At 67.6% G+C, this 57,671-nt stretch carries 49 protein-coding genes and 2 pseudogenes; 30 read left to right on the plus strand and 21 right to left on the minus strand.

Annotated features, from left to right (window positions below; genetic code table 11):
- Positions 1 to 300: 300 nt before the first annotated feature.
- On the minus strand, positions 301 to 1,821 hold the full coding sequence (locus CA237_RS12005; protein ID WP_066689368.1) for a fumarate hydratase: 1,521 nt from the start codon (positions 1,819 to 1,821) through the stop codon (positions 301 to 303).
- Between the two features lie 156 nt (positions 1,822 to 1,977).
- Between CA237_RS12005 and CA237_RS12010 the strand changes: the two genes are divergently transcribed.
- The 6 genes from CA237_RS12010 to CA237_RS12035 all read left to right on the plus strand — a co-directional run bounded on the left by CA237_RS12010 (position 1,978) and on the right by CA237_RS12035 (position 11,949).
- On the plus strand, positions 1,978 to 4,008 hold the full coding sequence (locus CA237_RS12010; protein WP_164523872.1) for an EAL domain-containing protein: 2,031 nt from the start codon (positions 1,978 to 1,980) through the stop codon (positions 4,006 to 4,008).
- A 184-nt stretch (positions 4,009 to 4,192) separates the two neighbouring features.
- Positions 4,193 to 6,328: an NAD-dependent DNA ligase LigA gene (ligA, locus tag CA237_RS12015; RefSeq protein ID WP_066689258.1), complete on the plus strand. Its 2,136-nt coding sequence runs from the start codon at positions 4,193 to 4,195 to the stop codon at positions 6,326 to 6,328.
- Positions 6,329 to 6,481: 153 nt separating this feature from the next.
- Complete coding sequence (locus CA237_RS12020) at positions 6,482 to 8,959, plus strand: TonB-dependent receptor (protein ID WP_126014215.1); 2,478 nt, start codon at positions 6,482 to 6,484, stop codon at positions 8,957 to 8,959.
- Positions 8,960 to 9,107: 148 nt separating this feature from the next.
- Complete coding sequence (locus tag CA237_RS12025; protein ID WP_066689250.1) at positions 9,108 to 10,208, plus strand: histidine kinase; 1,101 nt, start codon at positions 9,108 to 9,110, stop codon at positions 10,206 to 10,208.
- Positions 10,205 to 11,017, plus strand: a complete 813-nt coding sequence (locus CA237_RS12030; RefSeq protein WP_066689248.1) for a LytTR family DNA-binding domain-containing protein — start codon at positions 10,205 to 10,207, stop codon at positions 11,015 to 11,017. Before CA237_RS12025 ends, CA237_RS12030 begins: the two co-directional genes overlap by 4 nt.
- Positions 11,017 to 11,949: a rhodanese-related sulfurtransferase gene (locus CA237_RS12035; protein WP_066689245.1), complete on the plus strand. Its 933-nt coding sequence runs from the start codon at positions 11,017 to 11,019 to the stop codon at positions 11,947 to 11,949. Before CA237_RS12030 ends, CA237_RS12035 begins: the two co-directional genes overlap by 1 nt.
- 112 nt (positions 11,950 to 12,061) lie before the next feature.
- On the opposite strand, the gene CA237_RS12040 is transcribed toward CA237_RS12035, so the two are convergent.
- Positions 12,062 to 12,352 carry a DUF3297 family protein gene (locus tag CA237_RS12040; RefSeq protein WP_066689243.1) on the minus strand — a complete coding sequence of 97 codons (291 nt, stop codon included), beginning with the start codon at positions 12,350 to 12,352 and terminating at the stop codon, positions 12,062 to 12,064.
- A 93-nt stretch (positions 12,353 to 12,445) separates the two neighbouring features.
- Positions 12,446 to 12,859 (minus strand): hypothetical protein, encoded by a 414-nt coding sequence (locus CA237_RS12045; protein WP_066689242.1) that lies wholly within the window; start codon positions 12,857 to 12,859, stop codon positions 12,446 to 12,448.
- Positions 12,860 to 13,000: 141 nt separating this feature from the next.
- Here CA237_RS12045 and CA237_RS12050 point away from each other — a divergent pair, with 141 nt between their 5' ends.
- Entirely contained in the window at positions 13,001 to 13,399 is a 399-nt protein-coding gene (locus tag CA237_RS12050; protein ID WP_066689241.1) for an EVE domain-containing protein, read from the plus strand.
- A gap of 278 nt (positions 13,400 to 13,677) precedes the next feature.
- Here CA237_RS12050 and CA237_RS12055 read toward each other — a convergent pair whose 3' ends face one another.
- Entirely contained in the window at positions 13,678 to 14,961 is a 1,284-nt protein-coding gene (locus tag CA237_RS12055; protein WP_066689239.1) for an MFS transporter, read from the minus strand.
- A gap of 142 nt (positions 14,962 to 15,103) precedes the next feature.
- Positions 15,104 to 15,934 (minus strand): 2-keto-4-pentenoate hydratase, encoded by an 831-nt coding sequence (locus tag CA237_RS12060; protein ID WP_066689237.1) that lies wholly within the window; start codon positions 15,932 to 15,934, stop codon positions 15,104 to 15,106.
- 118 nt (positions 15,935 to 16,052) lie between these two features.
- Between CA237_RS12060 and CA237_RS12065 the strand changes: the two genes are divergently transcribed.
- On the plus strand, positions 16,053 to 17,090 hold the full coding sequence (locus tag CA237_RS12065; protein ID WP_066689235.1) for a LacI family DNA-binding transcriptional regulator: 1,038 nt from the start codon (positions 16,053 to 16,055) through the stop codon (positions 17,088 to 17,090).
- A gap of 130 nt (positions 17,091 to 17,220) precedes the next feature.
- On the plus strand, positions 17,221 to 18,762 hold the full coding sequence (locus tag CA237_RS12070) for a carboxylesterase family protein (RefSeq protein WP_066689233.1): 1,542 nt from the start codon (positions 17,221 to 17,223) through the stop codon (positions 18,760 to 18,762).
- Positions 18,763 to 18,896: 134 nt separating this feature from the next.
- On the opposite strand, the gene CA237_RS20045 is transcribed toward CA237_RS12070, so the two are convergent.
- The 3 genes and pseudogenes from CA237_RS20045 to CA237_RS12080 all read right to left on the minus strand — a co-directional run bounded on the left by CA237_RS20045 (position 18,897) and on the right by CA237_RS12080 (position 21,361).
- On the minus strand, positions 18,897 to 19,247 hold the full coding sequence (locus CA237_RS20045) for a cupin domain-containing protein (RefSeq protein ID WP_232307894.1): 351 nt from the start codon (positions 19,245 to 19,247) through the stop codon (positions 18,897 to 18,899).
- Positions 19,248 to 19,283: 36 nt separating this feature from the next.
- Positions 19,284 to 20,084 (minus strand): annotated as a pseudogene (locus CA237_RS20050) (ThuA domain-containing protein); the annotation flags it as partial.
- On the minus strand, positions 19,982 to 21,361 hold the full coding sequence (locus CA237_RS12080) for a pectate lyase (RefSeq protein WP_126014217.1): 1,380 nt from the start codon (positions 21,359 to 21,361) through the stop codon (positions 19,982 to 19,984). The pseudogene CA237_RS20050 and the gene CA237_RS12080, both read right to left, overlap by 103 nt.
- Positions 21,362 to 21,594: 233 nt before the next feature.
- Between CA237_RS12080 and CA237_RS12085 the strand changes: the two genes are divergently transcribed.
- The 4 genes from CA237_RS12085 to CA237_RS12100 all read left to right on the plus strand — a co-directional run bounded on the left by CA237_RS12085 (position 21,595) and on the right by CA237_RS12100 (position 27,922).
- Entirely contained in the window at positions 21,595 to 24,432 is a 2,838-nt protein-coding gene (locus CA237_RS12085) for a TonB-dependent receptor (RefSeq protein WP_066689229.1), read from the plus strand.
- Positions 24,433 to 24,455: 23 nt separating this feature from the next.
- Complete coding sequence (locus CA237_RS12090) at positions 24,456 to 26,015, plus strand: family 43 glycosylhydrolase (RefSeq protein WP_066689227.1); 1,560 nt, start codon at positions 24,456 to 24,458, stop codon at positions 26,013 to 26,015.
- Between the two features lie 131 nt (positions 26,016 to 26,146).
- Positions 26,147 to 27,430, plus strand: coding sequence for an MFS transporter (locus CA237_RS12095; protein WP_232307889.1), 1,284 nt, complete (start codon positions 26,147 to 26,149; stop codon positions 27,428 to 27,430).
- A 3-nt stretch (positions 27,431 to 27,433) separates the two neighbouring features.
- Positions 27,434 to 27,922 (plus strand): MarR family transcriptional regulator, encoded by a 489-nt coding sequence (locus CA237_RS12100; RefSeq protein ID WP_232307888.1) that lies wholly within the window; start codon positions 27,434 to 27,436, stop codon positions 27,920 to 27,922.
- Between the two features lie 64 nt (positions 27,923 to 27,986).
- Here CA237_RS12100 and CA237_RS12105 read toward each other — a convergent pair whose 3' ends face one another.
- Genes CA237_RS12105 through CA237_RS12115 form a run of 3 tightly spaced genes read right to left on the minus strand, consistent with a single transcriptional unit; the run spans position 27,987 to position 30,633 of the window.
- On the minus strand, positions 27,987 to 28,295 hold the full coding sequence (locus CA237_RS12105) for a 2Fe-2S iron-sulfur cluster-binding protein (protein ID WP_066689225.1): 309 nt from the start codon (positions 28,293 to 28,295) through the stop codon (positions 27,987 to 27,989).
- Positions 28,295 to 29,533: an FAD-dependent oxidoreductase gene (locus CA237_RS12110; protein ID WP_066689223.1), complete on the minus strand. Its 1,239-nt coding sequence runs from the start codon at positions 29,531 to 29,533 to the stop codon at positions 28,295 to 28,297. The genes CA237_RS12105 and CA237_RS12110 overlap by 1 nt, the downstream gene beginning before the upstream one ends.
- Positions 29,530 to 30,633, minus strand: coding sequence for an aromatic ring-hydroxylating dioxygenase subunit alpha (locus tag CA237_RS12115; protein WP_084401387.1), 1,104 nt, complete (start codon positions 30,631 to 30,633; stop codon positions 29,530 to 29,532). The genes CA237_RS12110 and CA237_RS12115 overlap by 4 nt, the downstream gene beginning before the upstream one ends.
- Positions 30,634 to 30,746: 113 nt before the next feature.
- On the opposite strand from CA237_RS12115, the gene CA237_RS12120 reads away from it, so the two are divergent.
- Positions 30,747 to 31,697 carry a LysR family transcriptional regulator gene (locus CA237_RS12120; RefSeq protein ID WP_066689219.1) on the plus strand — a complete coding sequence of 317 codons (951 nt, stop codon included), beginning with the start codon at positions 30,747 to 30,749 and terminating at the stop codon, positions 31,695 to 31,697.
- Between the two features lie 156 nt (positions 31,698 to 31,853).
- On the opposite strand, the gene CA237_RS12125 is transcribed toward CA237_RS12120, so the two are convergent.
- Entirely contained in the window at positions 31,854 to 34,226 is a 2,373-nt protein-coding gene (locus tag CA237_RS12125; protein WP_126014219.1) for a TonB-dependent receptor, read from the minus strand.
- 239 nt (positions 34,227 to 34,465) lie between these two features.
- Between CA237_RS12125 and CA237_RS12130 the strand changes: the two genes are divergently transcribed.
- From CA237_RS12130 to CA237_RS12145, 4 genes are read left to right on the plus strand one after another with little or no spacing between them, the layout of a single operon-like run.
- Positions 34,466 to 35,524, plus strand: a complete 1,059-nt coding sequence (locus CA237_RS12130; RefSeq protein WP_066689217.1) for an alpha/beta hydrolase — start codon at positions 34,466 to 34,468, stop codon at positions 35,522 to 35,524.
- 21 nt (positions 35,525 to 35,545) lie between these two features.
- The gene (locus tag CA237_RS12135) at positions 35,546 to 36,529 is read left to right on the plus strand and encodes an alpha/beta hydrolase (RefSeq protein WP_066689216.1); all 984 of its coding nucleotides are present in this window, start codon (positions 35,546 to 35,548) and stop codon (positions 36,527 to 36,529) included.
- A gap of 54 nt (positions 36,530 to 36,583) precedes the next feature.
- Positions 36,584 to 37,114 (plus strand): DUF3237 domain-containing protein, encoded by a 531-nt coding sequence (locus CA237_RS12140; RefSeq protein WP_066689214.1) that lies wholly within the window; start codon positions 36,584 to 36,586, stop codon positions 37,112 to 37,114.
- 14 nt (positions 37,115 to 37,128) lie between these two features.
- The gene (locus tag CA237_RS12145; protein WP_084401396.1) at positions 37,129 to 38,862 is read left to right on the plus strand and encodes a tannase/feruloyl esterase family alpha/beta hydrolase; all 1,734 of its coding nucleotides are present in this window, start codon (positions 37,129 to 37,131) and stop codon (positions 38,860 to 38,862) included.
- 59 nt (positions 38,863 to 38,921) lie between these two features.
- Here the strand turns inward: CA237_RS12145 and CA237_RS12150 are convergent.
- From CA237_RS12150 to ligK, 4 genes and pseudogenes are all read right to left on the minus strand, one after another.
- Positions 38,922 to 39,035: pseudogene (locus tag CA237_RS12150) on the minus strand (2-pyrone-4,6-dicarboxylate hydrolase); the annotation flags it as partial.
- A gap of 81 nt (positions 39,036 to 39,116) precedes the next feature.
- A complete protein-coding gene (locus tag CA237_RS12155) occupies positions 39,117 to 40,004 on the minus strand; it encodes an amidohydrolase family protein (RefSeq protein WP_066689212.1) in 888 nt (295 codons plus the stop codon).
- A complete protein-coding gene (locus tag CA237_RS12160; RefSeq protein WP_066689210.1) occupies positions 40,001 to 41,056 on the minus strand; it encodes a 4-oxalomesaconate tautomerase in 1,056 nt (351 codons plus the stop codon). Before CA237_RS12160 ends, CA237_RS12155 begins: the two co-directional genes overlap by 4 nt.
- Complete coding sequence (ligK, locus tag CA237_RS12165) at positions 41,049 to 41,720, minus strand: 4-carboxy-4-hydroxy-2-oxoadipate aldolase/oxaloacetate decarboxylase (RefSeq protein WP_066689208.1); 672 nt, start codon at positions 41,718 to 41,720, stop codon at positions 41,049 to 41,051. The genes CA237_RS12160 and ligK overlap by 8 nt, the downstream gene beginning before the upstream one ends.
- Positions 41,721 to 41,825: 105 nt before the next feature.
- Between ligK and CA237_RS12170 the strand changes: the two genes are divergently transcribed.
- The 12 genes from CA237_RS12170 to CA237_RS12225 all read left to right on the plus strand — a co-directional run bounded on the left by CA237_RS12170 (position 41,826) and on the right by CA237_RS12225 (position 52,547).
- Complete coding sequence (locus tag CA237_RS12170; RefSeq protein WP_066689358.1) at positions 41,826 to 43,022, plus strand: LysR family transcriptional regulator; 1,197 nt, start codon at positions 41,826 to 41,828, stop codon at positions 43,020 to 43,022.
- A gap of 53 nt (positions 43,023 to 43,075) precedes the next feature.
- The gene (locus CA237_RS12175; RefSeq protein ID WP_066689206.1) at positions 43,076 to 43,906 is read left to right on the plus strand and encodes an NAD(P)-dependent oxidoreductase; all 831 of its coding nucleotides are present in this window, start codon (positions 43,076 to 43,078) and stop codon (positions 43,904 to 43,906) included.
- Complete coding sequence (locus tag CA237_RS12180) at positions 43,903 to 44,922, plus strand: amidohydrolase family protein (RefSeq protein ID WP_066689204.1); 1,020 nt, start codon at positions 43,903 to 43,905, stop codon at positions 44,920 to 44,922. The genes CA237_RS12175 and CA237_RS12180 overlap by 4 nt, the downstream gene beginning before the upstream one ends.
- Positions 44,919 to 45,329: a protocatechuate 4,5-dioxygenase subunit alpha gene (gene ligA / locus CA237_RS12185; RefSeq protein WP_066689203.1), complete on the plus strand. Its 411-nt coding sequence runs from the start codon at positions 44,919 to 44,921 to the stop codon at positions 45,327 to 45,329. The genes CA237_RS12180 and ligA (CA237_RS12185) overlap by 4 nt, the downstream gene beginning before the upstream one ends.
- On the plus strand, positions 45,329 to 46,171 hold the full coding sequence (locus tag CA237_RS12190; RefSeq protein WP_066689202.1) for a class III extradiol dioxygenase subunit beta: 843 nt from the start codon (positions 45,329 to 45,331) through the stop codon (positions 46,169 to 46,171). The genes ligA (CA237_RS12185) and CA237_RS12190 overlap by 1 nt, the downstream gene beginning before the upstream one ends.
- Positions 46,172 to 46,297: 126 nt before the next feature.
- The gene (locus tag CA237_RS12195) at positions 46,298 to 47,245 is read left to right on the plus strand and encodes a Gfo/Idh/MocA family oxidoreductase (RefSeq protein WP_066689201.1); all 948 of its coding nucleotides are present in this window, start codon (positions 46,298 to 46,300) and stop codon (positions 47,243 to 47,245) included.
- Positions 47,242 to 48,411, plus strand: coding sequence for a 4-hydroxybenzoate 3-monooxygenase (gene pobA, locus CA237_RS12200; RefSeq protein WP_066689194.1), 1,170 nt, complete (start codon positions 47,242 to 47,244; stop codon positions 48,409 to 48,411). The genes CA237_RS12195 and pobA overlap by 4 nt, the downstream gene beginning before the upstream one ends.
- 233 nt (positions 48,412 to 48,644) lie before the next feature.
- Positions 48,645 to 49,040 (plus strand): hypothetical protein, encoded by a 396-nt coding sequence (locus CA237_RS12205; RefSeq protein ID WP_066689193.1) that lies wholly within the window; start codon positions 48,645 to 48,647, stop codon positions 49,038 to 49,040.
- A 65-nt stretch (positions 49,041 to 49,105) separates the two neighbouring features.
- Positions 49,106 to 49,567 carry a DUF5991 domain-containing protein gene (locus CA237_RS12210; RefSeq protein WP_126014221.1) on the plus strand — a complete coding sequence of 154 codons (462 nt, stop codon included), beginning with the start codon at positions 49,106 to 49,108 and terminating at the stop codon, positions 49,565 to 49,567.
- Between the two features lie 41 nt (positions 49,568 to 49,608).
- On the plus strand, positions 49,609 to 50,226 hold the full coding sequence (locus CA237_RS12215; protein ID WP_126014223.1) for a hypothetical protein: 618 nt from the start codon (positions 49,609 to 49,611) through the stop codon (positions 50,224 to 50,226).
- A gap of 12 nt (positions 50,227 to 50,238) precedes the next feature.
- A complete protein-coding gene (locus CA237_RS12220; RefSeq protein WP_126014234.1) occupies positions 50,239 to 50,898 on the plus strand; it encodes a zinc-ribbon domain-containing protein in 660 nt (219 codons plus the stop codon).
- On the plus strand, positions 50,895 to 52,547 hold the full coding sequence (locus CA237_RS12225) for a hypothetical protein (RefSeq protein WP_126014225.1): 1,653 nt from the start codon (positions 50,895 to 50,897) through the stop codon (positions 52,545 to 52,547). The genes CA237_RS12220 and CA237_RS12225 overlap by 4 nt, the downstream gene beginning before the upstream one ends.
- A 29-nt stretch (positions 52,548 to 52,576) precedes the next feature.
- Here CA237_RS12225 and CA237_RS12230 read toward each other — a convergent pair whose 3' ends face one another.
- The 5 genes from CA237_RS12230 to CA237_RS12250 are packed head-to-tail and all read right to left on the minus strand — an operon-like array spanning position 52,577 to position 57,585.
- The gene (locus CA237_RS12230) at positions 52,577 to 53,554 is read right to left on the minus strand and encodes a hypothetical protein (RefSeq protein WP_126014227.1); all 978 of its coding nucleotides are present in this window, start codon (positions 53,552 to 53,554) and stop codon (positions 52,577 to 52,579) included.
- Positions 53,551 to 54,648, minus strand: a complete 1,098-nt coding sequence (locus CA237_RS12235) for a GNAT family N-acetyltransferase (RefSeq protein WP_126014229.1) — start codon at positions 54,646 to 54,648, stop codon at positions 53,551 to 53,553. The genes CA237_RS12230 and CA237_RS12235 overlap by 4 nt, the downstream gene beginning before the upstream one ends.
- On the minus strand, positions 54,645 to 55,775 hold the full coding sequence (locus CA237_RS12240) for a hypothetical protein (RefSeq protein WP_126014231.1): 1,131 nt from the start codon (positions 55,773 to 55,775) through the stop codon (positions 54,645 to 54,647). Before CA237_RS12240 ends, CA237_RS12235 begins: the two co-directional genes overlap by 4 nt.
- Entirely contained in the window at positions 55,772 to 56,620 is an 849-nt protein-coding gene (locus CA237_RS12245; protein WP_206432977.1) for a ThiF family adenylyltransferase, read from the minus strand. Before CA237_RS12245 ends, CA237_RS12240 begins: the two co-directional genes overlap by 4 nt.
- Positions 56,621 to 56,640: 20 nt before the next feature.
- A complete protein-coding gene (locus tag CA237_RS12250) occupies positions 56,641 to 57,585 on the minus strand; it encodes a hypothetical protein (protein ID WP_066693491.1) in 945 nt (314 codons plus the stop codon).
- Positions 57,586 to 57,671: the final 86 nt, after the last annotated feature.

The raw sequence follows: 57,671 nt of genomic DNA on the forward strand, positions 1-57,671 counted from the left end.
CCCCAAGACTTCGGCGCATGCGGAACCTTGGATCCCGGCCCCCGTCATCCCGGCGCAGGCCGGGATCCAAGGTTCCGCATGCGCCGAAGTCTTGGGGGTATGCGGTACGGTGGATCCCGGCCTTCGCCGGGATGACGAAGGGGAGAGGTAACGGCTCCGTGCCACTCCCTCGTCGTTCCCGCGCAGGCGGGAACCCATAGACGCTGACGGTTCGGATAGAGGCGCGAGCGTTGCGGCTATGGATTCCCGCCTTCGCGGGAATGACGACGGGGGCGTTACCGGCACACCTCGAACGAGTGGTCACGCCCCCTCGAGCAACCGCTCCTTCGCAATCTTCTCCCGCCACACCAGCGGGGCGAGGTGGTGGACATTCTGCCCTTCGCTATCCACCGCGACGGTGACCGGGAAGTCCTGCACCTCGAACTCGTAGATCGCTTCCATGCCGAGGTCCTCGAAGCCCACGACCTTCGACCCCTTGATCGCCCGCGCGACGAGGTACGCCGCCCCGCCGACCGCCATCAAATAGGCCGACTTGGCCTCCGCAATCGCCTTGGTCGCGTCGGCACCGCGCTCCGCCTTGCCGACCATCGCCAGCAGCCCCTGGTCGAGCATCATGCGGGTGAACTTGTCCATGCGGGTGGCGGTGGTGGGGCCGGCCGGGCCGACCACTTCCTCGCCCACCGGATCGACCGGACCGACATAATAGATCACCCGGCCCCGGAAATCGACCGGCAGCTCCTCGCCCTTGGCGAGCATGTCGGCGATCCGCTTGTGCGCGGCGTCGCGGCCGGTCAGCATCTTGCCGTTGAGCAGCAGCCGGTCGCCATGCTTCCACGTCGCGACGACTTCGGGCGTCAGCGTGTCGAGATCGACGCGGATCGCCGCCTTATCCGGCGTCCAGTTGACGTCGGGCCAGTCGGCCAGATTTGGCTGTTCGAGATAGGCGGGGCCGCTGCCATCCAGCGTGAAATGCGCGTGGCGGGTCGCGGCGCAGTTGGGGATCATCGCGACCGGCTTGGACGCGGCGTGCGTCGGCCAGTCGAGAATCTTGACGTCCAATACGGTCGACAGGCCACCCAGCCCCTGCGCACCGATGCCGAGCGCATTGACCTTGTCCATCAGCTCGATGCGCAGCGCCTCGACATCGCTCTGGGGCCCGCGTGCCTTCAGCTGGCCCATGTCGATCGGTGCCATCAGCGATTCCTTGGCGAGCAGCATCGCCTTTTCGGCGGTGCCGCCGATGCCGATGCCGATCATGCCCGGCGGGCACCAGCCGGCGCCCATCTGCGGGATCATCTCCAGCACCCAGTCGACGATCGAATCGCTGGGGTTCATCATCTTGAACTTGGACTTGTTCTCCGACCCGCCGCCCTTGGCCGCGACATCCACATAGACCTTGTCGCCCGGCACCATTTCGACGTGCAGCACCGACGGCGTATTGTCCTTGGTATTGCGCCGGGTGAACGCCGGATCGGCGAGGATCGAGGCGCGCAGCTTGTTCTCCGGGTGCAGGTACGCGCGGCGCACGCCTTCGTCGACGACCTCCTGCAACGACCGGTCGCTGTCGAGCCGGCAATTCTGCCCCCACTTCACGAACACGGTGACGATGCCGGTATCCTGGCAGATCGGGCGATGCCCCTCCGCACACATCCGGCTGTTGGTCAGGATCTGCGCGATCGCGTCCTTGGCGGCCGGCGACGTCTCGGCGGCATAGGCCTCGCCCAGCGCGCGGATGTAATCCATCGGGTGATAATAGCTGATGAACTGGAGCGCGTCGGCGACGCTGTCGATCAGGTCGGTTTCGGTGATGGTGACGGTCATCGCGTGGTCCATGTCTGTCGAAAAATCTTTCCCGCCCTACAGGGGGACGACACTGGCTTGCAAAGAATTCGTTCACTTGTCGCACGCTATCCTCCCTTCGTATCACCCGGGGGAAGCGCATTGGCGAGCGGCGGTTTGAAGGCGGCACTGCGATCGTTGGTCCAGGGGACCGACGACAACGCACGCTCGCCCGGCGACCCCAGCCGGCGCCTGATCAGCGAAGCCGAGCATCACAGCCCCAACTGGTTCTGGCAGACCGACCGCAATGGGCGGATCTCCTATCTGAGCGACAAGATCGTCTCGGTACTGGCCGCCGCCGGGATCGATGCGATCGGCGCATCGTTGGTCGACGTGCTGCGCATCGCCGGCAGCGATTCGACCGCCGGCGACAACGAACGCACCATCGCCTTTCACCTGTCGGCCCGCACCGCCTTTACCGACTATGCCGTCACCCCCGCCTCAGCCACGCATACCGACCGCAGCTGGACCGTATCGGGCAGCCCGTTCACCGACCCCTATGGTCGGTTCGAAGGGTTCGTCGGCACCGGCACCGACATGGCCGCCGTGCGCCAATCGGATGCGGCGATCACCCGCCTCGCGCTGTTCGACAGCCTGACCGGCCTTGCCAACCGGCAACGGATGCGGATGTCGCTGGAACAGACCCTGGCCCAGCCGGGCTATGACGGCACCGCGCTGTTCCTCCTCGATCTCGACCGATTCAAGGCGGTCAACGACACGATGGGCCATCCGGTCGGCGACGCGCTGCTGAAGCAGGTGGCGCAGCGGCTGGAGCGGACGGTCGGCGATGCCGGGCTGGTCGGGCGGCTGGGCGGAGACGAGTTCCAGGTGATCCTGCCGCGCATCGCCAGCCGGTCGGACATGGTGACGCTGGCGCAGGCGATCATCACCGCGCTGTCGCAGCCCTATTTCCTGAACGGCGCCGCGGTATCGATCGGTTGTTCGATCGGCATCGCCGTATCGCCCGATCACGGCGCGACCCCCGACGCGCTGGTCGCCAATGCCGACCTCGCCCTCTATGCCGCCAAGGATGCCGGGCGCGGCGTCGCCCGCTTCTTCCACGACACCCTGCTGGATGGCGCGCGGTCGCGGCGACAGATGGAATCCGACCTGCGCGTCGCGCTGTCGCTCGACCAGATGCGCATCGTCTACCAGCCGGTCGTGGCGCTCGACGACAGCCGCATCACCGCGTTCGAAGCACTGCTGCGCTGGGAGCATCCGACGCGCGGGTCGCTCGAACCCGCCGAGTTCGTCGGCGTGGCGGAGGAGTGCCAGCTGATCGAATCGATCGGCGAATGGGTGTTGCGCACCGCCTGTCACGATGCCGCCGCCTGGCCCGGCGAGTCGCGGCTGGCGGTGCCGTTGTCGGGGGCGCAGTTCGCCAACCCCGCCCTGCCCGCGATCATCGCCAATGCCGTCGCGCGGTCGGGCCTGTCGCCCGAACGGCTGGAACTCGACCTCGACGAAGCCAGCGTGCTGCGCGACATGCGTGCCGCGGTCGGCAGCTTCGCCGCGCTGCACGGGATCGGCGTCCGCCTCGCGCTCGACGATTTCGGTGCGGGACCGGCATCGATGTCCTGCCTGCGCCGGTTGCCATTCGACCGGATCAAGCTCGACCGTTCGTTCGTGCGCGGGGTGAGCGATCCCGAAGGCCGCAACGCCGCCGTCGTCCGCGCGATCACGACTCTGGGCGAGTCGCTGGGCATCGATGTCACCGCCAAGGGCGTGGAATATCAGGACGAACTGAACGCGCTGCGCGATCTGGGCTGCTCCGACGTGCAGGGCCTGCTCTATGGCCCGCCGGTCGACAATGCGGCGGCGGCATCGCGGCTGCTGGCGGAGGGCGGCGCGATGACCCCGCGCGGTCCCAAGGCGCCGCGCGCACCGCGCACGCGCATGCTGCGCTCGACCACGATCGAGCTGAACGGCACGCGCCGCTCCGCCCGCATCCGCGACCTGTCGAGCGACGGCGCGCTGATCGATCTCATCGATTTCGACGAAGCCGCGATCGGCACGACGCTCCGGATCGATACCGGCGGCGGGCAATGGGTGGCGGCGACGCTGCGCTGGGCAGAGGACGGCCGCGCCGGGCTGCACTTCGATCACCCGATCACCGTCGAACGCCGCGTGACCATCCGCCGCAGCAGCGTGCGCGAACCCGGGGCGTAACGCTCCCCCCTCCGTCTCCCCCCCGTTTGCTTCGAGCGCAGGTTCGAGCCTGTCGAGAACCGCAGTCGAGAAGGGGCTTGCCCCAATCACCAAGTTCTCGACTGCCGCTTCCCGACAAGCCCGAAGCTGCTCGAACCGAACGGGAGCCTTGATCGCCCCGCATCCCCCCGATAGCGCTGGCGCCATGACCACCCAGCCGCTCCCCGCCACCCAGGACGATGCCCGCGCCGAACTGGCCGATCTGGCCGAGCGCATCGCGCGCGCCGACACCGCCTATCATGGCGAGGACGCGCCGGAGATCAGCGACGCGGAGTACGACTCGCTGGTCCGCCGCAATCGGGAAATCGAAGCGGCGTTCCCCGCGCTGGTGCGCACCGACTCGCCCTCGCTGCGCGTCGGCGCTGCCCCCTCGGGCCATCTGGCCAAGGTCGCCCATGCCCGGCCGATGCTGAGTCTCAACAACGCCTTCGCCGACGAGGACGTGGCGGAGTTCGTCGCCAGCGTCCGCCGCTTCCTGCGCCTGTCCGACGACGAACCCGTCGCGCTCACCGCCGAGCCGAAGATCGACGGCCTGTCCTGTTCGCTGCGCTACGAAGGGCGCAAGCTGGTCCGCGCGCTGACCCGCGGCGACGGCGCGGTCGGCGAGGACGTGACCGCCAATGTCGCGACCATCGCCGACATTCCCCAGACCCTGCCCGCCGCGCCGGACGTGTTCGAGGTGCGCGGCGAGGTCTATATGGCCAAGGACGATTTTGCCGCCCTCAATGCCCGCCTGCTCGCCGACGCCGCCGACCCGGCCAAGGCGCGGCAATTCGCCAATCCGCGCAACGCCGCCGCCGGATCGCTGCGACAGAAGAACGCCACCGTCACCGCGTCGCGCCCGCTCAAATTCCTGGCGCATGGCTGGGGCGAGGTCACGGCGCTCCCTGCCGATACCCAGGCCGGCGTGGTGCAGGCATTGAAGGACTGGGGCTTCCCGATCGCCGACGCGTTCCAGCGCTGCGACGGCGCCGCGCAAGCCCTCGCCGTCTATCGCGCGATCGAGGCCACGCGCGCCGACCTGCCCTACGATATCGACGGCGTGGTCTATAAGCTCGACCGGCTCGACTGGCAGGAGCGGCTGGGCTTTGTCGGCCGCGCCCCGCGCTGGGCCATCGCGCACAAATTCCCCGCCGAACGCGCGCAGACCACGCTGAAGGCGATCGACATCCAGGTCGGCCGCACCGGCGCGCTGACCCCCGTCGCCCGGCTGGAGCCGGTGACGGTCGGTGGCGTCGTCGTCACCAACGCGACGCTGCACAATGCCGACGAGATCGAGCGGCTGGGCGTCCGTCCGGGCGACCGTGTCGTCGTGCAGCGCGCCGGCGACGTCATCCCGCAGATCGTCGAGAACCTGACCCGCGACGAAGCGCGCGCGCCCTGGACCTTCCCGACCACCTGCCCCGAATGCGGCTCGCTCGCCGAACGCGGCGAGGGTGAAGTCGTCGTGCGCTGCACCGGCGGTCTCGTCTGCCCGGCGCAGCGGGTCGAGCGGCTGATCCATTTCGTCTCGCGCCACGCCTATGACATTGCCGGGCTGGGGCTGGTGCGGGTCGAGGAATTCTTCCGCGACGGGCTGATCGCCTCCCCCGCCGACATCTTCCGCCTGCACACCCATCGTGAGGCGCTGGTCCAGCGCGAGCGCATGTCCGAGCTGGTCGTCGACAAGCTGCTCGCCGCGATCGACGCACGCCGCAGCATCGGGCTCGACCGCTTCCTGTTCGCGCTCGGCATCCGCCATGTCGGCGAAGTCACCGCCCGCGACCTCGCGCGGCGCTACGGCACGATCGAGGCGTTCCTCGACATGATCGAGCGCGCGCTGGCGGTCCGAGCCGAGACCGTGCCGGCGATCGGCGAGAACGATCGCAAGTTCGTCCTGCGCCGCGGACGTGCCCTCGTCGCGGCAGTCGAGACGGCGGGCATCGGCCCCGAAGTCGCCGACGCCCTCCTCGCCTTCTTCGCCGAAGAGCATAACCGCGCCGTGGTCGACGACCTGCTGCGCGAAGTCACCCCCCTACCGGTCGAGCACAAGGCGGTCGCGTCCGAACTGACCGGCAAGACCGTGGTCTTCACCGGCAAGCTGGAAACGCTCAGCCGCGACGAGGCCAAGGCACAAGCCGATGCGCTGGGCGCCCGCGTATCGGGATCGGTGTCCAAGAAGACCGACTTGGTCGTCGTCGGCGCGGACGCGGGGTCGAAACGCGCGAAGGCGGAGGAACTGGGCATCCGCGTGATCGACGAGGCGACATGGGCGGAGATCGTATCCGCTGCAACAACGTGACGTTTTTGCAACGCACACAAAGAGACTGAGTTCCCCGCTTTCGGTTGTCGCAAAATAGAAATATGGCGCGTCCATTGGCGCCGGGACGGTGAATGCCGCCGCCTGAACCAGCGTACCGAGTCGCGCCACGACCTTGCGATTCAAAGGGGACTTATGAACACCAAGCTCTATGCCGGCGTGGCCTTTGCCGCGCTCCTGCTCCCGGCCTCCGCCTTCGCGCAGTCGACCGGCTCGACCGATTTCGAATCGGAAGAAATCGTCGTCACCGGTTCGAGCGTCCAGAACGGCGTCGACGGCATCAAGATTCCCGACAGCCCCAAGGCGCGCGTCGTGCTGGATCAGGAATTCATCGCGAAGCAGGCTCCGGGCAACACCGTCCTCGACGCGCTCAACATCGTTCCCGGCGTGAACTTCACCCAGAGCGATCCGTTCGGTTCGTCGGGTGGCAATATCCGCATCCGCGGCTTCGACAGCAACCGCGTCTCGCTGACCTTCGACGGTTTCCCGCTGAACGATTCGGGCAACTACGCGATCTATTCGAACCAGCAGCTCGACCCTGAGCTGATCGACGAAATCAACGTCAACCTCGGCGCGACCGACGTCGACAGCCCGACCGCATCGGCCGCCGGCGGCACGGTCAACTATCGCACGCTGATCCCGTCGGAAACACTGTCGGCCACGCTGGTCGCCTCGTATGGCGATTTCGATTTTCACCGCGTGTTCGGCCTGATCGAGACCGGAAACCTGACCTCGTTCGGCACCCGCGCCTTCCTGTCGGCGTCGAAGGCATCGAACGACAAGTTCCGTGGTCCGGGCGAAATCCGCAAGCAGCAGTTCAACGCCGGCATCTACCAGCCGCTCGGTGACAATGGCGACTTCATCCGCATCTCGGGCCACTACAACGAGAACCGCAACAACTTCTATCGTTCGGTCTCGGTGGGCGATATACGCACCCTTTTCGGCACCGGCGTCATCCCGGCGAACGCCAATGCATCGCCGTCGAACCCGATCCGCATCGACCTGAACGACAGCCAGTTCGAAACCGTCAGCAATTTCGAGAATGACGAATTCTGCTCGACGCCGACCCCGGTCAACGGCACGGCGCAGGCGGCGAACAACTGTTCGAACTATTACGGCATTCGCGTCAACCCGTCGAACACCGGCAACGTCCGCGCCAATTCGCGCTTCTCTCTGACCGACCAGCTGACGCTGACGCTCGACGGTTCGTACCAGTACACGCTGGCCCATGGCGGCGGCACCTCGACGCTGGCCGAGAACTCGGCACGCGCCAAGGGCAGCCTGACCACGTCGCCGGGTGTCGATTTCAACGGCGACGGCGACTTCCGCGACACGGTGCGCTTCTTCTCGCCCAACATCACCAACACCAACCGCTACACCGGCATCGCGTCGTTGCGTTACGACTTCAACGACGACCAGCGCGTCCGCGTCGCCTACACCTACGACAATGCGAACCACCGCCAGACCGGCGAATGGGGCTATCTCTATTCGAACGGTATGCCCGAGAACATCTTCTCGGGTCGTAACGGCCGTCCGGTGCTGGCCGCCGACGGCTTCGTGATCTCGCAGCGCGATCGCAAGTCGGTCGCCTTGCTGAACCAGATCTCGGGCGAATATATCGGCCGCTTCTTTGACCGGGCGTTCACGCTGCAGGTCGGCCTGCGTGCGCCGTTCTTCAAGCGTGACCTCGAAACCTACTGCCCGATCGAGGCACGCGGTTCGGGCTTCGCCTACTGCACCAGCGAACCGATCGCCTCGCTGCGCATCATCGCCCCGAACGCCGTCGTCCCGACCACCGGTGCGACCCCCTATTATGCGCCGTTCGCGACGACCTATAAGTACGACGCGATCCTGCCCAACGCCGGCTTCACCTACAACTTCGCTGATACCAACATCAGCATGTTCGGTAGCTATGCGAAGGGCTTCTCGGCGCCGCGCACGGATAACCTGTACCGCGCGCCGTTCATCGGTGTGCAGCCGGAAAAGACCGACTCGTTCGATCTCGGCCTGCGCTACAACAGCCGCGTGGTGCAGTCGCAGCTGACCGGCTGGTACATCAAGTACAAGAACCGCATCGTGACCTCGTTCGACTTCGATCAGGGCATCTCGTTCGACCGCAACATCGGTGCGGTGGACAGCTATGGCTTCGACGGCACCGTCACGGTCCGTCCGACCAACTGGCTGGGACTGACCGCGATCGCGTCGTACACCCACACCGAACTGCTCTCGAACGTCCAGACCGCCGGCACGGCGATCGCGCAGACCAAGGGCAAGAAGGTTCCGGAAACGCCGGAATGGCAGTTCGGTGGCCGCGCCGAATTTAACTACGGCCCACTGAACGTCGGCGTTCAGGGCAAGTATGTTGACGAACGCTTCGCGACCGACGTCAACGACGTCGTCGTCGGATCGTACACCCTGGTCGATCTCGACGCGCGCTTCAGCCTGGAACAGTACGGCCTGAAGCGCACCAGCTTCGCCGTGAACGTGCGCAACCTGTTCGACGAAAAGTATTTCGGCAACATCAGCACGCAGGTCGATGCGCTCTCGGGCAACCCGAACTTCTCGGTCGGCTACCCGCGCACGGTCATCGGTTCGATCAAGTTCGGCTTCTAAGCCCTACCCGATCCAACCAACCGCGAACCGCCGTCCCGGCAACGGGGCGGCGGTTTTCGTTTGGGGGCCGCTTGCGCTAAGGCCATTTTGCCAACCCGCCCCCGCCCCGCTATGACCATGCGGGGGCACAAGACGACTGACGGAGCGCATGACGCCGAAGCCCGCCATTTTCTCGCGCCCCTTCTTCGAACAGAAGAACCGCGCCTTCTGGCTGCTGCAGGCGGCCGGCTGGACCGGCTATCTGCTGCTGCGCTCGGTCTCGACCGTGGCCAGCGCCGCGTCGCTCAAGAATGTGCTGGGCAATATCGTCGAGGTGATCGTCGGCTATTGCCTGACGCTGCTGATGAGCGTGCTCTACGGCTATTATCGCTCGCTGCCGCGCGTGCCGGCGATCTTCCTGACGATGTGCACCTTGTCGGCGGCGACCTTCGCCTATTCGCTGATCGACGCCTTCGTCTTCACCTTCATCCGCAACGTGTCGCCCGATGTCAGCCTGTCGCTGGTGCTCGGCACGCTGTTCCTGAACTTCACCGTGCTGACCGGCTGGTCGGCGCTCTATTTCGGGATCAATTTCTACCTGGTGGTCGAACAGCAGGTCGACGAGATGCGGATGCTGGAGATGCAGGCGTCGTCGGCACAGCTCGCCATGCTGCGCTATCAGCTGAACCCGCATTTCCTGTTCAACACGCTCAATTCGATCTCGACCCTCGTCCTGCTGAAACAGACCGAGAAGGCGAACGTGATGCTCAGCCGCCTGTCGTCGTTCCTGCGCTACACGCTCGCCAACGAACCGACCGCGCACGTCACGCTGGAGCAGGAGGTTGAAACCCTCAAACTCTATCTCGATATCGAAAAGATGCGGTTCGAAGATCGCCTGCGTACCTGTTTCGACATCGATGCCCGCGTGGCGCACGCGCGGTTGCCGTCGCTGCTGCTGCAACCGTTGGTCGAAAACGCGATCAAATATGCCGTCACGCCGCAGGAGGACGGGGCCGATATCGCGATCACCGCTCGACTGGCCGGGGATCGGGTGCAGATCGCCGTGTCCGATACCGGGCCCGGCTTGATCGACAGACCGAAGCGGCCGACGCTTTCCACCGGTGTCGGCATTCAGAATATCCGGGACCGGCTGGCACAGGCGTACGGCCCCGACCATTGTTTCGAAACCCGCGCCGGCAACGACGGCGGGTTCGTGGTCGAGATCGAACTGCCCTACCAGACGCAAGACGTTACCAAAGAGGCTGCATGACCATCCGTACCATCCTTGTCGACGACGAATCGTTGGCGATTCAGGGCCTCGAACTGCGGTTGCAGGCGCATGAGGATGTCGAGATCATCGACAAATGCCAGAACGGCCGCGAAGCGATCCGGTCGATCAAGACCCACAAGCCCGACCTCGTCTTCCTCGACATCCAGATGCCGGGGTTCGACGGCTTTTCGGTGGTGCAGGGGCTGATGGAGGTCGAACCGCCGCTGGTGGTGTTCGTCACCGCGTACAGCGACCACGCGATCCGCGCGTTCGAGGCGCAGGCGGTCGATTACCTGATGAAGCCGGTGGAGGAATCGCGCCTCGCCGACACGCTCGACCGCGTGCGCCAGCGCCTGTCCGAAAAGCGGGGCCAGGCCGAGGTCGAGAAATTGAAGGAAGTGCTCGCCGAAGTCGCCCCCGACACCGCGGCGGAGATGGAAGCGGCCGACGGCGCGAACGACGACGCGGTCGGCGCGAACCGCTTCGAAAAGCTCATCAACATCAAGGATCGCGGCCAGATCTTCCGCGTCGATGTCGACACGATCGAGATGATCGAGGCGGCGGGCGATTACATGGTCATCAACACCGGCGACAATTCGCTGGTGCTGCGCGAGACGATGAAGGACCTCGAAAAGCGCCTCGACCCTCGCCGGTTCCAGCGCGTCCACCGCTCGACCATCGTCAATCTCGACCTCGTCAAGCAGGTCAAGCCGCACACCAATGGCGAATGTTTCCTGATCCTCGAATCGGGTTCGCAGGTGAAGGTCAGCCGCTCGTACCGCGACGTGGTGGCGCGCTTCGTCCACTGATGACCGGGCTGACCGTTGCGGCACTCTACCGCTTTACGAAGATTGCTGACCCGCAGGCGGTCCGCGACACGCTGGAAACCGTGCTCGCCGACGCGGGGGTTCGCGGCACGCTGCTGATCGCCCCGGAAGGGGTCAACGGCACCATCGCCGGCAGCGCGGAGGGCATCGCCACCGCGCTCGCCGCGATCCGCGCCCTGCCCGGCTGCGAAGACCTGACACCGAAGTTCAGCCACGCGGCGACGATGCCGTTCCACCGGCTGAAGGTTCGGGTGAAGCAGGAAATCGTCACGATGGGCGTGCCCGGCACCGATCCGAACCGGATCGTCGGCACCTATGTCGCCCCCGCCGACTGGAACGCGCTGATCGCCGACCCGGAAACGGTCGTGATCGACACCCGCAACGCCTATGAGGTGAAGGTCGGCACTTTTGCCGGCGCGGTCGATCCGCAGACCGACAGCTTCCGCGACTTTCCCGACTGGTTCCGCGCCAATCGCGACACGCTGCTGGCCGGCAAGTCTAAGGTCGCGATGTTCTGCACCGGCGGCATCCGTTGCGAGAAATCCACCGCCTTCCTGAAGGGCGAAGGCGTCGAGGACGTCTATCACCTCGACGGCGGCATCCTGAAATATCTGGAGGAAGTGCCCGCGCAGGCGAGTGCGTGGGAGGGCGAATGCTTCGTCTTCGACGAACGCGTCGCGGTCGGCCATGGGCTGACGCAAGGCACCCACGCGCTATGCCGCGGCTGCCGCATGCCGGTCAGCCCGGAAGAGCGCACGTCACCGTTGTTCGAGGAAGGCGTACAATGCCCCGCCTGCGCCGGCACCCGCGACGCCGCGACGCTGGCGGCGAAGGCCGAACGGCACCGACAGGTGATGCTGGCCGCCAGACGCGGCGAACAGCATGTGGGTAAGCGGATGGCGCGGGAAGCCTAGCCTCCACAATCCGCGCCACGAACGTCACCCCAGCGCAGGCTGGGGTCTCTCCGTAATCAGGCGCGCTCCTCGCCGCAGGAGGCCCCAGCCTTCACTGGGGCGACGCCCTCTATTACTCCGCCTCGCCGCCCTTCGTTTCGTCCGCAGGCGCATCCGCACCCTCGGCCGGCGTCTGGAAATAGGCCTCGACCGGGCCCGACAGCTTGATGGTCAGCGGCTGGCCCTTGCGGTCGACCTTCTTGCCGAGGCCGACGCGGATCCAGCCTTCGGAGATCGAATATTCCTCGACATCGTTGCGCTCGGCGCCCTTGAAGCGGATGCCGATGCCGCGCTCCAGCACGGGCTGGTCGAAATGCGGGCTGCGCGGATTGATCGAGAGGCGATCGGGGGGCGTATCAGTCATGGGCGCGGCCCATGCCGCAAAACGCCGCGCCCGCCAAGCGGAAAGGGCGGAGGACATGCTCCCCCGCCCCGCCGCATGTCGTGCGGTCAACAATCAGTTACAGACGCGCACGCGCACCGTCTGGTCGTAATAGGGGTCGTAGCGCCGCTCGACCCAGCACCGCTGATAGTTGTTGTAGCGATAGGCGTAATAGCCGTCGTTCGGATAATAGCCCCGCTGACGATAGAAGCGGTCGTCGTAATTATAGGCATAGCCCCGGTCGCGATAATAGCGATCGCGGAACCGCCGGTCGTTCGCGCTCGACGCCAGCGCCGCGCCGATCGCGAGGCCCGCAATGCCGGCGACGACCGCCGCACCGCCATTGTCGCGGCCCCGGTGCCAGCCGCGGTCGTAGCCACGGTCCCAGCCATAGCCGCGGCGCCACTGTGCATCGGCCGGCGCGGCAGCGGTCAGCGCCGTCGCGGCCAGCGACAACCCCAGGCCCGCCTTGGTCAGCAAGCTATTCATGCCAATCTCCTCAACCTGCGTGGGGGCCAGCAAGGCCCTTGTCACGACGACGCATCTGCGCCGATGATCGAATCGATAGCACCGGGCGACTGAACGGACGCGGAACCGGCCATTCACCGGCGGTTTAGGGAAGGGGTAACCATGGCGCACTGGCTGTTGAAGTCCGAACCCGACAGCTATGGCTGGGACGATCTGGTCCGCGACGGCGGCACCGAATGGGACGGGGTGCGCAACCACGCCGCCGCAAAGCATCTGCGCGCGATGGCGGTCGGCGACGACGCGATCTTCTACCATTCGGGCAAGGACAAGGCGGCGGTCGGCATCGCGCGCATCGCCCGCGCGGCGCAGGCGGATGGCGACGAAGGCTGGGTGTCGGTCCGCGTGGAGCCCGACCGCTCCCTGCCCCGCCCCGTGACGCTGGCGGCGATGAAGGCGGCGGTCGGGTTGCAGGACATGGCGATGCTGCGCCAGTCGCGGCTGTCGGTGTCGCCGGTGACGGACGGGGAATGGACGGCGCTGATGCGTTTGGCGGGGGAGTAGCGACTTCTCTCCAACAACCCCGTTTGGTTCGAGCAGCTTCGAGCCTGTCGAGAAGCGGCCGTCGAGAACTCCCCGTTTGGGGCAAGGCGTTCTCGACAGACGCTTCTCGACTACGCTCGAAGCTGCTCGAACCAAACGGAGAAAACCAACCCCCACCGTTCGTCCTGAGTAGCCGCTGAGCCTGTCGAAGCGGCGTATCGAAGGACCGCCCCAAATGCTTCGATACGAGCCTTCGACTTCACTCAGTCTCTACTCAGCACGAACGGAGTGGCGGAGCCTCAAGCCCCCTCCACCCGCGCCAACCGCGGCGACAACACATGCACCAGCAGCAACGCCACGAAATACGCCGACCCGGCAACGAAGAACAACGGCGCATAGCTGCCGATGCTGTCCAGCACATAACCGGCGTACTTCGCCATCAACATGCCGCCGACCGCGCCGACCGTCCCGCCGATGCCGACGACCGACCCCACCGCCGCGCGCGGGAACAGGTCGGACGGCAGCGTGTAGAGGTTCGCCGAAAAAGCCTGATGCGCCGCGGTCGCGATCCCGATCACCAGCACCGCAACCCACAGATTGTCGATCGACTGCGCGAACAGCACCGGCAGCACCGCCACCGCGCAGACGAACATCGTCGCCTTGCGCGCGAAATTGACGGTCCGCCCGCTGGCGATCAGCCGCGACGACAGCCATCCGCCCGCAACGCTGCCCAGGTCCGACAACAGATAGATCGCGACCAGCGGCGGCCCGAAGCTGAGCAGATCGAGGTCGTAGCGGTCGCCCAGATAGCCCGGCAGCCAGAACAGGAAGAACCACCAGATCGGATCGATGCAGAATTTGCCCAGCGCATAGGCCCAGGTCTCGCGCTTCGTTACCAACCGGCGCCACGCGATCGGCTGCACCGGATCGGCCGGGTCCTGCTCGATCCATGCCAGTTCGGCCGTCGACAGCTTCCTGTGCTCACGGGGGGAACGGTAGAAGGCCAGCCACGCGACCAGCCACACCAGGCTGACGACGCCGGTCACGACGAACGCCATGCGCCACCCATAGGCGAGCGTCAGCACCGGCACCGCCAGCGGGGTGATGATCGCGCCGACATTGGCCCCGGCGTTGAACACGCCGATGGCAAAGGCGCGTTCCTTGGCCGGGAACCATTCGGTCACCGCCTTGATACCGGCGGGGAAATTGCCCGCCTCGCCGACGCCCAGACCGAAGCGCGCCATCGCGAATTGCGTCACGCTATACGCGCCGCCATGGGCGATATGCGCGACCTGCCAGATGACGAAGGCGACGGCATAGCCCATGCGCGCGCCGATCACGTCGACGATCCGCCCGAACCCGATATAGCCGATCGCATAGGCCATCTGGAAAAAGAAGATGACGTTGGCGAAATCGGTTTCGGTCCAGCCAAGGTCCTTGGACAGGGTGGGTTTCAGCACCCCGATCATCTGCCGGTCGACATAGTTGATGACCGTCGCCATGAACAACAGCGCGACGATCCCCCAGCGATAGCGGCCCGCGCGCGTCGCCGCACGTTCGATGCCGTCAGCCTGCTCCGTCATTCCACGCCTCCGCTTGCATCCTCTGCGGATCGGCCCGTCTGTCGGGGCCGATTCCGCGGTGTTGGTTAGGGGTGACGGCTCGCTGCTTCACCGTACCCCCGCGCAGGCGGGGGTCCAGAGCCACGAGATCAAGCCGTCGCGATCAGGAACCCTGGACCCCCGCCTGCGCGGGGGTACGGTCTGAATCCGCCGCACCGCCCGCCGCCACGATCCCGCACGCGACGCGCATCGCCCCGAACTCCGCCTCGAACCGCTGCCCCGGCCGGATCTGGTGCACGCCCGTCACCGCGCCCGACGACACCCAGGTCCCCGGCGTCAGCGGCACCCCGCGCGCGGCGAGGCAGTCGACCAGGAACGCCACCGCGCCGATCGGCCCGTCGAGCATCGTCCGCGCGGTCGCCGTGCCGACCACCGCGCCGTCGATCCGCGATTCCACCGGCCAGTCGAGAAAGCCCAGTTCGCGCCAGCCGGGCACTTCCGCCCCGATCAACAGCCCGTAATTATTGCCATAATCGCTGATCGTGACCAGCGGCCCGTCGGCATTGATCCCGGCATAGGGCGAACTGGCGATCTCGATCCCGACATGGACCGCATCTACCAGGTCCAGCGCCTCGTCCAGCGACAGCCCGGTCCGCCCCGGCTCCGGCGCCCGGCCGATCCGCACGCAATATTCCGCTTCGGCCGCGGCAAAGCCGTCGGCGATCACCGCCATTGCGCCCGCCTCCGTGCCGACGACCTGATCGGCGAAGATCGGCCCGGCCAGCCGGTTGGCACCCAGCGCGGTGTCCAGCGGCGCGTTGATCCGCCCGACCTTCCATCCCGCGACCGTGCGGCCGTCGATGGCGATCGCGCGGTCCTGAATGGCATAGGCCTCGGCCAGCGTCGTCGGCGCCTCCCCCGGATAGGGCGACAGGCCCACCGCCTGCCGCCGTGCCGTCACGAACGCCTGCGCGATCCGATCGCGATTACCCATGCCCCACAGCCTCTCTCAAATCCGCGATCGGCGTATAGGAAACCGGTGTCACACGCAAGGCGGCGAAATCGTCCTTCGGGACATTGGCGGATCGTTCCGGTCAAGCTATCGAAGCTGCATGAAGAAAACCGGCCAGCCGACCATCAACGACGTCGCCCGACTGGCCGGAGTCTCGAAAAAGACGGTCAGCCGGGTCATCAACCAGTCGCCGCTCCTGAATGGAGAGACGCGGGACAAGGTTCAGGCGGTCATCGCCGACCTCGGCTACATTCCCAATCCTCAGGCGCGCGCGCTGGCACTGCGCCGCAACTTCCTGATCGCGCTCATCCACGACAATCCCAATGCGCAGATGGTGTTGCGCGTGCAGCAGGGCTTGCTGGAGGTGTTGCGCGACACCGAATTCGAACTGCTCGTCCATCCGGTCGATCGGGGCGCGCCCGACATGCGCGACGAAATCCGCCGCTTCCTCGAACGGCAGCGTCCCTATGGCGTGATGCTGCTCCCGCCCATTTCCGAAAACGACGCGCTCGCGGCGCTGTGCGCGCAGATCGGCTGCCGCTATGTCCGCATGGGGTCCGCCGCGTTCGACGATCCCGCCCACATGGTCTCGTCGAACGACCGGGAGGCGGTGCGCGGCGCGATCGATCATCTGCTCGCCGCCGGCCATCGCCGCATCTGCATGATCGCCGGCCCGCACGGCTTCCGCTCCGCCTTCGAACGGCAGCAGGGGTATGAAGCGGCGATGGAGGCGGCGGGGCTCGGCGTGCAGCGCACCTGGATCGCGCAGGGCGACTATACCTTCGAATCCGGCATGCGCGCGGCCGAACGGCTGCTCGACCTGTCGCCGCGTCCGACCGCGATCTTTTCCTCGAACGACGAAATGGCCGCAGGCGCGCTGCACATCGCGCGGCAGCGCGGGCTGGACGTGCCGGAAAACCTGTCGATCGTCGGGTTCGACGATACCTCGATCGCCTCGCACCTCTGGCCGCCGCTCACCACGGTCCGCTGGCCGATCGCCACCATGGCCCGCGCCGCCGCGCTGAAGCTGATCGGCGACGATGACGACGAACCCGACGCCGACGCCCCCCCGGCGGAAGAGACGATGTTCGTCTCGACCCTGATCCGCCGCGCCTCGGTCGCCAAACCGCAGGAGTAACTTGCGGGGAAGAATGACACCGATTACCTTGCCTCGATAGCGTCGCTCCGGCGCAGGCTGGAACATCCCTCCGCAAGCGCGCCGTCAGCCGCACGCACGGAGTCAGCGCGACGTCGAAGGGAGAGGACCCATGCACCATCTACCGATCGCCCGCCGCGACCTGATCGCCGGCGCCGCCGCACTGGCGCTGGTCCGCCCCGCCCGCGCCGCACCGCGCACCGCCGACCCCGTCGTCACCGCGCCGGCCGGACGCTGGCGCGGAACCACCGAAGCTGGCGTCCACGTCTTTCGCGGCATCCGCTACGGCGTCGACCCGACCCGCTTTCGATTTCAACCCGTTACGGCGCCCGCTCCGTCCCGCGACACGCTGGCCGCGACCGATTTCGGGCCGTCCTGCCCGCAACGTGCCAACATCGACGACCAGAATGAGGATTGCCTGTTCCTCAACGTCTGGACCCCCGATGCCCGGCGCGGCGCCAATCGCCCGGTCATGGTCTATTTCCATGGCGGCGCCTACACGACCGGCACGGTGGTCGATCCGCTGGTCTACGGCCACAAACTGGCGGCGGACGGCGACGTCGTGGTGGTGACGGTCAACCACCGGCTGAACGCGCTGGGCTATCTCTATCTCGCCCGGCTCGACCCGCGCTTTCCCGACAGCGGCAATGTTGGACAACGCGATCAACTGCTCGCACTACGGTGGATACGCGACAACATCGCCACCTTCGGCGGCGATCCGTCCCGCGTCATGCTGTTCGGCCAGTCGGGCGGCGGGGCGAAGATCGCGACCCTCCTGGCGATGCCCGACGCCACCGGCCTGTTCCACGCCGCCGCGACCATGAGCGGCCAGCAGGTCACCGCCTCCGGCCCCCTCAACGCCACCCGCCGCGCCCAGGCATTCCTCGCCCGGCTCAAGGCCACCCCCGCCGAAGCCGCGACCCTGCCGATCGCCCGCCTGGTCGACGCATTGGCGGCCGAGGACCCGATCCTCGGCGGCGGGGTCTATATGGGGCCGGTGCTCGACATGCGGTCGCTTCAGCGCCATCCCTTCTGGCCCGACGCCCATCCGCTCGGCCGCCATATTCCGTTGATTCTAGGGAATACCCGCGAGGAGACCCGCGCCTTCATCGCGCCGCAGCCGGACCTCCACTGGACCAATCTGGCCGAACGCATCGCCCCGCAGCTGCGCGTCGACGCCCCGCCCGAATGGGTCGTCGCCCAGTATCGCGCGCAATTCCCGGCGATGACGCCGGAGGATATCCTCTACCGCGCGACCACCGCCGGGCGCAGCTGGCCGGGACAGGTGATCGAGGCGGAGGCCCGCGCCGCCGCCGGTTCGCCCGCCTGGGTCTACCAGCTCGATTATGCCTCGCCCGTCCGCCCCGGCGGCCGCGCTGCGCATACCGACGACATTCCGCTGGTGTTCGGCACGCTCGACGCCCCCGGTTCGATGAGCGGCACCGGCCCCGCCGCCCGCGCCCTGTCGCAGCGGATGATGGCCGCCTTCGTTTCGCTCGCCACCCATGGCAATCCCGGCCGCGACTGGCGGCACCACACCCTGCCGACCCGCGCGACGATGGTGTTCGACACCACCAGCCAGGCGGTCAACGACCCCCGCCGCTGGGAACGCGAACTCTTCGCCCGCTTCCCCTATATTCAGCCGGGAACCTAGCGTTTGATCCCCCTGCATCGAACCAGACGTCATCCCAGCGCAGGCTGGGATCTCCCGGTGATGGCACGCGGCAAGAGCCGCTTGACACCCCAGCCTTCGCTGGGGTGAGGCTTCCAATCGGATGGATCAGGCCCTTACCGCACCGGCATCGCCAGCGGATAGGCGATCGTCAGCGCCAGCGGCTTGGCCCCACGCTGCGCGATCCCGACCTCGGCCCCGGCATAGAGATAGACGGTCGTGCCCGCCGCCACCCGGCGCGTCACGCCGTCGCTGGTCACGTCGCCCTCGCCCGACAGCAGCTGATACACCTCGTCATGGTCGATGCGGTGGACGCCGATCGCGGCGCCCTTGTCCAGCGTGCGGCGGCGGAACTCCATCGTCCGGCCGGGCACGCGGTCGGTGATCCGCCAGGCGGTGCTCATGCCGATCTTTCCATGCGGCGGCGCCTCGCGCACCCGCGTCGTCGCCTCGTCGATCACGACCATGGCCGGCGCCTTGCCCCGACCGGTCGCCCAGTCGAGCGCTCCGCCGACATGGGCGAGCACCCGCGCATCGGCCCAGCTCTCCTTGCGGTGGCCAAGGCCGGAGTAGACCACCCGCCCCTGCCCGACCCGGTGTGCCCACGCCAGCGGCTTCGGGTTCACGTCGCTCGCCCCGATCGACTGCGGATCGAACGTCAGCAGCTGATCGAGATCGGTCGACAGGTCGCGAAAGCCGTACCATTCGTCGGCAATGCGGAAGCGCTCGGGCAGGCCGTCGATCGCCGGATGCCGCTCGGCCGATCGCATCACCTCCGCCTCCGGCACACCCGGCGGATGCTGCGCGAAGCGCCCGCCGATCATCCGCGCATACCAGGGCCAGCTATAGTGCGAATCGGCTGCCGCATGGATCGCGACGATCCCGCCGCCGCCTTCGACATAGCGTTGCAGCGCGTCCCGCCGCGGCCCCACGAACCATTCGCTCTCCGGGCGTTTCGGGTCGGTCGTGGTCGATACCAGCACGATCGCGGCATAGTCGAGCGGACGGTCGAACACCGCCGGATCATCGCTCGCCACCGGCTCCAGCCCTCGCGCGCGCGCCATCTGCGTCAGTGCGACGACGGCGACCGGAATCGAATCATGCACGAACCCGGTCGCGCGGTGGAACAGCAGCACGCGCTCTGCCGCCTGTCCCGGCACCGCGAACAGCAGCGCCAGCAGCGCGACGATCAGCCGCACGATCATTGCCGCATCGCCCGGTCGCGCGCCGACAGCGATTCCTGGATCGGCCCCTTCTGCCCCGGATAGCGTCCCGATTTCGGCTCCATCGTCACCAGATCCCATTCCGCCTCGACGAACGGCGCCGCAGTCGGCACCGGATGGGGATATTCGCTCACCTCGCGTTCGTCGTCGATGATCTTTCCACGCCCCTCGGCGACGAAGAACAGCACGCGGATGTCGTCGGCATCGCGGTCCCATGGCCGCGCGCCGGCATTGGCCAGCACATGCGTCTCGACATCCTGCGCCGGCAGCACCGGCAGCCCGGTCGGCCAGACCGGCGGGGTCTTCGCCTCGATCAGCTTCGCCCGCGTCACGCCATAGCGGCCGAACATCGGCAGCGGATTGCCATGCTTGTCGACCGCCACGTTATCGCGCCCGTGATAGCGCAGGTCGCCATCGCCGCCGAGCATCAGGAACGGCAGACCGGCATCGGTCGACGGCCCGGCGCGCATCACATTGCCGACCGCCGACAGCTTGCCCTCCTGATAGTCATGCCCGGCCCATTCCAGCGCCATCAGGTTGTAATGCACCGCCCGCGTGCCGGGGTCGTAGATCAGGTTATTGACCACCGCCGCCTGCACGCCGCCCTTCAGCAGCGGGCTGCGTTCGACATTATGGGCATAGATGTTGCGCCAGATCAGCACGCCGGTCGCGTTGTCGTGGATCAGCGACCCCTTGCTGTGCTCGCCCTTGGGATGGCTGGCATCGGCAAGGCCCTCCGACAGCAGGTTGTAGCTGAAGGTGATGTTATGGCTGGTCCCACGCCGCCAGTCGTCGGGTGTCGCCCCCTCGAACCGTGGACCGGAGGCGGAGAGATTCTCGTCCAGCGCCCAGCTCATCGTGCAATGGTCGACGATGACGTTGCGCGCCGACACGGTGTTCATCGCGTCGACCTCCCACCCCGACCGCTTGGGCTGTCCGTCGAGGCCCGGGCGCACGCGCAGGTGGCGGACGATCACGTCATGCGCGCGAATGTCGATCCCGCCGCGGATCAGCGTGATGCCGGGCGACGGCGCGGTCTGTCCGGCGATGGTCAGGAACGGTTCGGTGATGGTCAGCGTGGTGCGGCCGAGATCGATCACCCCGCCCACCTCGAACACGACGATGCGCGGCCCCTTGGCCTCCAGCGCAGCCTTGAGCGAACCGGGCCCATCCGCCGCCAGCGTCGTCACGCGGAGGATGCGTCCGCCACGCCCGCCGGGCGTCGCCGCCGCCCATCCCTGCGCGCCGGGAAACGCGCTAACCCCCGAAGACACCGCGACATTCTGTGCCTGAGCGACCGGCGTGGCCAAAGCGAATGGCAACAGCCCGTATAGGGCCAGGGCAATCCGTCGGTTCATATTGATTTCCTCTCCGCGCGCTTCTTGACAGCTTCGTCGTGACGGCACAATGTCGCGTTGACACCGGTTTCTCAAGCCGAAAACGGCGAAACCGGATTCTCGCGGCGAATCATACCATCGCGAGGAGGATCGACGGAGGCGCGGGCCGAACCGGGAACCGTGTCGCCGAAAGCAGATGGCCGGAGCAGGAGCAATAATGCTCCCGGTGTCATCGGGCAGGGAGAGGGATTGCCATGGAAGTTCGCACCGACCGCCGCCTCATTCGCGCGCTACTTGCCGCGACGTCGCTCATCGCCGTTGCCGGCGCAGCCCACGCACAGGACGCACCCGCCCCCGCCGAACCGGCCCAGACGGCGGACGATGCCGAGGGCGAGATCGTCGTCACCGGGTTTCGCGCGTCGCTGAATGCCGCGCTGAACGTGAAGCGTACGTCGGTCGGCGCGGTCGATGCGATCGTGGCGGAGGATATCGCCAAATTCCCCGACCAGAACCTCGCCGAATCGCTCCAGCGCATTCCTGGCATCGCGATCCAGCGCGACGGCGGCGAAGGCCGCGCGATCACCGTTCGCGGTCTCGGCGCGCAATTCACCCGCGTCCGCGTCAACGGCCTCGAAACCGTCACCACGTCGAGCGACGGCGCCTCGGCCAATCGCGACCGGTCGTTCGACTTCAACGTCTTCGCATCCGAACTGTTCAGCTCGATCGTGGTACACAAGACCGCTTCGGCCGATCTGGACGAAGGGTCGCTGGGCGCGGTGGTCGACCTGAACACCGGCAATCCGCTGGCCGGCAAGACCGGCGTGACCATCGCCGCCTCCGCCGTCGCGAACTATAACGACCTGTCGAAGACGGTCGGACCGCGCTTCGCCGGCCTGATCGGCTGGAAGTCGCCCGACGGGACGCTCGGCGCGTCGGTTTCCGCCGCCTATCAGGATACCCGCACCAAGGAGATCGGCAACAACACCGTCCGCTGGGCGCAGGCGCGCTTCGATTCGGTCGACGGCACGCGCTGCTGGACCGCGCCGAACCGGGGCGGCACCTATATCGCCAGCGCCGCGTGCGACCGTGCCGCTCTGTCCTTCCACCCGCGCATCCCGCGCTATGGTGAGGTCGAGCATAGCCGCGAGCGATTGGGTCTGACCGGCAGCGTGCAATGGTCGCCGACCGATGCGACCAAGGTGTCGATCGACGGCCTCTATTCGCGCTTCCGCGCCGACCGTCGCGAGAAATGGGGCGAGGTGCTGCTGCGCTCCAACGAGCGGCAGATCGACGTGCTCAACCCGACTCATGACGACAACAACAACATGGTGTCGGCGACGCTGAACGACGCGTGGGTGCGGACCGAGCATTTCTATCGCCAGTCGCAGACCGAATTCTACCAGATCGGCGGAACCTGGGATCAGGACGTCACCGACAAGTTCCGCTTCACCCTGCTCGGCGGCTATTCCAAGTCCGACGCCAGCGTGCCGGTCGAAACGACCCTCGTGTTCGACGACCGCGATGCCCAGGGCTATCGCTACGATTACAGCGACAAGAATTCGCCGCTGCTCGCGTTCGGCACCAGCGTCACCGATCCCGCGAATTTCCAGCTGGCCGAAATCCGCGACCGTCCCTCGGACGTGGTGAACCAGTTCAAGACCGCGCAGTTGCGCACCGAATGGGACGTGGCGGAGGGGTTCCAGGTCCGCGTCGGCGGCATGTGGCGGCGCTACGACTATGACATCACCGCCTTCACCCGCGACACGGCGGTGTGCGGCAATGGCGGGCGCGATCTGGTGCTGGGCACCATCACCTGTTCGGCCAGCACCGCGTTCGGCCCGAGTGCCGTTTATGGCTTCCAGGCGACGCCGCAGCTGTCGGAGCTGTTCACGCTGCGGGGGGCAAAGGCGCCGGCGGGCACCACGACCCAATGGCTGATCCCGAACCTCGACGCCGCGACGCAGTTCACCGGGCTGTACGACCGTCCGCTCGCGCTCGACGTCGGCAATAACCGCGGCGTCGTCGAGGAGACAAAGGGCGGCTATCTGCAATTCGATGCCAAGGGCACGGTCTTCGGCCTCGAATATGCCGCCAATGCCGGTATCCGCTATGTCCGCACCGACCAGTCGTCCTATGGTATCAACAGCGGCGTCAACGTGACGGTGAAGCGCGATTACGAGGACTGGCTGCCCTCGATGAACGTCGCGCTGTACCCGACCAGCGACATCATCGTGCGCGGCGCGATCGCCAAGGTCATCACCCGCCCGTCGCTCGGCAACCTGACGCCGGGCGGGTCGGCCGACGGCTTCAACTTCCGCGTGACCAGCGGCAATCCGTTCCTCGAACCGTTCCGCGCGACCAATTACGACCTTGCCGCCGAATGGTATTTCGCGCCGCAATCGGCCTTCTCGGTCGCGCTGTTCCGCAAGGATATTGCGAGCTTCCCGGTCGCCGTCACGCGCAGCGGCACCTTTACCGAAACCGGTCTGTCGCCCTCGGTCCTCGTCCCCTCCTCGCCCGCCGCGGTGAACCCGGCGCTACAGGGACAGGATATCTGGACCATCGCGACGACGACCAACGGCACCGGCGCGACGCTGGACGGGATCGAGATCGCGTTGCAGGCGCCGTTCCGCTTCCTGCCCGGCGTTTTGCGCAATTTCGGCGGCATCGTGAACGCGACCTTCGTCCGGTCGGAGGCCGATTATACGCAGCAGGCGCCCGCGACCGTTCCCGGCGGCGCGCTGCCGACCGTTACCCGCACCGAAACCCTCTACAATGTGTCGAAGCGACAGTTCAACGCGACGCTCTATTACGAAGACGCGAAGTTCAGCGCGCGGACCTCGGTCGCCTATCGCGGGCCCTATGTCGATGGCGGGTCGGGCACCGGCAACATCTTCGAAGGGTATGATTCGATCGCCAATGTCGATGCGTCGATCCGCTACAAGCTGACCGACTTCCTCGAACTGTCGCTGGAGGGCACGAACCTGACCGATGCCTATCGCCGCCGGATCGTCGACGTCGATGCGCGCCGCAATTACGAGAACAACCATTTCGGGCGCACGCTGCTGGTCGGCGCGCGGGTGAAGATGTGAGCACCCTCTCGCGCCGGGGGGTGATGGCGGGCGCGGCGCTGGGCGGAGCACTGTCCGCCCTGCCTGCCACCGGACTGGCGACCCCGGTCGCCGCCCCCACGCCCCGGCGCGGCTATGACAACCAGCGGATCGCCGATCTCGGCGACGGACGGTTCCTCAACCCGCTGATGGCGGGCGACCATCCCGATCCGACGATCCTGAAGGACGGTCGCGATTATTACATGACCTTCTCGACCTTCGATTCCTATCCCGGGCTGGTCATCTGGCATTCGCGCGATCTGGTGAACTGGACCCCGCGCACGGCGGCGCTCAGGACCAATATCGGGGCGGTCTGGGCGCCCGAGCTAACGAAGCACAAGGGCCGCTATTACCTCTACGTGCCCACCAAGAACCCGACGACCAGCTGGGTGATCTGGGCCGATCATATCGACGGGCCATGGTCGGAACCGATCGACCTGAAGCTGCCCGACCATATCGATCCGGGCCATGCCGTCGGAGAGGACGGGTCGCGCTGGCTGTTCCTGTCGGGCGGCGACCGCATCCGCCTGTCCGACGACGGGCTGTCGACGGTGGGCACGGTCGAGCATGTCTACGACCCGTGGCGCTATCCCGATACGTGGGATGTCGAGGGGTTCAGCCCGGAGGGACCGAAGGTCACAAGGCGCGGCGACTGGTTCTATCTCGTCACCGCCGTCGGCGGTACGGCCGGGCCGCCGACCGGCCATATGGTGATCGCCGCCCGTTCGCGATCGATCCATGGCCCGTGGGAGCATCATCCCGGCAACCCGATCGTCCGCACGACCTCCCTGCAGGAAAAATGGTGGTCGCGGGGGCACGCGACACTGGTCGAGGGACCGGACGGCAGCTGGTGGTCGGTCTATCACGGCTATGAAAATGGCTATTGGACGCTTGGGCGACAGACGTTGCTCGATCCGGTCGAATGGACGCCCGATGGCTGGTTCCGCATGACCGGCGGCGACCTGTCGCGCCCGATCGCGAAACCGCGCGGCGGACAGGCGGTGCGGCACGGCCAGCCGCTGACCGACGATTTCGGCACGCTGGCGCTCGGCACCAAATGGAATTTCTTCCGTCCGACGCCCGAGGATCGCGCGCGGGCGCGGGTGCAGGACGGCGCGCTGCTGCTCGATGCGAAGGGCAAGGCGCCATCGGACGGTGCGCCGCTGCTGCTGATCGCCGGCGACACCAGCTATCGCTTCGAATGCGATATCGAGATCGCGCCGGGCGGAACCGCCGGGCTGATCCTGTTCTACGACGACCAGCTCTATTGCGGTCTCGGCTTCGACGAACAGCGCTTCGTCACCCACCAATATGGCATCGAACGCGGGCGGCCGGCCAATCCGCTGGGCAAACGGATGCGGATGCGCGTCACCAACGACCGGCATATCGTGTCCTTCCATACCAGCGGCGACGACGGCAGGACATGGCAGCGCTTCGACCGGGGGATGGAGGTGTCGGGCTATCACCACAATGTCCGCGGCGGCTTCCTGATGCTGCGGCCGGGGCTGTACTCGGCTGGCGCCGGCACCGCCCGCTTCCGCGACTTCCGGTTCACCGCGCTGTAGGCCCAAGCGCCACCAGCCACCCCGTCACCCCGGACTTGATCCGGGGTGACGTTGGTGTTCAGGATTAAGGCAGTCTCCCACAACCCCCTTGCCGCCCGTCCGATAACCCGCCACCACCTCTCGCGAAGGGAATGGCGATGAACGACGGCGGCACGCAGCACGGCCTTTCGCGCCGGTCGATGACCATCGCCGCCTTTTCGACGGTCGTCGAATGGTACGACTTTACCCTCTATCTCTATCTGGCGACCGTGCTGTCGCGCGTCTTCTACGGCGGCGGTACGACGTCGCTGGCGGTGACGCTGGGCGGGTTCGCCGTATCCTATCTGATGCGACCGCTGGGCGCGCTGGTGTTCGGGCAGGTCGGCGACCGGTTCGGGCGGCGGCGGATGATGTTGCTGTCGATGGCGCTGATGACGCTCGCCATGCTCGGCATCGCATTGCTGCCGACGCGCGACGCGATCGGGCCGGCGGCGGGATGGCTGTTGCTCGCCTTGCGCTGCGTCATGGCCTTCTCGGTCGGCGGCGAATATACCGGGGTCGTCGCCTATCTCTACGAAGGCGCGCAGCCCGAACGGCGCGGGTTCATCACCTCCTCGGCATCGGCGGCGAGCGAGGTCGGCGGGCTGCTCGCGGTCGGCATCTCGGCGGCGGTCGTCTCGTGGCTGACCGCGGTGCAGCTGGAGACATGGGGCTGGCGCATCCCCTTCTTCATCGGCGCGGCGCTGGCCGCGACCATCGGCATCGCCCGCTCGACGCTGCAGGAATCGCCCGAGTTCGAACGCCAGCAGCGGGCAGGGTCGATCCCCGCCAACCCGATCGGCCATGCGCTGACCCATCACCGCGCGGCGATCGCGCGCGGCTTCGCCATCTCGGCGCTGGGGTCGATCACCTATTATGTCGGCATCGTCTATGTGCCCTCCTTCCTGACCAGCACCGGCGCGATGGGCGAAGGCGATGCGCTGTGGCTGGCGACCGCCGCCGCCGTGATGGTGATCGCGGTCACGCCGCTGGTCGGGCTCCTGTCCGACCATGTCGGGCGCAAGCCGGTGCTGATCGCCATCTGCATCGCCGCCGCGATCCTGCCGATGACGATGTTCGCGTGGATGGCGGGTGCCGGTTCGTCAGCGCTGATCGGCGCGCTCGTGCTGGCGGCCCTGGGCGGGGCGATGAGCGCGGTCGGCGCGGTCGCGACCGCCGAACAGCTTCCCGGCGAAGGACGGCTGAGCGGCCTCGCGCTCGGCGCCACGGCGGCCACCGCGATCTTCGGCGGGCTGACCCCGCTCGTCTCGCACTGGCTGCTGGAATCGACCGGATGGGTGATGGTGCCCGGCGCGATGATCGCGGTCGTGGCGCTGGCGGTCGCTCCGGCGCTGCTGACCCTGCGCGCAGCCCCGCACGCTCCGATCCGCGATTAGAATTTGACGCGGTTCGCGGAACATGGCTTCCCCATCGGCATGACCGAACCGCAACCCCATACCACGACGCTCGGCCGGCTGGTCGGCTATCGCCTGCGCCGCGCCTCCGCCGTCTTCGCCAGCGACTTCGCCGTGACGCTGGAGGGCACCGGTATCCGCCAGATCCCGATGGGCATCCTGGCGGTCGTCGCCGACAATCCGGGAATCAACCAGGGCACGGTCGGCCGCCTGCTGGGGATCAAGCGCGCCAATATGGTGCCGCTGATCAACGAACTGATCGAGGCGGGGCTGATCGTCCGCGAAACCGACCCGACCGACCGCCGCGCCTTCACCCTCGGCATGTCGGCGGAGGGGCAGCGCATGCTGACCGAATGCGTCGCACGGATCGAGGCGCACGAGGAGCGGCTGCTGTCGGGCTTCACCGCTGCGGAAAAGGCGACCCTGCTCGACCTGCTGGAGCGGATCGAACAGCGCGCGGTGACGACCGACTGAGCCAATTCCGTCGTCACCCCGGGCTTGACCCGGGGTGACGTTGAGGGATTGGGCATTGCCCGGCTCAGTCCTCCGGCGCAACCTCCACCCGCAGCCCGTCGAACACCGTGATCTGGCACGACAGCCGCGACCGCGCGGTGCGATGCTCCGACGCGTCGAGCAAGTCGTCCTCATCCGCCGTCATCGGTGGCAGCAGCGCCATGTCGCCAGCATCGACATAGACATGGCAGGTCGCGCACGAACAGCATCCGCCGCACACTGCCGCCAGTTCGTCGATCCCGCCGTCGCGGATCGCCTCCATCACCGACAGTCCGACCGGCCCATCGATCTCGCGCACCGCTCCGTCGCGAGTCGTCACGGTCAGCATCGGCATCACAACAACTCCTTGAGCGGCACGGCCGCATCGGCCAGCCGCTCGCGCGGCGGCGACGCGCCCTGCTCGACCAGCTTGCGCCCCTGCACATAATCGCGGGTGACGTTCACGCAATCGAGCGCGATCACCTGCCCCCGACGCATATAGACGAGCGAAAAGGCCCGCGTGGCCATGCCGCCCCGGACCACCACATCGTCATGGCCCATCGACAGCCCGACCGTCTGCAACCGCAGATCATATTGGTTCGACCAGAACCAGGGCAGCGCTGCATGGGCCGCCGCCTCGCCGGTCGCGATCAGCGTCGCGACGGTCGCCGCCTGGTCGTTGGCATTCTGCACGCTTTCGACCCGGATGCGCGCATCTTCCGCAAAGCGGTTCGCCTGCACCGCGCAATCGCCGATGGCGAAGATATCCGGCAGCGTCGTGCGGCACCACGCATCGACCTCGACGCCGTTACCGCCCACAGCGCCGGCGGCCAGCAACGGCTCGACCGCCGGCAGGATGCCGATGCCGACGATCACCATCTCGCACGCGAACGCCCCGTCATCGGCGGTCCGCACCGACAGCCCGCCCTGCGCGCCGCGTTCGATACAATCGACCGTCACCCCGGTCCGCAGGTCGACCCCCGCCGCGCGGTGTTCGGCTTCGTAAAAGGCCGACAACGGCGCGCCCGCGACCCGCGCCAGCACGCGGTCCTGCGCTTCCAGCAGCGTCACCTGCTTGCCGAACTTGGTCAGCACCGCCGCCGCTTCCAGCCCGATATAGCCGCCGCCGATGATGCAGACCCGCTGCACCTCGTCCAGCTCGGCCATGATCGCATCGACATCGGCCCGCGTCCGCACGCCATGGATGCCGGGCAGGTCGTGCCCGCTGCACGTCAGCCGCCGCGGGCTGCCGCCGGTCGCCCAGATCAACTGGCCATAGGCGAACGCCTCGCCCGCGGCCGTCTCGACCCGGTGCGCATCGGCATCGACCCGCACCACCCGCCGGCCGAGCAGCAACTCGATCGATCGCTCGGCCCAGAAGGCGAGCGGACGCAGCAGGATGCGCTCGAACGGCTTGTCCCCGGCCAGATATTCCTTCGACAAGGGCGGCCGTTCATAGGGCGGATCGACCTCTTCGCCGACGATCGCGATCGTGCCGGCAAACCCCTTTTGCCGCAGCGCAATCGCCGCCTGCGCACCGCCATGGCCGCCGCCGACGATCAGCACGTCGAACCGGCGCGGGTCCGTACTCATTCGGCCTCGACCTGTTCGCGCGCGATCGCCCGGTCGATCATCAGCCGCGACCGCACGCCACCGGCATCGATGTTCAGTTTCAGCAACTTGCGCTCAGGAAATTGGGTCAGGTTGCGCTGCTGCTGTTCGAGCATGTCGAGATCCTCGGAGAAAATCTTTCCCTGCCCTTCGCGGATCGACTCGGTCAACGCCGCATCGTCCACCGCGAACTGCCGTGCCATGCCCCAGAAATACCAGTGCGACGTCTCGGTCTCGGGCGTGATGAAGTCGACGACGATGCTCGCCGCCTTCTTGGTCACCGGCGCGTCATAGCCACCCTCCCCCTGCAAGGCGACGCCGACCTCGATCATCACATGGCTGGGCAGGCTGAACCGGCATTTCTGCCACCGGTCGACCACCGCATCCTCGGGCAGTCCCGCCCCGCGCAGCGCCATCCGCCAGAAGGGCGGCGCCGTCACCCCGTCCATCACCCGGCTGGTGACGACCTCTTCGGGCGTCACCTCGGTCTTGACCGGCGCCTCGTCGATCTCCTTCTGCCCGATGCTGCTGGCATGGACATAGGTTTCGTGGGTCAGGTCCATCAGGTTGTCGATCATCAGCCGATAATCGCACGCGATATGGAACAGCCCCCCGCCATAGGCCCAGTCGGGGCTTTCCGCCCAGGGCAACGGATGCAGCTTGTCGGCCGATGCCTGTTCGGGATCGCCCGGCCATACCCAGATGAAGCCATAGCGTTCGATCACCGGGAAGTTCTGCGCCGACGGGAACTTGCCGACCTGCTGCCCCGGCATATTGTCCGGCCGTCCTTTGCAGTTGAGCGCCAGCCCGTGATAGCCGCACACGATCGTATCGCCGCGCACGAAGCCGAGCGACAGCGGCGCACCGCGATGCGGGCAGAAATCCTCGAGCGCGACCACGCCGCCGCTCGCCGGACGGAAGAACACCATCCGCCGTCCGGTGATCTGGCGCGCGAGCGGCTTGTCGGTGATCTCGGCGGCGGTCGCGGCGACATACCATGCGTTGACCGGCCAGGTTGTGCGCGGTGCCTGCGGTGCAGCGGCACGCGGCTTGGGCGGGGCTACGAGCGTATCGATGGTCATGTCCTGCTCCTGTCCGGCCGTTCGCGACGGCTCTCGGTTCATGACATGATGCTATCAGTCGGCCCCGCCATAAGCATCGCATATCCCGCTTATACCTAGTATAACTGGTTCACATGCCGCCACTCGACCTGAACCTGCTCCGCGTCCTCGATGCGCTATTCTCGCAAGGCAGCGTCTCCGGCGCCGCCCGCACGCTCGGCCTGACCCAGCCGGGCGTCAGCATTGCGCTGCGCCGCCTGCGCGACCATTTCGGCGACGACCTGTTCGTGCGGCAGGGCGGCGCGATGGTGCCGACCGCGCTGGCGGAGGAATTGCGCGAACCCGTGCTGCGCACGCTCGCGACGATCCAGTCCGAAATCCTACCCGCCGGCCGGTTCGATCCCGCCCGCTCCGACCGCAGCTTCACCATCAGCCTGTCGGATCTGGGCGACCTCGTCTTCCTCCCCGACCTGATGGCGCGGTTGCGGGAGCGGGCGCCGGGGGTGACGGTGCATTCCGTCGCGGCCGATCCCGCCCAGCTGATCGACGGCATGGCGCGCGGCACGGTCGACCTCGCCATCGGTCACCTGACCGACGCCAATTCCGCCAGCCTGTTCGAACAGACGCTGTTCGTGCAGCATTTCGTCTGCCTGGTACGCGGCGACCATCCGACGATCGGCGACACGCTCACCCTCGACCAGTTCCTGGCACTGGACCATATCGTCGTGTCGCAGGAGGGGCGCAGTCAGGAACGCTTCGAACGACAGGTGCGCGAACTGGGCCTCAACCGCCGCATCGCGCTACATTCGCCGCATTTCATGAGCGTGCCGCTGCTGGTCGCCGGGTCGGACATGATCACCGTCGTCCCGCAGGCGGTCGGGCGCATCTATGCCCGGCTGCTGGGCCTGAAACTGTTGCCGCTGCCCTTCACCGTGCCCGGCGTCGAGCTGCGCCAGTTCTGGCACCGGCGCTCGCACACCGACCCGGCGGTGTCGTGGTTGCGCAAGCTGGTCGCCGAATGCTTCATCGGCCGCGATCCGACCCAGGCGCGGGATTCGGTCTTCTGGTCCGATTACAGCGAGTGAGCAGGCGTGCCGTACCCCCGCGCAGGCGGGGGTCCAGAGCCACATGAACGACGGTTCGTGCGTGGTACCCTGGACCCCCGCCTGCGCGGGGGTACGGTGAAGGTGCCAGATGGGAGGAACGACCGGAGCGGCTACGCACCGCCCCGGCCTTCCGCCTCACCGCAAATTCATGCCCAGCCGCACGCCATAGGTGCGCGGCGGATCGTAATTGGCGGTGGTCGAACTCCACACGGTCACCAGCGTGTTGGGCACGCGGCTGTCCTCGACATTGTTGACGAAGGCGGTGATCGAATAGCGGTCGTCCGCATCCTCGAACCGTAAATTCAGGTCGGTCTTGGTGTACGCATCGCGCCGGCTCTGCGCATAATTCTGCACGTCGCTATAGGTCGGCGACTGGGCATAGAAATCGACGCTCGGGATCACCCGCCCGCCGCTCGACAGGTCGAAGGTGTGGGCATAGCTGAACCGCCCGCTCCACTTCGGTGCGTTGGCCAGCCGGTTGCCCGACGCATCGAGGATCAGGTTGGCCGGCAGCGGCCGGAACCCGAACGCCGGGGCGAAGGCGTTGTAATTGCCGCTCGCCGAATTGAGATTGTCCGACGCCGTAGGGAAGGATTTGATCCGCGCGTCGAGGTAGGAGACATAGCCGCCGATCCGGTCACGCGGGGTCGGGCGCAAGCTCGCCTCCAGCTCGATCCCGCGCAACCGCGCCGTCGCGGCATTGGTGGTGACGGCCGATACCTGGTTGGTCAGCGGGTTCAGCACGATGCTGGACACCTGCAGGTCCTTATACTCCATGTTGAAGCCGGTGGCGCTCAGATACAGCTTGCCGTCCATCAATGTGGTGCGGACGCCCGCTTCGTAGTTGGTCACCGTTTCCGGACGGTACTGGCGGAACTGCGGCGCATTGCCGCTCGCCTCCAGCCCGCCGCCACGGAAGCCGGTGCTGACCGTCGCATAGACGAGCGTGGTCGGGCTGACCTCGTAATTGGCGCCGACCTTCCAGCTGATATTGTCGAACTTCGCCTCGGGCCGGTTGGTATCGTTCGACAGCGCAAAGACGAACGGGATGCCGGGGCAGGTCGTGGGCGTAATGTTCTGCCGGTCGATCGTGTCGCCGGGGCACACCAGCTCGATGTTGCGTGCGTTCACCTGTTCCCAGGTCGAACGGATGCCGCCGATCAGCTTGAGGCCCGGCAGGATTTCCAGCGTCCCCTGCCCGAACACCGCCTGCGACTTGGTGCCCTGCCCGCGATAGCTGGTGACGACATCGACGCCGCTGATCGTCGAGATGCCGGTGCCGGTCCCCGCGATCTTCGCGCCGATCAGGTTGTAGACGGTGTTGAACGGCGCGGGCGCGGTGTCGCCAGCATGCAGCAGCCGCGTGCCCGACGGCTGGCGATCCTGATACAGGAACCCGCCGAGCACGAGGTTCAATATGCCGCGGTCGTAATTGACGTTGACCTCATGCGACCAGCTTTCGGTGCGTCGATCGATCGATTCCTGCGAAAACACGCCGGTCGCGGCATCGATGCCGTCGTTCTTCAGCAGCGTATAGCCCGCCAGATAGGTCAGTGAGAGCCCGTCGGCGACCTGCCACCCCAGCCGCGAGCGGGCGGAATAATATTCGAGGTCCATGCGGTTGTCGCGCACCGCCGCCTGTCCGACGTTCAGCGCGTCGGTCTCGATCACCTGCCGCGGCCCGAAGGTGCCAGCGGCCAGATTGCCCTGCGGATAAGTGTTGATGCTGGTCAGGTAGCTCGCCGGAACCGTCCCCTCGTTGCGGCCATAGTTCAGCGACAGCCGCCACGTCACCGGCCCGACGTCGAGCAGCGAGGTGACGCGCAGCCCCGACTGGTCGGTCTTGCCATAGCCGTGCCTTGCGCCGAAATTATCGTCCACCCCGTCATCGACCTGGCGATAGGCGGCAAAGCGCAGCCGCCACGCATCGCTGACCGGCAGATCGACGGCGGCGCGCGCGCGGACTTCGTTGAAGCGGCCGATTTGCAGGTCGGCGGTGACGCCGCGCGTCCTGCGCGGGTCGGCGGTGTTGATGTTGACGACGCCGGCGGTCGCGTTGCGGCCATAGACGGTGCCCTGCGGCCCGCGCAGCACCTCCACCGCGCCCAGGTCATAGAGGCCGAACGACAGCGCCTGTGCCGAGGGTTCGTAGATGCCGTCGATCTGCGTCGCGACCGTCGAATAGCCGCTGAAGCTGTTGTTGCTGCCGATGCCGCGCACCGCGAAGCCATTGGCGCTCAGTTGCAAATTCGGCACGGTGGTCGCCAGCGCGGAGGCCGAATCGACGCCCTGCCGGGTCAGCGAATCCTGCGACACCACGCTGATCGCGATCGGCGCGCGCGACAGGCGTTCGGACGTCTTCTGCCCCGTCACGATGATCTCGCCCACCGCGCTGTCGTCGCTGGCGGCGGTCGCGGTGACCGGGTCGCTCGGCGGCGCGGCATCCTGTGCCCAGGCACCTGCCGGCAACAAGGCGGTTCCCGCCAGCAGCAACGTCCACTTACGCATGATGATCCTCCCATGTCCGTCGTCTTTCGGACGCGAACGGGGATCGGGACCGTCGCGAAACGCGAACGGCCGGCGGTGATCCGCCTGTTCCTCTCCTGCGTTGGCATCCTCCAACTGCAATAGTTCATAACAATATCTAAAATCGTTTGCAAACGCATTCCGCGCAGCGCAGACACGAAGTTATAGAACATATCTAAGCAGCGGGCGGCGGAAGCGGTGGCGGCTGCGGGAGAGGTGGCATGACACTGGAACGGCGGGACGTATTGCGCGGCGTAGCACTGGCCGGGGTGGCAATGGCGCTACCCATCGGTGCCCTCGCCCGCGCTACGGCCGCCCTGCCCGATCCGATCGCGGCGGTCGCCCCCGAACTGCGCGCCGGCGCCCGCCAGATCCAGGCGATGGTCGCCGCCATGCCGCCGATTACGCAAGCCTATAAGACGATGCGCGCCGGGCCCCAGCCGCCGCCCGCGACCGACATTCCCCATGTCGAACGCCGCATTCCGGGTGCGCCGGGCCAGCCGCCGGTGACGATCTACGTCATCAACGCCAGGCCCGGCACCCGCCGTCCCGCCATCCTGCACACCCATGGCGGCGGCTATATCGTCGGGTCGGCCAGCGGATCGATCCTGCAATGCCAGGACCTTGCCCGGCAGCTCGACTGCGCCGTCGTCACCGTCGAATATCGGCTGGCCCCCGAAACCAGCTATGTCGGTTCGGTCGCCGACAATCATGCCGCGCTGCTGTGGCTCCACGCCAATGCCGCCACGCTCGGCGTCGATCCCGCCCGGATCGCGGTGATGGGCGAAAGCGCGGGCGGCGGCCATGCCGCGCTGCTCGCGCTGATGGCGCGCGACCGCCGCAGCGTGCCGCTATGCGCGCAGATCCTGATCTACCCGATGCTCGACGACCGCACCGGCAGCACCCGCACCGTGCCGCCGTTCATCGGGCGGATCGGCTGGGACGCACCGGCCAATGTCTTCGGTTGGCGGTCCTTCCTGGGGCAGGCACCGGGCGGGGCGTCCGTTCCCGCCGCCGGGGTGCCGGCGCGGGTGCGCGACCTGTCGGGCCTGCCGCCGACCTTCATCGGCGTCGGCGGGGTCGACCTCTTCGTCGACGAGGACATGGATTATGCCCGGCGGCTGAACGCGGCGGGCGTGCCGACCGAGCTGGTCGTGACGCCGGGCGCGTTCCACGGCTTCGATGCCGTCGCGCCCGAAACCGGGCTTGCCAAGCGCTTCACCGCCGCCAAGATCGCCGCGCTGCGCCGCGCCTTCGGGATCGATGGCGCGGCGACATGATACTCCGACAGGATATTGCCCATGGCCGCCCTTTCCCTGCCCCTTCGCGCCGCGTTGCTGCTGTCGCTCGCCCTCGGTACGGGCGTCGCCGTCGCGCAGAAACCCGCCGCCATGGCTGAACGCCCCGCCCCGCCCGCCGCATGGACCGCCGCGCCGTTCGTGCCGCTATGGACCGGCACCCCGCCGGGCGGCGGCTTCCGCCCGGTCACGGTCCCGGCCGACAGCCCGGCCACCTTCCTGCGCAATATCGACCGGCCCGGCCTGCGCCTGTTCCGCCCGGCGCGCGCCAATGGCGCGTCGGTGCTGGTCGTCCCCGGCGGCGCCTACGACTTCCTGTCGATCGGCAATGAAGGCGTCGAGATCGCCGAGCGGCTGAACGCGCTGGGCTATACCGTCTATGTCCTTGTCTATCGCCTGCCCGGCGAAGGCTGGGCCAACCGCGCCGACGTGCCATTGCAGGATGCGCAGCGCGGCCTGCGCATGGTCCGCGCCGCCGCGTCGAAGGACGGCCTCGACCCGCACCGGGTCGCGGTGCTGGGCTTTTCGGCGGGCGGGCACCTCGCCGCGACACTCGAAACCGACTTCGCGCAGACCGTCTATCCGGCGCACGACGCCGTCGACCGGATCGATGCCCGGCCCGATGCCGCCGCGCTGATCTATCCGGTGATCGCCGCCGCCCCGCCCTTCACCCATGCGCTCTCCGCCGAACGGCTGCTGGGCAAGAAGCCGAGCGCAGCGGCGATCGCCCGCCGCTCGCCCGCCGACCATGTCACCGCCACGACCCCGCCGACCTTCCTGCTGCACGCGATGGACGATGGCGCGGTCGTGCCCGACAACAGCATGGCGATGATGGCCGCGCTGCGTCGCGCGGGTCGCCCGGTCGAGGCGCATTTCGCGGCGGAGGGCGGCCACGGCTTCGGCGTCGGCTCCCCCACCCTGCCGGTCGGGCACTGGGTCGAGACGTTCGACCACTGGCTCCAGCGCCAGTTCGCCAAGACCGGTTGACGCCGGCAACCCACGTTAGATATATAACATAACAATATTCGGAGTGGATATAGGATGGTCGATTCGATGACGGACGGCTGGACACGGCGCGCGATGCTCGGCGCCTCCGCCGCGCTGGCCGGATCGGCGGCGCTCCCCGGCGGCGCGGCGGCGGCAACCCCCGAACGGCTGACCAGCATCGGCCTGACCTTCGTCTATGAAGCGATCGTGACGCTGGGCAAGGCGGAGGAGGTCGGCGCGACGCCGATGGGCAAGCGCATCCGCATCCCGATCACCGGCGGCCGCTTCGCCGGTCCGCGCATCTCCGGCACGATCCTGCCCGAGGGGATGGACTGGCAACTCGTCCGCGCCGACGGATCGACCCTGCTGGAGGCCGCCTATCTGATGCGCGAGGCAGACGGCACCCTCATCCACATCACCAACAAGGGCGTGGTGTTCGATGGTAAGGTCCGCACGACCCCGGTGTTCGAAGTGCCGCTCGGCAAGCATGGCTGGCTCAACCAGGGCAATTTCCTCGGCACGGTCGGCCCGGCCGATCCGGCGGACGGGGCGGCGGTGCGGATCACCGTCTATCAGCTGGCATGACGATGGAGAGCAACATGACGCGACGGCAGGTTACGATGGCCGCGATCCTCGCCGGGTCGGCGCTGGCGGGATGCGCGACGCCGGTCACGCCGATCGCCGCAACACAAGCATCCACGCCGCAGGGTTGCGCCGCGCTGATGGCGGGCGGCTGGAGCGATCCGACCATGCGCATCCTGACCGCCGACGACCGCGCCGCCGGGCTGGTGCTGGATCTGGGCATGGGGGCGAAGACTGCGCCCCTTCCCGCGCATTGCGAAGTCACCGGCGTCTTGCGGGAACGCACCGGGCAGGACGGCCAGCGATACGCCATCCGCTTCCGCATGCGCCTGCCCGACCAATGGAACCGCCGTTTCCTGTTCCAGGGCGGCGGCGGCACCAATGGCGACATCGGCTCGGCGGTCGGGCCGCTCAACGCCGGGGCAACCGCGCTGGCGCAGGGCTTTGCCGTCATCAGTCAGGATTCGGGCCATTCCAACGAAACCAATGCCGACCCGGCACGCGGCGGCGCGGTCGCGTTCGGCTTCGATGCACAGGCGCGCGCCGATTACGGCCATGCGTCGCTGAAGGCCAGCTATGACGCCGCCCGCGCGATCCTGAAGCGGCGCTATGGCGGCGACCCGGCGCACAGCTATTTCGCGGGCTGTTCGAAGGGCGGGCAGGAGGGCATGGCCTTCGCCCAACGCTACCCGGAGGCGTTCGACGGCATCCTTGCCGCCGCCCCCGGCTTCGCCCTGCCCAAGGCGGCGATTGCCGAGGCATGGGACACGCAAAGCTATGCCGCCCTGGTCCGCGCGCCCGGTGAAAAGAGCGTACCGGTCGCCCGTCTGGCGCAGGCATTCTCCAACGCCGACCTGCTACTCGCACGGCAAGCGGTGCTGGCGGCGTGCGACGCGAAGGACGGGCTTGCCGACGGACTGGTCGGCGCGTTCGCCCAGTGCGGCACGGCGGAAGTCGTGCGCGAACTGCGCGCGCGCCAGTGCAGCGGGCAGAAGAACCAGAGCTGCCTCGCCCCCGCGCAAATCGACGCGATGGTGCGCGGCTTCGGCGGTCCGCGCGACAGCCGGGGACAATCGCTCTATGCCAGCTTCCCCTGGGATGCCGGCATGGCCGACAATGGCTGGCGCATCTGGAAACTGGGGCTGGAAACCCCGGCGGTGCCGTCGATCAACGCCGGAATGGGCGCGCCGGCGCTGGCGACGATCTTCTCCACCCCGCCGCGTGCGCTGGGTCCGGGGCCGCAGGCCGGCATGGACTATGCCATGGCCTATGACTTCGACCGCGATCCGGCCGCGATCCACGCCACCGCGCCGGGCTTTCCGCGTTCGGCATGGGAAGACATCGCCGCCCGGTCGAGCGACCTATCGCGCTTCCGCAAGCGCGGCGGGCGGATGATCGTGCCGCACGGCGCATCCGATCCGGTCTTCTCGATCAACGACACCATCGCGTGGTGGAACGACGTGAACCGGTCCAACGCCGGACAGGCCCCGAGCTTCGTCCGCATCTTCCCGGTGCCCGGCATGGCGCACTGTCAGGGCGGTCCGGCGACCGACCAGTTCGACGGCCTCGGCGCCTTGGTCCGCTGGGTCGAACAGGGCCAGGCCCCCGACCGGATCGAGGCGAGCGCCGGTCCGATGACGCCGTGGCCCGGCCGCACCCGCCCGCTCTGCCCCTATCCCCTGGTCGCACGACCGGTGGCGGGGGCGACCGACACGGAAAAGGCGGCGGCGTTCACCTGCCAGAAGGCGTAAGAGGGGCACTAGCCAAACCCCCATTGTCACCCCGGATCAAGCCCGGGGTGACGGAGAGATTACGCCGCCTCCGGCCAATACAACCGCATCGGATTGTCCACCAGCAACCGACGCTGCAATGCCACCGTCACCGCGATCACCGCGATCACGTCAACCAGCAACCCGTCGTCAGGCGGCAAGCCCATCCCCATCGTCACCCGGGGCTTGACCCGGGGGCCCGCTTCTTCTCCTCCTCCCACGCCCGGCGCCGAAGGTTACACTTCCTCCGGCCAGTACAACCGCATCGGATTGTCCACCAATAACCGACGCTGCAATTCGGCCGTCCGCGCAATCGCCGGGATCACATCGACCAGCGCCCCGTCGTCGGGCAGCACGCTCTCCATATTGGGATGCGGCCAGTCCGTCCCCCACAGCACCCGATCCGGGTACGCCTCGACCAGCGGTCGCACCGCCGCCACGAAATCGGCATAGGGCGGCCCCGCCGGGTCCAGCCGGTCGGGGCACGTCACCTTCGTCCAGATATCGTCCCGGCTGTCGAGCAGGCGGCGAAACGCGTTCATATCCGCGCCGTCCGGCCCCTGCGCCACATCGGGCCGCCCCATGTGATCGATCACCACCGGCACCGGGATCGCCGCCAGAAAGGCACGCATCTCCTCCAGCAGGTCCGCCTCGAAATAGACGACGACATGCCAGCCGAGCCGCTCGATCCGCCGCGCCACGTCGAGGAACTTGTCCTTGGGCGCGTCGTCCACCAGCCGCTTCAGAAAATTGAACCGCACCCCGCGAATGCCGCCCGCGTGCAGCGCGTCCAGTTCCGCGTCGCTGATCGCGGGATCGACCACCGCCACGCCCCGGCACGTCCCTTCCGACACGGCGATGGCGTGCAAGGTGGCACGATTGTCGGTGCCGTGGCAGCTCGCCTGCACGATTACGTTGCGGCTGAACCCCAATGTCCGGCGCAGCGCGAACAGCGCGTCCGGCCCGGCATCCTGCGGCAGGTATTTCGCCTTGGCACTGAACGGAAATTCCCCCTGCGGCCCGAACACGTGGCAATGCGCGTCGACCGCGCCCGGCGGGGGCACGAAGCGCGGCGTGGAGGGTTCCAGCGTCCAGCTGCGGATGCGTCCCTGTTCGTCCTTCACGCTAAAACCTCCCCGTCCATCAACTTCCGCGCGGTTCGCAACATCCCCGCCTCGATCGGCTGCCCCGCTTCGTCCAGCGTAACGACGCATTCGGTCACCCCGCTCGGGTGCTCGACCCCCAGGGTCAATTGCCTGCCCTGCGGCACCTTCGCCACCTTCGCCGCCGGTGAATCCGGGATCAGGCACGCGGTCGCGACACTCACCGCCCCCAGCACCCCGATCGACGCATGGACCCGGTGCGGGATCAGCGACCGCACCGCAATCGCCCCGCCGTCCCTGGGTGCTGCGACCAGCATCATCTTGGGCACCGACTTGGCCGTCACGTCGCCCAGGTTCATCAGCGGCCCGGCCTGCAACCGGATCGCCTCCACCCGCGCCTTCATCGCGTCATTCGCTTCCAGCGTCTCGCGATCCTCATAGCCGGTGATTCCAACGTCTTGCGCCGCGATCACTACGCAGGGCATGCCATTGTCGATCATCGTCACCCCTACCCCATCGATGACATCGACCCCGTTGCCGGTAGGCAGCAGCGCGCCGCACGACGCCCCCCCCGTATCGCGAAACGCCAGCGGCACCGGCGCGGCGGTGCCCGGCACCCCGCTGATCGCTGCCTCCCCCGCATAGGTCACACGCCCGTCCGGCGTCTGCACCGTGGCGACCGCCACCTGGCCCGTATTCTCCATGAAGATCGCGACCCGCGTCTCCCCGTCCGCCGCGGCGACCAGTCCACGCTCGATCGCGAACGGCCCGACGCCCGCCAGGATATTCCCGCAATTCTGCGCATCGGTCACGATCGCCTGATCGACGAACACCTGCAAAAACAGATAGTCGACGTCCACGCCCTCGCGCGCCGAAGCCCCGACTACCGCGACCTTGCTGGTCAGCGGGTCCGCCCCGCCCATCCCGTCGATCTGCCGCGGATCGGGCGACCCCATGATGCGCAGCAGGAACGCATCGCGCTCCGCCGGATCGGCGGGCAGGTCGTCCTTCAGGAAATATCCCCCTTTCGACGATCCCCCGCGCATCCACATGCAGCGCACGCCATCAGACATATTTCAGCCCCATCGCTTCCAGCCGCGGCCGCATGTCGTATATGTCGAGGCCGAGTTCACCTGCCGCCAGCCGCACCCGCTTGCCCTCTTCCGCCGCTTCGCGCGCGCGGGCCTTCTCCAGCACCGCCGCCGCATCCGCCCGCTTCACCACGCATACGCCGTCGTCATCGGCCACGATCACGTCGCCCGCCTCTACGCCCGCCCCGGCGCAGACCACCGGGACATTGACCGACCCCAGCGTGTTCTTCACCGTCCCTTGCGCGAACACTGCCTTCGACCACACCGGAAAGCCCATCTGCGTCAGGTCGCGCACGTCGCGTACACCCGCATCAATCACCAGCCCGCGACAGCCCCGCGCCATCGCGCTGGTCGCCAGCAGGTCGCCGAAATAGCCGTCGATGCACGGCGAAGTCGGTGCGAGGACGAGGATATCGCCCGCCTTCAATTGTTCGATCGCGACATGCACCATCCAGTTGTCGCCGGGCGCTGCGGAAATCGTCACCGCGCTGCCGGCAATCCGCGCACCGGGATAGATCGGCCGCAGATAGGCGCCCAGCAGCCCGATCCGGCCCTGCGCCTCGTGCACCGTGGCGACACCCGCCGCCGCCAGCCCGTCGATGACCGCCGCGTCGGCCCGTTCGATATTCTGCACGACGACGTTCATGGCGATCCTTTCTGCCGGCAAATCGCATCGTCCGTCCCGCGTCGCGCCGGCCAAGGCCAATCCATCTTGCGCGCACGTCATAAGTTTTTGCTATATCCGCGTGCCGTGAAGCCGTTCGATCTTAACCTGCGCCATCTGCGTGCCATCGGCCATATCGTCGCCGAACGCAGCCTCAACCGCGCCGCCGAGGTCGCCGGTCTGTCGCAGCCCGCGCTGACGCAAGGGTTGAGCAAGATGGAGCGGCAACTCGGCACCCGGCTGTTCGAACGCCAGCCCGACGGCATGGCCGCAACCGCCGCCGGGCTGGCGCTGGCCGAGCGGACCGAGCGTGCCTTCGCCCTGCTGGCGGGGGTCGGACGGCGCAGCGGCAAGCGCGGCTTCGCCCGGCCCGACGCGCTGATGACCGCGACCCAGGCCGAGGCGTTCCTGCACTTCGCCGATGCCGGCGGCTTTGCCGGGGCGGCGGCGAGCAGCGGCCTGTCGCAACCGGCGATCCACCGCGCGGTACGCGAACTGGAACAGATCTGGGCGACGCCGCTGGCCGAACGGCGCGGGCGCGGCATGGTGCTGACCCCCGCCGGTCGCGCGCTGGCGCGCGGCGTGCGACTGGCGGCGGGGGAGATCGCCGCCGGTATCGCCGAGGCACGCGGCGATGCGGCGGAAGGTGGCCGGATCGCCGTCGGCGCGATGCCGCTCAGCCGCGCGCTTTTGCTGCCCCATGCGCTCGCCATTTTCCTGCCCGATGCCCGCGGGACGCTCATCGACGTGGTGGAAGGGTCGTGGCGCGAGTTGATCGACCCGCTGCTCGACGGGGTGATCGACCTGATGATCGGCGCGCTGCGCAGCGACCCGCCGCCCGGGATCGATCAATTGCCCTTGTTCACCGACCGGCTCGCCATCTTCGCCCGCGCCGGCCATCCGCTTGCCGGGCAGGCGGTCGATCTGGAACGGCTGGCCGCGCAGAACTGGGTCGTCGGGCCGATCGGCACACCGCTGCGCAGCCATTGGGAGACGCTGTTCGCCGGCCGCCCGCTTCCCAACGTACCGGTCGAATGCGGGTCGGTGATGGTGATCCGCGGGCTGCTGGCGACCAGCGATCTCCTGACGCTGTTGTCGCCCGATCAGGTCGCGCTGGAGGTGGATGCCGGGCTGCTGGTACGGATCGGTCCCGAGCTGACCGATACGGTGCGGATGATCGGCATCACCACCCGCACCGGCTGGCGCCCGACCGCAGGGCAGGCGCGGTTGATCGCTCTACTGGAACGCGCATCGCAGGAAACCAGACTTCAGGAAAACCGATAGGCTCCGGCGCTTTCCGATTGGCCGGACCGATGGCCGCCTGCCACCCAGGGGGCATGGCAATGACCATCGCATCGATCGGGTTCGGAGAGGCAGGACAGGCATTCGCCCGGCCGGGCATCCGCGCCTATGATCGGAAGGGCGCGGCGATCGGTGATGCGTACGGCGCGACTGGTGTTATCGGCTGCCAAACACCGGCTGAGGCGCTCGCCGATGCCGATGCCGTCTTCTCGCTGGTAACGGCGGATCAGGCGCTACCCGCCGCCCGCGCCTATGCCGCCCTGCTCGCGCCCGGTGCGCTCTGGCTCGATATGAACAGCGTCGCTCCCGACACCAAGCGTGCGGCGGCGCAGGCGGTCGCCACCGCCGGTGGCCGCTATGTCGATGTCGCGGTGATGGCACCGGTCCTGCCTGCGCGCCTTGCCGCGCCGCTGCTGCTCGCCGGTCCGCACGCGGCAGAGGCCGAGGCGGTATTGCGCGACCATGGCTTCACCAATGTCGCCATCGCCGGCCCCGCGATCGGCGCGGCATCGTCGATCAAGATGATCCGGTCGGTCATGGTGAAGGGGCTGGAGGCACTGACCGCCGAATGCGCACTCGCCGCCGAACGCGCCGGGGTGCTGGACCCGGTCATCGCCTCGCTCGACGCCAGCTGGAAGCCGCAAGGATGGGAAACGCGGATCGACTATAATCTCGACCGTATGATGGCGCATGGCCTGCGCCGCGCCGCCGAGATGGAAGAGGTCGCCGTCACACTGGCGGCGCTAGGCGTCGACCCCGCGATGACGCGCGGCACCATCGAACGTCAGCGGACGCTCGGCGGCCTCGGCCTCACCCCGCCCGCCGGCCTGACCGCCAAGCTCGCCGCTTTGGGAGACACGCAATGATCATCGACTGCCACGGCCATTACACCGTGCTGCCCAAGGCCCATGATGCATGGCGCGAGGCACAGGTCGCGGCATATCAAGCCGGCGAACCCGCCCCGCCCTATCCCGACATCAGCGACGCCGACATTCGCGAGACGATCGAAGCGAACCAGCTGCGCCTCATCAGGGAACGCGGCGCCGACCTCACCATCTTTTCCCCCCGCGCCTCCGCGATGGCGCCGCATGTCGGCGACGAAGCCGTGGCGATCGACTGGGCACGCCGCTGCAACGACCTGATCGCGCGCGTCGTCGGCCTTTTCCCCGAAACCTTTGTCGGCGTGTGCATGCTGCCGCAAAGCCCGAAGGCGGACATGACCGCCTCGATCGCCGAACTGGAGCGCTGCGTGCGCGAGTTGGGCTTCATCGGCTGCAACCTGAACCCCGATCCGGGCGGCGGCCATTTCACCCACCCGCCGCTGACCGACCGCTACTGGTATCCCTTCTACGAGGCGATGGTCGCGCTCGACGTGCCGGCGATGATCCATGTGTCGGGCAGCTGCAACCCGGCAATGCACGCGACCGGCGGCTATTACATCGCCGCCGATACTGTCGCCTTCATGCAGTTGCTGCAAGGCGACCTGTTCGCCGATTTCCCGACACTGCGCTTCATCATCCCGCATGGCGGCGGCGCGGTCCCCTATCACTGGGGACGTTATCGTGGGCTGGCCGATATGCTCAAGAAGCCCGCGCTCGACACGCATCTGATGAACAACATCTTCTTCGACACCTGCGTCTATCACCAACCCGGCATCGACCTGTTGGCGGACGTGATCGACAACAAGAACATCCTGTTCGGCAGCGAGATGGTCGGCGCGGTGCGCGGCATCGATCCGACGACCGGGCAGTATTTCGACGACACCAAACGCTATGTCGATGCGCTGGATATCAACGATGCGGAGCGGGCCGCGATCTTCGCAGGCAATGCCCGCCGCGTCTTCCCGCGCCTCGATGCGTTGCTGAAGGAGCGCGGCCGGTGAGCGAGCCCAAGGACATCCACGCCTATCTCGCCGAGTTCGAGGATATTCCCGGCACCCGCGTCTTCACCGCCGCGCGGGCGCGACAGGGCTATCACATGAACCAGTTCGCGATGAGCCTGATGAAGCCGGAAAACCGCGAACGGTGGAAGGCGGACGAGGCGGCCTATCTCGACGAATGGCCGCTCAGCCCGGAGCAGCGCGAAGCGATCCTGTCGCGCGACTATAATCGCTGCCTCGATCTGGGTGGCAATATCTATTTTCTTGCCAAGGTGTTCTCGACCGATGGCCTGAGCTTCGTCCAGGCAGTCAGCACCATGACCGGCGTGTCGGTCGAGGAATATCAGGCGATGATGAACGCCGGCGGCCGCTCGCCCAACGGCGTCCGTTCCAAAAAGGACCTGCGATAATGGCCCGCATCACCGCCGGCGTGGCGACCAGCCACGTTCCCCTGCTCGGCGTCGCGCATGACCTGAAAAAGGATCGCGACGATTATTTCGGCCCGATCTTCGCCGGATATGACTGGACCCGCGCCTGGGAGCAGGCGGAAAAGCCCGACGTCGTCATCCTGGTCTATAACGACCATGCCAGCGCCTTCGACATGAAGTTCATCCCGACCTTCGCGATCGGCTGCGGCGAAAGCTACCGACCCGCCGACGAAGGCTGGGGTCCGCGCAAGGTGCCCGTCGTCCACGGCCATCCCGACCTGGCGTGGCACATCGCACAAGGCCTGATCTTGGACGAATTCGACATGACCATCATCAACGAGATGGATGTCGATCACGGGCTGACCGTCCCGCTCAGCATGATGTTCGGCGACGTGGCCGAATGGCCGGTCAAGGTCATTCCGCTCGCAGTCAACGTCGTCACCTATCCCCCGCCCTCGGGCAATCGCTGCTGGGCGCTGGGCGAGGCGATCGCGCGCGCCGTCGCCAGCTTCCCGGAGGATCTGAACGTACAGGTCTGGGGCACCGGCGGCATGAGCCACCAGTTGCAGGGGCCGCGCGCCGGACTCATCAACGCCGAATGGGACAATGACTTTCTCGACGGCATGATCGGCGACACCGACCGGCTGCGCCACATTCCGCATATCGAATATCTGCGCGAAACCGGGTCCGAAGGGATCGAGATGGTGATGTGGCTGATCATGCGCGGCGCCATGGGCAAGCGCACCGCCGCTCTTCACCGGCATTACCATGTCCCGTGCAGCAACACCGCCATCGGCCACCTCGTACTCAAACCCGACAATTAAAGCCCTCTCCCCTTCAGGGGAGAGGGTTGGGAGAGGGGCAGTCGACAACCGAAAACGATAGGGCTGGCGTGAGAGACTGCCCCTCTCCCCAGCCCTCTCCCCGCAAGCGGGGAGAGGGAGATCAATATGAAAATCGCACTCGCCGGCGCCGGCGCCTTCGGTGAAAAGCATCTCGACGGCCTGAAGAACATCGACGGCGTCGACGTCGTCTCGCTGGTCGGTCGCCGTCTGGAACCGACCCAGGCGATCGCCGCCAAATACGGCATCGGCCACGCCACCACCGACCTTGCCGAAGCGCTCGACCAACCCGGTCTCGACGCCGTCATCCTGTGCACCCCGACCCAGATGCATGCCGCACAGGCGATCCAGTGCCTCGACGCGGGCAAGCATGTGCAGGTCGAAATTCCGCTGTGCGACAGCCTGGCCGATGGCGAGGCGGTGCTGGCCAAGGCGAACGCGACCGGGCTGACCGCGATGTGCGGCCATACCCGCCGTTTCAACCCCAGCCACCAGTACGTCCATGACCGCATCGCGCGGGGCGAGTTCGCCGTGCAGCAGATGGACGTGCAGACCTATTTCTTCCGCCGCAAGAACATAAATGCGAAGGGGGAGCCGCGCTCGTGGACCGACCATCTGCTGTGGCACCATGCCGCGCACACCGTCGACCTGTTCGCCTATCAGGCGGGGCCGATCGTACAGGCCAACGCCATCGAAGGGCCGCACCATCCCGACCTCGGCATCGCGATGGACATGTCGATCCAGCTGAAGGCGCAAAGCGGTGCGATCTGCACCCTGTCGCTGTCGTTCAACAATGACGGGCCGCTCGGCACCTTCTTCCGCTATATCGGCGACACCGGCACCTATATCGCCCGCTACGACGATCTGGTGACGGGCAAGGAAGAGCCGATCGACCTGTCGGGCGTCGCGGTGTCGACCAACGGCATCGAATTGCAGGACCGCGAATTCATCGCCGCGATCCGCGAAGGCCGCGAACCCAATGCCAGCGTCGCACAGGTCATGCCCTGCTACCGCGTGCTCGACGCGCTCGACAAGCAACTGGCGGCGGCCCGGTGAAGACCTCGGTCGTCATCATCGGCGCGGGGCCGTCGGGACTGTTGCTGGGGCATCTGCTGCGGGCGAGCGGGGTCGACTGCATCGTCGTCGAACGCCAGTCGCCGGACTATGTCCTCGGCCGCATCCGTGCAGGCGTGCTGGAGGCGGTGACGACCGACTTGATGGAGCGGCTCGGCCTCGACCGGCGGTTACGCGCGGAAGGGATGGTCGAGGAAGGGTTCAATCTCGCCACCGCCGACCATCTGATCCGCATCGATATCTTGGGCCTCACCGGCAAGCACGTCACCGTCTATGGCCAGACCGAAGTCACGCGCGACCTGATGGACGCGGCGCCGACGCGCGACCTGACGATCCTGTACGATGCGAAGGACGTCGCGCTGCACGACCTCGACAGCGATGCGCCGTTCGTGACCTTTGCGAAGGACGGCGAACCGATGCGGATCGATGCGCAGTTCGTCATCGGCTGCGACGGATTCCACGGCCCCTCGCGCAAGGCGATCCCGGCATCGGCGGTGCGCGAGTTCGAACGCGAATATCCGTTCGGCTGGCTCGGCATCCTCGCCGATGTGCCGCCCTGCCATCCCGAACTGATCTATGCCAACACCGATCGCGGCTTTGCCCTCGCATCGATGCGGTCCGCCACGCGCAGCCGCTATTATGTGCAGGTGCCGCGGACCAACCGGATCGAGGACTGGAGCGAGGAGCGGCTGTGGGACGAACTGGCCGAGCGGTTCGACCCGATCTCCGACCATGGCGTCACGCGCGGGCCGGCACTGGAAATGTCGATCGCGCCGCTGCGCTCCTATGTGTTCGAAACCATGCGCCATGGCCGGCTGTTCCTGGCCGGTGACAGCGCCCATATCGTGCCGCCGACCGGGGCGAAGGGGCTGAACCTCGCCGCGTCCGACGTCGCCTATCTCTCCGACGCGCTGATCGCCTTCTTCAAGCACGGCGACGACGCCGGGCTGAACGGCTATCAGGCACGCGCGCTGGCCCGCATCTGGAAGGCGGAACGGTTCAGCTGGTATCTGACCAAGCTGATGCATCGCTTTCCGGAGGACGGCGCATTCGAACACCGGATGCAGACTGCCGAGCTCGACTATGTCGCCGCATCGCGCACCATGCAGACCGCGATCGCCGAAAACTACGTGGGTCTGCCGCTGTAGCGGACCGGCGGAGCGCCGCTCGCCAACGATGGACGCCCGACAACGCGGAACCGACCGGCCGCGGGGTCGGGCGTTCGCGCGTCCTGAGTTTCGATGGCAGACTGAACGCTTCATCGCACGCCCCCATCAATTTATCGATGTTCATTTGAGATTAATTGAACGTCGTGTATTTAGGATTGCGAGGCCGACATCGGCTTCCGACCCCGGATCGACCGGGACGAAGGAGAGAGACGATGGATCGCAAACCCTGGATCGCCGCCGTTGCGCTCGCCCTGTCGACGATCGGCATCGCCCAGCCCGCCGCCGCCTATCCGCTGCGGATCACGGGACAGACCCGCGCGACGCAGCAGCTCCAGCTCGACGTGCTGCGCGCGATTGCCGAATATTCCAGCCGCACCGGCGGCTGTCGCATGATGACCTCGGCGCACATGACCATCATGCCGCGCACCTATGTCCCGCGTCAGCCGACGCGTCCGGCCCCGTCGATGGGCGGCCATTACGAGGTGTGGACCGTCAGCATCTGCGCCGCCAAGCAGCGGTTCCAGGTCGCGATGTGGCCTGCGCGTCAGGGCGGGGCGGACTATGCCATCACGCCCCTGACCGGCCGCATGTCGTTGCTGGCCAAGTGAAGCGCAACGCCGCTTCGAACGTTACATCCCCGTTCTGACCCTTTCGCTCGACAAGGAGAAGGATCGTGAAGACCATATTCCTCGGCATCGCGTGGGCGACGCTGACGCTGGCAGCCGTCGCATCCCAGCCGGCATCCGCGCAGGTCGCCACATGGCAGGGCCGCTATATCTGGGAAGAGGATGTCGGCCGTTACGGCGGACCCGACAAGCGCGACAGCGTCGTCGCGTTCATCACCTACACCCTGCACATCGGTCCCTCGGCCGGCGCCACCGGCTGCTCCCTGGAGGGCCAGGGGTTTCAGACCAACAAGCGCATCCGCTGCACCGTCACGCCGCAGGGACGATCGGCGATCGTCAAATTCTACGGCTATGGTCCCGACAATATGTTCGACAGCGGCTATCGGCGCGGACAGCCGCTCTTCACCCTGACGCGCGGTCCGCGCGGCATCGTCACCACGCTGCAGGGGCTCAAGGCATCGAGCCGCACGACCCCGCGCTCCGGACCGCTGTTCCACCGCCTGCGCTAAGGCGGTCCTCCGCGACCGCCCCGGATTTGGGAGTGACCGAGATGGGACTCATCAAGGGTTACGGCATCTTCATGAAGCGGCAGTTCCAACGGACGCCGACCGGCTATGTCTACCGCTTCGATGGCAAGGGACAGCCGGTACCGGTATCCGAACGCGAATATCACCGCTATGTCCGCCGCGCCGGCTGGAGTTTCGTCTTCCACTGCATCGGCCTGCTGCTGGCCGTCGTCGCGGCGGCGATGGTGAACGAAACCCTGTTCCCCTATGGCGGCGCGGGCGGCGTGCTCTTCATGGGCGTCCTGCTGGTGGCGATCGTCTTCGCGCTTTACAAGTCGATCGCCTGGGGCCTGCGCGCGCCCGAGCGGGAACTGGGCAACCGCACCACCCCGCCGCCCGGCCCGGTAAGCGATGCCCGACCCCGGCCGAAGGTGTCCGGCTTCGTCATCTTCGCCTATGCCATCCTCGAAATCGTGGTCGGCGGCCTCGCCGGACTGGTCCTGTTCGGCCTGTTCGAGCCGTGGAACAGCGATGCGGCGCTGGTCGCCTTCTTCGTCGGTTTCTTCCTGGGCGCATGGGCCATCGACCGCATCTGCGAACGGCGCACCGGTACGAGCGTCCTCGAGGCACTGCCGCCGTTCCACGTGTTTCACATTCCCTGACGGAGCAACGCCATGGCCTTTTGCACCCGATGCGGCAGCGCGCTGCCGACCGACGCCCGCTTCTGCCCCGCGTGCGGCAACGCCGTCGATGCCCCGACCCCCGCCGCGCCGCCGGTCGATACCGGACCGACCGACGCAGCCCCGCGCCCCGCGCCGTCCGCGAAGCCCCGACCGGCCGAGAAACGATCGAGCGGCGCGGGCGGGCTGATCCTGCCGGTCATCATCGCGGTCGCACTGTTCGTGATCCTGGTCATGCTCTGGTCGCAGCGCGACGGCCCCCGACCGATCGCCGCCCCCGACCGCAACGAAGCGCCGGCAACCGCCGCGAAGGAGTCCGCCACCGCCCCCGAACCCAGCGCGAGCGCCGCAGCCGACGCCACCCGCACCACCATCGCCAGCCTCGACGCGGCGTTTCGCGACGATCCGCAGGGCGCGCGGACCCGCTATCCCGGCCCGATCACCGCCACCGGCACCGTCGCCGGGGTCACGCCGGGCAGCAACGCCGCCCTCTCGCTCGAAGGGCGCACCCCGTTCAACTTCGTCGTTGCGAACGTCGCCGATGCCACGCAGATCGCGAACCTCGCCAAGGGCAGCCGCGTCACGCTCACCTGCGACCGGGTGACGGCGCTCGCCGGCACGACGATCCTGCAGGGCTGTGCGCTCGGCGAATGACGCCGCGGCGGATCACCCTGCTCCGCCGGTTCGCGGTGGCGGGCGCGGCATTGGTGCTGGGCGGCACGCTGCTCTGGGCGGGCGCACGCCCGGTCGGCGACGCGGTCACCCGCCCGGCTGTCGCCCCGTCCGCCGGCATGGTCGCTCAGGGCGCCGCAGCCTTCGAAGGCGCGGCGTTCGGCGGCATCAGCGTGGCGGCACTGGAGCGCAGCGCGCTGCCATGGCGGCTGGTCGCCGCCGCCCTCGTCCTCGACGAACAGGCGCGCGATCCCGCCACGCGGATCGAGCCGGCGACGCTGTCGCGCATCCTCGCCCGTTTCGGCTTCCTCACCGCCGCGCAGGTCGTCAACCGCCCGCCCGGCGTCGGCATGCGGCCGGGCGGCATGCTGCTGGGCTTCACCGCCGGCGACGTCGCCCCCGTCGGCGGCAGCATCGTGCGGGTCGCCAATCTCGGCTGCGCGGCCTGCCATGCCGGCATCGCTTATCGCGCCGATGGCACCCCCGATCCGTCGCGCGCGGTGCTCGGCATGCCCAACACCTCGCTCGATCTCGAAGCCTATACGATGGCGGTGTTCGTCGCACTGCGCCGCCATGTCGACAGCGACCGGCTGCTCCCGACCGCCGCCGCGCTGTTTCCCGACATGGGGGCGCGCGAACGGCTGAGCCTGCGTCTGCTGGTGCGGCCGCTGGTCCGGCAGCGGCTGGCCGATTTGCGCGATGCCGAACGCCCCCTGCCCTTTCCCAACGGCACGCCCGGCAGCACCAACGGCGTCGCGGCGCTCAAGGCCGCGCTGAACGTGCCGCTGATCGGCGGCGGACGCGGCGATGTCGGCACGGTATCAATCCCGGATCTTGGCGCCCGGCTATGGCGTACCCGGCGGCTGGCCGATGGTGCCTACGGCATCCCCGGGGAGGCGACGCGCGCGACCACCCGAGACGACCTGACTCCGGCGCATCGCACGGCACTGGCGCGGATCACGACCTTCTTCACCGTACCCAGCATGGGCGTGCATCCCGACGCGGCGATCGACGCATTGGCGGATGCCGATGCGGTCCTCGCCTTCCTCGCGGCCTATCGCCCCGCCCCCTTCCCCGGCGCGGTCGACCTGCCCCGCGCGCGAACGGGCGCCGTGCTCTACGCTCGGCACTGCGCCGCCTGTCACGGCGACTATCGGCTGGAGGGTCGCCGCGCACGGCTGGTTCGGTTTCCCAACTGGATCGGCGATGTCGGCACCGACCCGCTGCGCGCCACCGCGTTCGACAGGGCGCTGGCCATGGCGGTCGGGAGCAGCGCCTATGCTGGTCGGATCGATGTCACGACCGGATCGGGCTATGCCGCGCCGCCGCTGGCCGGGCTGTGGGCGTCGGCGCCCTATCTCCACAACGGATCGGTGCCGACACTCGACACGCTGCTGACGCCCGCCCGGCGGCCGATCCGGTTTCAGGTCGGCGGCCATGCGCTCGATATCGAACGGGTCGGCCTGCGCCTGACGCCGGATGGCGCCTATCCCGCCGGCTATCGCCCCTTTGCCCGCCCCGCCTGGCTCGACGCCCGCCAGCCCGGACGCGGCAATGGCGGCCACAGCTTCGGCACCGACCTGTCCGACACCGACAAACAGGCGCTGATCGCCTTTCTGAAACTTTTGTAAATTTGGCCCGGCAAAGCTGGGGCGAACACCTAAACCAGCAGCTCGCCGATCGGGCGGCGGGCACGCACCGAGACCGATCCGGGCGGCCGACGCCCGATGCGAAACGCGCTGACGATGCGGCGATCTTCCCCTAGGCCAGCCCGCCGCGCCATATCCGCCGCGGCATCCGGGTCATCGGCCAGCGCCGCCAGTACCGCCGCGCCGAACCCGGCCGCCTCGAGCCGCAACCACAGCCGGTAGAAGGCCGCGCCGCTGTCGAACGGCGCCTCGTCGCGCGGCCGGTGGAACAGCACCACGCCCGCCGCCTTCGCGATCTTCGCCCCCTCGGCCAGCAGCGGCCGGGCGAGGCCCAGACGGTCGAGCAGGCGGAATGCCGGACCCAGCACGATCCGCGCGCCCTGCGCCTCAATCCCGCCCATCGCCATCGCCCGCGCGTTCAGTCCGTCTAAATCCCAGCGGGGATGGCGACGGCGCAACCGCATCCATCCCAGGAGCTCCGCGCGAAACGCATCGTCGCGCAAAAAGTAATAGCTTGCCGCATCATAGCGGGTGGCGACCTGTCGCAGCACCGCCGCATCGGTCAGTATCGCCGCGTCGTCGGCCACCAGAGCCGCCGCCATCGCCCGGTCCATCAACGTCGGCGCTGCAAACGCCCCCCGCCACGACCGGCGCGCTTCGACGACATCGCCGAGCGGCTCGACCGTCCCACCCACCACAAGCTGCCACGCCGCGACCGCGCGCAGATCCTGCTCGTCCGCTGGGCGCGCGACCTCCCGCAGCGCCAGTCCGCGCCGCGCCGCCGCCAGTCGCATCCCTTCCGCCGCAGCCCCCAGGCTGATCACCGCATCGTTCGCATGGGGGTCACCGACCGACAGGCGGCAACGCAGATCCTCGAACAGTGCGACGCCGTCGTCACCGGTCAGCCGCCAGCGGGCGGGCTGAACATTATGGACGCTGGGGGCAAGCGCCGCTTCGGCGACCAGCGCGATGCGATCGATGCCGCTCATGCCAGCGTCTTTCGAAACAGATGGAGCCGATGCAGCGGCTGTGCGCCGATCCTGTCCATCTGGCGGAGGCTGGCCGCGTTGACGTCGGCGATCCAGGTGATGCCGAGCCGGCGGTAGCCCGCCTCGCGCAGCGCCGTCACCGTGCGCGCCAGCATTCCGCCCATCACGCCCTGTCCCTGCATCGCCTGTAGCACCGAATAGAAGATGATGACCGCCCGCCGTCGTCGCAGGCGATAGCGCAGGTAATGAAACGGCGTCGTCCACCCGATCCGTGACCCGGTGGCGGCCAGCAGCCCGTTCAGGTCGGGAATGCAGACCACCGTCCCCACCGGCTGCCCGTCATGCAGCAGGACCGACGACAGGCGCGGGTCGAGAATCGACATCATCTCCCCCGCCTGGAACCGGAACTCCTCCGCCGTCAGCGGCACGAACATCGGATTGTCGGCGAACCCGTCGTTCAGCACGATCCGCGCCTCCTCCATCCGCTCGGCAAAGCTCGCCTTCTCGATCGGCGCGAAGCGAAAGCCGTCGTCGCCGTCCAGCACCCGCAACCCGTCGATCCGCGCCGACTCCAGATCCAGTTCGAACGTCCGCATCGGAAAGAACGGCGCGAACCCGTTGACCGTCAGCAGGCGCGGGATATGCGGCGCGCCGACCACCATGTCGGTATAGGCCCGCGCGCCGAAGCCATCGGTCATCACGCCGCATTGCTGCATCGCGGTCAGGTTGAAATTGCCGACCAGCTCGGTGGGCCCATGCTCCCGTGCAAACCCCTCGGCCGCGCCCAGCAGGGCGGCGGCAGCCTCGTCATCGTCGGCGCAATCGAAGAATCCGAACTGGGCGCGGCGCGTGCCGTGCGCGGCATTCGACTGGCGATGGACATGCGCGACGATCCGCCCGACCGGACGTTCGCCCCGATTTGCCGTCCAGAAGGCATAAGGATTGCCGGCCGACCACAGGGGGTTGGCGCGCGGGTCGAGCATCCGCCGCACATCGCCGCGCATCGGCGACACATAGCCGGTATCGCGGGAATAGGCATGGAACGGCGCGGCAAAGAACGCCTCCTCGTCGCCTTGGCGCAGCTCGACGCTCATGCCGCCGCCTCGATCAACCGCGCCGCGACCGCGATCTCGTCGTCCAGCTCGGCCCCGGCCAGCCCGCCCGCCGCGATCGCCAGCCATCGCGGCGGTGTCCGCGACAGGCGGATCAGATGCGTCGCCTGCGTCGCCTGCAACAGGTCGCGTCCGGCATCGCCCGCCTCGTCGTCCAGATCGGCGTCGATGACGGGGTGACACAGCAACCGTTCGATACTGTCCGGCGGATAGGCGGTCAGCATGTCGCCATCGATCACCTGTCCGCTTTCGAGCAGGGGATGCGCCGACAGGATCATGTCCCGGCGCATCATCGGCGCGCGGGCCAGCGCGGCGATCAGCCCCGATCCGCGCGTGTCTCGACCGCTCCGCCGCTCGACCAGCAACAGCAATGCCACCACCGCCCATCCGGCCGCCGCGATCCGCACCGCCGCTGCCGCGTCGATCGCCGGCCACGACAGCCATGCCGCCAGCACGATCAGGCCGCAGGCACCGCTCGCGACCGCCAGATCGGCGATCAGTCCCGATGGCCGTCCCCGGCCATCGGCCAGGCGCGACGATCCCAGCACGATCACCAGCACGGCGATGGCGCCGCCGCGCACTGGCAGTTCGGGGAACAGGGCATGGAAATCGCTGAGCGCCAGCGGAATGGTCAGCAACAGCGCAAGCAGGAAGGTATCGAGCGTCCGCCGCTCGGCCGGCTTCAGTTCGGCGCGTTCGTGCGCCAGCAACAGGATCGTCAGCGCCAGCATGACCGATTGATAAACGGCCAGCGCCACGATCGCCGCCTCGCTCCACACCACGCCCAGCGTCAATGCGACCAGGGTGAACGCCACGCCGCCGCCCAGCCCGAGGAGCTTCACCCAGCGCTGCGCATGACGGCGGCACAACTCCTCCGCCAGGCGTAGGCCGGCGAGCGGCAGCCATGCCGCGACGATCATCAGCGCGACGACGAACGGCACCGCATTGCTGACCGAACCGATTAGCCGTAGCGCCAGCAGCAGCACGGTCAGCCCGTACACACGACGCAATGCCCTGGCGACCGGAGAGCGTGACGCAGCCTCGCCGGCGGCGACGCGGGCGATCGCCGCCGCGCCCAGCGCGATCACGGTGACCAGCGGGTCGATCACGCCATCATCCGCCGCAGGAACCGCCGGACGACGACGCCGCGGACGGCGGCGACCGGTGCCGCGCGCGGGCGCTCGACCCGCATCCGGTGCGGGTTGAAGAAATAACCGCGATGGTCGGTGCCGCTGGGTCGCCGCAGGATGACGCGGATCGCCTCTTCGGCCATCATCGTGCCCGCCATCGTCACCATCGTGGCAAAGGAAAAGCGCGACCGCTTGCCTGCGGCGACCTCGGCCGCAATGTCCAGGTCGACATGCGCGTGGCTGCTGCTGTGGATCAGCACATATTCGATCTCGCGCTGGAGACAGAGGGTGCGCATGTCGGCCGTCACCTCGGTCCATGGAATGCCGACCGTCGGATAGCGTAGCCGCACTTCGGGTCGCGGGTCCTCGGGGCGAACGACCGTCACCGACGGCAGCGGCGAGGCATAGGCGTCGATGACGGTACGGCCATGCGCCTGCGCCCGGCGGTACAGGTGCACGCCTGCCGCCGCATCGTCCATGCCGTTGACGATCACGTCGCTCTCCGGGATCAGCCGGTCCAACGCGTCGGTCCATTCCGCGCCCAGCAGCTCGATCTCGACTTCCGGGTTGATCCGCAGCGCGCCGGCCCGCGCCGCCGTCGCCTTGTCCTCGCCGATGGTGTCCAGCGTGGCGAACAGCTGGCGGTTCAGGTTCGACAGCTCGAAACGGTCGATATCCGCGATGGCAAAGCGGCCGACGCCGGCGCGCACCAGTGCCATGAACGCGGCCCCGCCCATGCCGCCGACCCCCGGAATCAATATCTTAGCCGCCCGCAACCGCGCCTGCTCGTCCGCCGTGACGAACCCGCGGTTGCGTACCGTCATCCCATCATAGCAAAACCCGCTCATCCCCCCCTCAATCTTCCCAACGGTTGATCCGCAGCCAACCACTGAACCAGCGGCGCGACGATGGCCTGGATCGTCAGGATGATCGCCTGCACGCCCAGTTGCGGAATGGCGCTGCGAGGAACGCTTTTCGCCAGAAACCGCCGCGCGGTCGACAGGTCGATACGACCGATCTGCAGCACGTCGTCGCCTCGGACATAGTCCAGCGTTTCGGCGCAGAACCGGTTATAGCGTTCATCGCGATGCTTGGCGGCGACGGCGAAGCTCTTCTTCAGATTGTCGGACCCGCCGGTATAGGCATTGGTAATGACCTGCGTTGCCGGGTCGAACCCTGCGTCTTCGCCGACGCCGAACGCCGCGCGCTCCTTCCGCATGATCTGATAGGCAAGGTGCTGGTGGGCGAAGCTCGGCCGGGTGCCCGCCTGTGCGGGATACACGTCGTCGAACGTCTGCGCGACCATGCCGACGACGGCGGGCACCTGTGTCACGCTGCTGATCCATAGCGGGCGCAGGCCACGCCGGACGAAGAGCGCAAAGCAGGTCAGGCCATAGAGAATCCATGACAGCCCCCCACTCCGCTCGGCCGGATCGACCATGACAAGTCCAAGATGCAGCACGTCGTCCGGCAGGCCGCCACGCTGCACCCTGAGCAACGGCATGGCGTTGAACGCAATGGGTCGGCTGTCGCCGGCCCGCCGGACCAAGGTGACCACGCTGCGGTCCCATGCGGCCCCGTCAGGCGCGAACAACCCGTAATCGAGCTGCCGCCCGTCCAGACAGCTAGCCACAACGTCGCGGCAGGCGGCCTGCAGTGCTGCCAGATCAGTCGGCGACAGGATGCTAGTGGGGCGTTCGGCGATTTCGACGCGGTACTGGCGCCCGGCAGGAAAGCGTAGGAGCAGGTATTTCCCGGAGAATGCGCTGAAGATTGCCGTTGGCCGCATGCGTTCCTCGTCGGGACGTCGGTGGCAATGCGTATCACGACGCGCACGACTGGCTCAAGGATTGCGGCTTGGGCGCCTGTCGCGCG

The organism is Sphingomonas sp. ABOLH, assembly GCF_003951715.1.
Lineage (GTDB): Bacteria > Pseudomonadota > Alphaproteobacteria > Sphingomonadales > Sphingomonadaceae > Sphingomonas > Sphingomonas hankookensis_A.

Coding starts and splice junctions, on each gene's coding strand:
- CA237_RS12040 (WP_066689243.1), bottom strand. CDS start 12,352: ATGACTGATACGCCCCCCGATCGCCTCTCGATCAATCCGCGCAGCCCG.
- CA237_RS12135 (WP_066689216.1), top strand. CDS start 35,546: ATGGCCGCCCTTTCCCTGCCCCTTCGCGCCGCGTTGCTGCTGTCGCTC.
- ligA (WP_066689258.1), top strand. CDS start 4,193: ATGACCACCCAGCCGCTCCCCGCCACCCAGGACGATGCCCGCGCCGAA.
- CA237_RS12055 (WP_066689239.1), bottom strand. CDS start 14,961: ATGACGGAGCAGGCTGACGGCATCGAACGTGCGGCGACGCGCGCGGGC.
- CA237_RS12030 (WP_066689248.1), top strand. CDS start 10,205: ATGACCATCCGTACCATCCTTGTCGACGACGAATCGTTGGCGATTCAG.
- CA237_RS12180 (WP_066689204.1), top strand. CDS start 43,903: ATGATCATCGACTGCCACGGCCATTACACCGTGCTGCCCAAGGCCCAT.
- CA237_RS12215 (WP_126014223.1), top strand. CDS start 49,609: ATGGGACTCATCAAGGGTTACGGCATCTTCATGAAGCGGCAGTTCCAA.
- CA237_RS12145 (WP_084401396.1), top strand. CDS start 37,129: ATGACGCGACGGCAGGTTACGATGGCCGCGATCCTCGCCGGGTCGGCG.
- CA237_RS12245 (WP_206432977.1), bottom strand. CDS start 56,620: ATGACGGTACGCAACCGCGGGTTCGTCACGGCGGACGAGCAGGCGCGG.
- CA237_RS12195 (WP_066689201.1), top strand. CDS start 46,298: ATGAAAATCGCACTCGCCGGCGCCGGCGCCTTCGGTGAAAAGCATCTC.
- CA237_RS12020 (WP_126014215.1), top strand. CDS start 6,482: ATGAACACCAAGCTCTATGCCGGCGTGGCCTTTGCCGCGCTCCTGCTC.
- CA237_RS12045 (WP_066689242.1), bottom strand. CDS start 12,859: ATGAATAGCTTGCTGACCAAGGCGGGCCTGGGGTTGTCGCTGGCCGCG.
- CA237_RS12130 (WP_066689217.1), top strand. CDS start 34,466: ATGACACTGGAACGGCGGGACGTATTGCGCGGCGTAGCACTGGCCGGG.
- CA237_RS12175 (WP_066689206.1), top strand. CDS start 43,076: ATGGCAATGACCATCGCATCGATCGGGTTCGGAGAGGCAGGACAGGCA.
- CA237_RS12225 (WP_126014225.1), top strand. CDS start 50,895: ATGACGCCGCGGCGGATCACCCTGCTCCGCCGGTTCGCGGTGGCGGGC.
- CA237_RS12250 (WP_066693491.1), bottom strand. CDS start 57,585: ATGCGGCCAACGGCAATCTTCAGCGCATTCTCCGGGAAATACCTGCTC.
- CA237_RS12005 (WP_066689368.1), bottom strand. CDS start 1,821: ATGACCGTCACCATCACCGAAACCGACCTGATCGACAGCGTCGCCGAC.
- CA237_RS12080 (WP_126014217.1), bottom strand. CDS start 21,361: ATGAACCGACGGATTGCCCTGGCCCTATACGGGCTGTTGCCATTCGCT.
- CA237_RS12140 (WP_066689214.1), top strand. CDS start 36,584: ATGGTCGATTCGATGACGGACGGCTGGACACGGCGCGCGATGCTCGGC.
- CA237_RS12035 (WP_066689245.1), top strand. CDS start 11,017: ATGACCGGGCTGACCGTTGCGGCACTCTACCGCTTTACGAAGATTGCT.
- CA237_RS12160 (WP_066689210.1), bottom strand. CDS start 41,056: ATGTCTGATGGCGTGCGCTGCATGTGGATGCGCGGGGGATCGTCGAAA.
- CA237_RS12060 (WP_066689237.1), bottom strand. CDS start 15,934: ATGGGTAATCGCGATCGGATCGCGCAGGCGTTCGTGACGGCACGGCGG.
- CA237_RS12025 (WP_066689250.1), top strand. CDS start 9,108: ATGACGCCGAAGCCCGCCATTTTCTCGCGCCCCTTCTTCGAACAGAAG.
- CA237_RS12065 (WP_066689235.1), top strand. CDS start 16,053: ATGAAGAAAACCGGCCAGCCGACCATCAACGACGTCGCCCGACTGGCC.
- CA237_RS12230 (WP_126014227.1), bottom strand. CDS start 53,554: ATGAGCGGCATCGATCGCATCGCGCTGGTCGCCGAAGCGGCGCTTGCC.
- CA237_RS12105 (WP_066689225.1), bottom strand. CDS start 28,295: ATGCCGATGCTGACCGTGACGACTCGCGACGGAGCGGTGCGCGAGATC.
- CA237_RS12120 (WP_066689219.1), top strand. CDS start 30,747: ATGCCGCCACTCGACCTGAACCTGCTCCGCGTCCTCGATGCGCTATTC.
- CA237_RS12050 (WP_066689241.1), top strand. CDS start 13,001: ATGGCGCACTGGCTGTTGAAGTCCGAACCCGACAGCTATGGCTGGGAC.
- CA237_RS20045 (WP_232307894.1), bottom strand. CDS start 19,247: ATGGTCGTGATCGACGAGGCGACGACGCGGGTGCGCGAGGCGCCGCCG.
- CA237_RS12235 (WP_126014229.1), bottom strand. CDS start 54,648: ATGAGCGTCGAGCTGCGCCAAGGCGACGAGGAGGCGTTCTTTGCCGCG.
- CA237_RS12085 (WP_066689229.1), top strand. CDS start 21,595: ATGGAAGTTCGCACCGACCGCCGCCTCATTCGCGCGCTACTTGCCGCG.
- CA237_RS12220 (WP_126014234.1), top strand. CDS start 50,239: ATGGCCTTTTGCACCCGATGCGGCAGCGCGCTGCCGACCGACGCCCGC.
- CA237_RS12110 (WP_066689223.1), bottom strand. CDS start 29,533: ATGAGTACGGACCCGCGCCGGTTCGACGTGCTGATCGTCGGCGGCGGC.
- CA237_RS12205 (WP_066689193.1), top strand. CDS start 48,645: ATGGATCGCAAACCCTGGATCGCCGCCGTTGCGCTCGCCCTGTCGACG.
- CA237_RS12115 (WP_084401387.1), bottom strand. CDS start 30,633: ATGACCATCGATACGCTCGTAGCCCCGCCCAAGCCGCGTGCCGCTGCA.
- CA237_RS12070 (WP_066689233.1), top strand. CDS start 17,221: ATGCACCATCTACCGATCGCCCGCCGCGACCTGATCGCCGGCGCCGCC.
- CA237_RS12125 (WP_126014219.1), bottom strand. CDS start 34,226: ATGCGTAAGTGGACGTTGCTGCTGGCGGGAACCGCCTTGTTGCCGGCA.
- CA237_RS12090 (WP_066689227.1), top strand. CDS start 24,456: ATGGCGGGCGCGGCGCTGGGCGGAGCACTGTCCGCCCTGCCTGCCACC.
- ligK (WP_066689208.1), bottom strand. CDS start 41,720: ATGAACGTCGTCGTGCAGAATATCGAACGGGCCGACGCGGCGGTCATC.
- CA237_RS12095 (WP_232307889.1), top strand. CDS start 26,147: ATGGCGATGAACGACGGCGGCACGCAGCACGGCCTTTCGCGCCGGTCG.
- CA237_RS12190 (WP_066689202.1), top strand. CDS start 45,329: ATGGCCCGCATCACCGCCGGCGTGGCGACCAGCCACGTTCCCCTGCTC.